Below are 54,687 nucleotides of genomic sequence, written 5' to 3'. Positions count from 1 at the left end.
GTAACGCTCCTCCATGGTCCGGTAGACCTCGTCGTCGTCGTCCACGCGGGAGACGGGACGGTTGGTCGGGATCTCGACCACCTCGAGGTTGTAGATCTCCAGGAACTCATCGGCTTCCGTGGCAGCCGTGCCGGTCATGCCGCCGAGTTTGTCGTAGAGGCGGAAGTAGTTCTGGAACGTGATGGAGGCCAGGGTCTGGTTCTCGGGCTGGACCTGGACCTTCTCCTTGGCCTCGAGCGCCTGGTGCAGGCCTTCCGAGTAGCGCCGGCCCTGCATCATGCGGCCGGTGAACTCGTCGATGATCACCACCTCGCCGTTGCGGACGATGTAATCCTTGTCGCGCTGGAACAAGGTGTGGGCGCGCAGCGCCTGGTTCATGTGGTGAACGAGGGTCGCGTTCTGGGCGTCGTAGAGGTCGCCCTCCTTGAGCAGGCCGATCTCCCGCAGCAGCGCTTCGATCTTCTCGGTGCCCGCTTCGGTGAGCGCTACGGAACGCTGCTTCTCGTCGAGCTCGTAATCGCTCTTGGTAAGGCGTGGGATCACCACGTCGATCGCATTGTAGAGCTCGGACCTGTCGTCGAGGGGACCGGAGATGATGAGCGGCGTCCGCGCCTCGTCGACCAGGATCGAGTCCACCTCGTCCACGATGGCGAAGTTGTGGCCCCGCTGGACCATCTGCGCCATCTCGTACTTCATGTTGTCGCGCAGGTAGTCGAAGCCGTATTCGTTGTTGGTGCCGTAGGTGATGTCGGCCGCATAGGCCTCGGCGCGCTCCGAATCGTCGAGCCCGTGAACGATCACGCCGACGGACAGCCCTAGGAACCGGTAGATCTGGCCCATCCACTCGGAGTCGCGACGGGCGAGATAGTCGTTGACCGTCACCACGTGGACGCCCTTGCCGGCGAGCGCGTTGAGATAGACCGGCAGGGTCGCCACCAGGGTCTTGCCCTCGCCGGTGCGCATTTCGGCGATCGAGCCCTCGTGGAGCACCATGCCGCCGATGAGCTGAACGTCGAAGTGGCGCTGCCCCAGGGTGCGCTTGGCGGCCTCGCGGACCGTCGCGAAGGCCGGGACCAGGATGTCGTCCAGGGTCTTGCCGGCGGCGAGCTGGGCCTTGAAGTCCTCGGTGCGGGCACGGAGCTGCTCGTCGGACAGGGCCTCCAGCTCGGCCTCCATCGCGTTGATGGCCGCTACCTTCGGCCGGTAGGACTTCAGACGGCGATCATTGACCGAGCCGAAGATTTTCTTCGCGAGAGAACCGAACATCGAGAGCCTTCGAAATTCCAGAATGCAGGAGAAAGGGGCGTTTGCGCCGCCTTATAGACCTAATTACGCCGGAGCGCATCTTAAAGACTGCGCCTTTAGTGGCGCAGCCCCAGGGCAGCTCCAAGCCGGCCCGGAGGACCCGTTCAAGACCCCGCGAGCGGCGATGCTGTGACATAAATATGCCATCTCTTGCAAACGTAAACACATTCAGCCATCTGATCGTCGCTGTCCGTGGGCGATCACGCTCACCAGAGGAAACCACATGTCTCGCTCACTCAACGTTCGGAAGAGCCTCCTGACCCTCGGGGTCGCCCTGCCGTTCCTGGCCGGGGCCGCCCTCGCCCAGACTCCTCCCGCGCCCGCTACCTCCCCGGCCGCCGTGCCGGCCGTGGAGCCGTCCAAGGTCATCGCCCGCGTCAACGGCGTCGAGATCACGGAAGGGGACCTTGCCCTGGCGGCCGAGGATCCGGCCCTGCAGATGCCGAACGTTCCGGAAGCCCAGAAGCGTGATCTCCTGACCGGCTACATGATCGACCTGAAGCTCGGTGCCAAGGCGGCCGAGGCCGCCAAGGTCGGCAGCGGCGCCGAATTTGCCCGCAAGCTCGCCTATAGTCGCGACAAGACCCTGCTCGACGAGTATCTCGACCAGGAGGCCAAGAAGGCTGTCACCCCGGAAGCCGCGCGCAAGCTCTACGACGAGACCGTCAAGAGCGTCCCGGCCGAACAGGAGGTCCGCGCCCGCCACATCCTTGTCGAGAACGAGGACGAGGCCAAGAAGATCGCGGTCCGTGTGAAGGGCGGCGAGGACTTCGCCAAGGTGGCCGGCGAGGTCTCGAAGGACCCCGGATCCAAGACCGACGGCGGCGATCTCGGCTTCTTCACCAAGGATCGCATGGTCGAGCCCTTCGCCGAGGCCGCCTTCAAGCTCGAGCCCGGCCAGATCTCCGATCCGGTGAAGAGCCAGTTCGGCTGGCACGTGATCAAGGTCGAGGAGAAGCGCACCAAGCCGGCCCCGACCTTCGAGGAGACCAAGGACCAGGTCGAGACCTACCTGGCCCGCAAGGCGCAGCAGGATCTGATCATGGGTCTGCGCAAGAACGCCAAGATCGAGCGCCTGGACGACAAGGGCAACCTCGTCGAGCAGAAGCAGCAGTAAGCTCGGTTCCTCTCGTTCAAAGGGGCGGCCTTCAGGGCCGCCCTTTTCATTTCCTGTGCCTGACGACTACTTGTTCGTCCGGCCCATCCGGTTCGGATCGACGCCGCCTTCACGGGTGGTCTGGTTCTCCACGTCGCCCTGGAAGGTCGAGCCGCCATCGAGATCGCGCGGATTCTCGCCCGACATGGTGGTGCCCTTGGAGCGTCCGATGCCGGGATCGACATCCAGATCGCTGCGCGGGCGCTCCTGAGGTTTGGTCTTGGGGTGTTTGCCCGTCATGAAAGCCTCCATCGCTTGCAGACCGGGTCAACGGGGACACACCGGCTGCGTTCCGTGGACCTGACGGTTGCGTCCCAGCACCTTTGACTTGACAAAAAGCCTTAAAAAACCACAGGTCGCCTTTCCTAAACGGTATTCCATCCGCTCACCCGAGACCCATTGCATGTCCAAGTCCGTGTCTCCGCTCGCCCCCAAATCGTTTCCGACGCTTCCCGCCATCGACGGCGTCCGGATCGCAACGGCGGAGGCCGGGATCCGATACAAGAACCGTACCGACGTTCTTTATGTGACGCTGCCCAAGGACACGAGCGTGGCGGGCGTCTTCACACGCTCCAAATGCCCCTCGGCCCCGGTCGATTGGTGCCGCAAGAACCTTGGCAAGGGCACGGCCCGGGCACTGGTGGTCAATTCCGGCAATGCCAATGCCTTCACGGGCAAGAAGGGTGCGGAAGCGGTCAAGCTCACGGCTGACATCGCCGCCGAGGCCGCTGGCTGCCGGGCTTCTCAGGTCTTCATCGCCTCCACGGGCGTGATCGGCGAACCCCTCGACGCGACGAAATTCGAGAGCGTGCTCACGACCTGCGAGAAGAAGGCGAAGCCCACCGCCTGGCTCGATGCCGCCAAGGCCATCATGACCACGGACACCTTCCCGAAGGTGGCGACCCGCACGGCCACCATCGGCGGCGTCGAGGTGACGATCAACGGCATCGCCAAGGGTGCCGGCATGATCGCCCCCGACATGGCCACCATGCTGTCCTTCATCTTCACGGACGCGCCCATCGCCGCCCCGGTGCTGCAGACGCTCCTGAAGAAGGGCGCCGATAAGAGCTTCAACTGCGTGACGGTGGACAGCGATACCTCCACGTCCGACACGCTGCTCTTCTTCGCCACGGGAACGGCCGCCGCCAAGGGAGCCCCCGCGATCTCCCTGCCGAGCGACCGGCGTCTCAAGGAGTTCCGCAGCGCGCTCGAAGGCCTGCTGTGCGACCTCGCCCAGCAGGTCGCCCGCGACGGCGAGGGCGCGCGCAAGTTCGTGACCGTGAAGGTGACCGGCGCCACGGGCGCCACCTCGGCCAAGCGGATCGCCATGGCGATCGCCAACTCGCCGCTGGTGAAGACGGCCGTCGCCGGAGAGGACGCCAACTGGGGACGCGTGGTCATGGCCGTCGGCAAGGCGGGCGAACCGGCCGAGCGCGACAAGCTCGCGATCTGGTTCGGCGACATCCGGGTTGCCGTCAAAGGTGCCCGCGATCCGGAGTACGACGAGGCCAGAACCACCGCCTACATGACGGGCGACGAGATCACGATCCGGGTCGATCTGGGTCTCGGACGCGGCGAGGCTACGGCCTGGACCTGCGACCTGACCAAAGCCTACGTGGAGATCAACGGCGACTACCGGAGCTAACCCGGGCCTGTCACGGCACGACGACGACTTTCCGCCTCACGGTCACGCGCATCGGGCCACCGTACTGATTCATCCCCACGAAGGTGTAGGCGAACTCGTCCGGCCCCTGGTAACCCGGCTTGGACAGGTAGTAGGGTTTCAGATTGGTGACGCCCGCCTTGCCAACTTTGGGCTTCAGGGAGATCACCGTCTCCGAAATGGCACCCCGGATCCCGTTGAGATTGAAGGTGCAGCCTTTGCCCGACCGGACCGTCATATCGCCTTCGGTCTCGACAATGTCACCGTTGAAGTAGACAGCCTGAGCCGAGCAGTCCTGTGCCCGAACGGCACCGGACCAGAGCCCGCAGGCAAAAACGCACAGTCCTGAGACGATGATCTTTCTTGGCATTGGAGCCCCCGTTCCGCGCCATTTCGGCTGTCGTTGTATGATCCTCTCAGGAGTGCTGATCCTGAAGAGATCGTAACCGATCTCGGAAAATAATCCGGTTCTTCAAAATCCATACGTAATTACGTTTGTCAAGAATACCGAAATCAGTTCGCATCGATCCCAAAGCGCGATAAGAGAGCGATCACCATCCCAATGCTCACCCAACACCCGGCCAAGACCCTGTGCCCCCTCTCAAGCTCACCCTCGTCGTTGCCGTCGCCCTGATCGACATGGACAACCGCATCCTTCTGGCGCAGCGGCCCGAGGGCAAGCAGCTCGCCGGCCTGTGGGAGTTTCCCGGCGGCAAGGTGGAACCCGGCGAGCGCCCGGAGGAGACCCTGATTCGCGAGCTGCGCGAGGAGCTCGGCATCACGGTCAAGGAGCCCTGCCTCGCGCCGTTGACCTTTGCGAGCCATCCTTATGAGACCTTCCACCTTCTCATGCCGCTCTATGTCTGCCGGCGCTGGGAAGGCTTCGTTCAGCCGCTGGAGGGACAGGGGCTGAAATGGGTCAGGGCGCAGGAGCTGCGCTCCTATCCCATGCCGCCGGCCGACGAACCGCTGATCCCGTTCCTCGTCGACCTCCTGGGGCCCTGAAGAACGCCCATGTCGTCCCAGCAAGCAGCCGAAGCGGTTCCAGCCGTGCCTGCTCCCACGGCCGCCTTCGTCATCTCCAACCTGCTGATCTGCTCGTTTCTGTGGGGCAGCGCGCTCGTGCTCGTGAAACTGAGCGGGAACCTGAATCCCTTCGTGCTCGCCGCCATGCGCGGCCTGATCGGGGCCGCGACCCTGGCCCTGTGGTTCATCCTTCAGGGCAAGAGCATCCTGCCGCAGCGCCATGAATGGCGCATCTGGGCCGTGCTCGGGACCCTGAACGGCTGGCTGCCGAACGTGCTGGTGGCCTTTGCCCTGACGCGGATTCCCACCGCTCCCGCCGCCATGATCCAGGCCTCGTCGCCGCTGATCGTCGCTCTGATGTCCCATTGGCTGTTCGCCGACGAGCGGCTGACGCGGCAGCGCCTCGTCGGCGTACTCGTCGGCTTCCTCGGAATGGGCATCCTGATCGGACCCGCCGCCCTGCCGGACAGCGGCATCGACGCCATGGGCGTGCTGGTCATGGTGGCCGTCGCCTGCAGCTATGCGACGGCGAATATCTATGTGCGCAGCGTCCGGCAGGCGGAGCCGGCCAGGATGGCGCTCGGCCAGCAGATCTGCTCCGGCTTCGCCGCGACGGTTCTCGCCCTCGCGTTCGTCGGCCCCTCGGCCTTCGCGGCCGTCCCGGCGCATTGGGAGCCTCTCATCGCGCTCGGCGCCCTGTCCACGGCCCTGCCGATCCTGCTCTTCATGCACCTGATCCGTCGAACGGGTCCGACCCGGGCTTCGATGGTAGGCTATCTCGGGCCGTTCTGGACCACCGTCATGGCCGTGCTGTTCCTCAACGAGAGCATCGGCCTGCGCGAACTCACCGGAGGCGCCGTCGTGCTGGCGGGCGTCGCGCTGGTCTCCTTCACCGGACGGCTCAGGCGAGCTCGCTGAGCGCCGTGCGGGTCCCGTGCGGGATCTCCACCGGCCGCCGGGTGGCCCGGTCCACATAGACATGAACGAAATGGCCCTGGGCGGCGGCCTCATCGGCGCCTGTCTTGAAGATCCCGATCCGGTAGCGCACCGAGGAACGCCCGAGATGCGCGACCGCGATACCGGCCTCCAGCTGGTCGGGAAAGGCGACGCTCTCGAAATAGGTGCAGCCCGATTCCACCACGAGGCCGATGACCGGGCTCTCGGCAATGGCGAGCAGGCCCCTCTCGATGAGCCACGCGTTCACGGCGCTGTCGAAGTACGAGTAGTAGTGGACGTTGTTCACATGCCCGTAGGCATCGTTGTCCATCCAGCGTGTCGCGATGGGACGAAACAGCCGGAAGGCGGAGCGGTCGGGGCGCGTCGGACGATCTGACATGGATCCGTCACCAGGCCGCTTCGTAGATCGCGCGGGCATCCTCGAGGGCGAGCGACCGGGGATTGTTCACGAGAAGCCGCGTCTGCTTCATGGCATCCTCGGCCATCATCGGCACGGCCTCGCGGGGAATGCCCACATCGCGCAGGCGTGGCGGCAGCCCCACCCTCGCGCACAGGGCGGCGAGCGCCTCGACGAAGGTCGATCCGGTGGCCCGTCCCTCGAGGTCCGGAAATGCATGAGGCCCTAGTTCCGCATAGGCGGCCTCGCAGGCGGCCGCGTTGAAGCGCAGCACATGCGGCAGCACGAGAGCGTTGGACAGACCGTGCGGCACGCCGAAATGCCCGCCGATGGGATAGGCGAGCGCATGGACGGCCGCGACGGGCGAGTTGGCGAAGGCCTGACCGGCGAGCATGGAGCCGAGCAGCATGGCCGAGCGCGCCTCGATGTCCTGGCCATGATGCACCGCGCGTTCGATGTTGCGCCCGAGCAGCACCAAGGCCTCCTTCGCAAGCGCCCGGGAGAGTGGATTGTTGTTGGGACTTGTCGACGTATAGGCCTCGATGGCGTGCACCATCGCGTCGATGCCGGTCGCCGCCGTCACGGCCGGCGGGAGGTTTACGGTGAGATCCGGATCGAGCAGCGCGATATCGGGAATGAGGAGGGCCGAGACCACACCCTTCTTTTCGTGCGCCCCGGTGGTGACGATGGAGATCGGCGTGACTTCCGACCCGGTGCCCGCCGTGGTGGGAACGGCGAGCAGCGGCAGCCGCGGGCCCTTCGCGAGGCCGACCCCGTAGATCTCGGGAAGGTTTTCGTCGCTCGCAGCGAGAAGGGCGACGAGCTTCGCCACATCGATGGAGGAGCCGCCTCCGAAGCCGATCACGGCCCGCGCCTCGAACTCCTTCGCCCGGGCGGCGGCCGCCAGCACCACGTCCTCGGGCGGATCGGCAACGACCGCATCGAAGATGTCGACCACGATGCCGGCCTCCTCCAGCACCTGGAGAACGGGCGCGATCAACCCGGCCTTCACCAGTCCCGCGTCGGTTACCAGGAAGACGCGAGGACCGAGACGCTGGGCCGTGATCTCGCCCAGCCGGGTGATGCTGCCGGAGCCGACGATGAGGGACGGAGCGGTGCTGAAGGTGAAGGGCGACATGGATCTTCCCGGGATCGGGTCCTCTGCGCGAGAGATTGCCCCGGCCTCGGCGGGCCAGCAACCCGCCTGCGCTTCAGCCATTAGGACAAGACCCTAATCCTCGAATTCCTCGATGGCGTCCATCTTCTCAGGGTAGAAGGCGAGATGGCCCTTGATGGCCGCAACCGAGGGGGACGGCTCTTCATAGCTCCAGGCGGCGTTCTCCCGCACGAGTCCGCCGCCGTTGACTGTGAAATAGGACGCGTCGCCCTTGTAAGGGCAATGGGTCCTGTGCTCGGTGGGATCGAGGAGATCCATGTGGACGTCCTGGCGGGGGATGTACTGGACCGGCGGCAGGGTCGCTTCCTGCAGGGTCAGAGCCTGCGTGGTTTCGGCGACGATGAAGCCGCCGAGCATGACCCGGATTCGGTGGGGGTTCTTCGTGATGGTGATCGGATGATCCGGTCCGGGTTCTTTCATGGGTCCATGGCTTTCCAGAGAGGTCTTCTCAAGAATGAACATAGGGCAACCGGGTTGCAGCCCAAGGCGGGATGAGAATCACTTCTCGTCGACCGGAGGCGCCGGTGCTCCTTCCTTCACGCCCAGGGCATCGGCCAGGCGGGTCTTGGCAGAGCCGGGGCGCAGGGGCTTCTGCTGGCTTTCATGAGGCGACCAGCCGGAGAGCCAGACGATCTCGAAGCTCGCCGGAATGCGGCCGTCCGCATCGCCGAATCGCTCCGCATAGATCTCCGCCATCCGCATCAGGGTCGCGCGCCGGATGGGGGTCTTGCGCCGGTCATGCAGGGCGTTGGTCAGTCCCATCCGGCGCAGATCCTGCATGAGCGCGAAGGCATTGGCATAGCGCACCCGGACCATGTCCGAATCGGTGACCGGCAGGGCGAAGCCCGCCCGCTGCAGCAGACCGCCGATGTCGCGCAGATCGGCGAAGGGCGCTACCCGTGGACTCACGCCGCCCTCGATCTCGGCTTCGGCCTGGGTCAGGGACTGGCGCAGTTCGGTCAGGGTGGAGCCGCCGAGGAGCGCGCCGATGAACAGGCCGTCGGGTTTCAGCGCCCGGCGGATCTGGATGAGCGTTCCGGGCAGATCGTTGACGCCCTGCAGGGCCAGAAGCGACACCGCGAGATCGAAGCGCTCGCCCGAGAACGGCAGGCGCTCCTCGTCGCCGAGAATGCTGCCCGCCTCCGGCACCGGCGCCAGCCGGACCACCGTCTCGGCGCGTCCGCTCCGGCGCAGGATCTCGGCGGCGGCAGGCGTCGGCGTGCCCACGTCGAGCGCGAGGGAGAAGGTCCGCAGCACCGTGGAAAGGCGCTCCTCCAGATCCTCGACGGCGCGGACCAGAAGGAAATCGGCATAACCCTGGTGCAGCGCACGCGCCAGACGGCGGCGGACAAGGGAGCGATCGAAAACGAGAGGCGTGCTCATGAGGCGCTGGATATGGCGTGTGCGAGGCCGGGAACCAAGGATTATTTTGTCCGCCCGCAACGGATGCCAGGAGCCGGTCCATCGGCTAAGCTTGTCCCATGAGCGAGCCTGCCGACAACCAGCCGAATCCGCTGAGCGCCCGCTTCCGGACGGGTGCGAGGGAGGCATGGCATTCGGCTCTCGGCCTCCTCTATCCGCCGACCTGCATCGCCTGCCAGGCCGCCACCGGCGAGCCTCACGCCCTTTGCGCCGGCTGCTGGTCGCAGATCCGCTTCATCGAGCGGCCCTTCTGCGAGCGGCTCGGGACGCCGTTCGCGGTGGATTTGGGTCAGCCGCTGGTCTCGCCGGCCGCCATGGCCGATCCGCCGGTGTTCGGGCGCGCCCGCGCGGTGGCGGAATACGACGGCGCGGCGAGCCTGCTCGTGCACCGGCTCAAATACAACGACCGTCTGGAACTCGCCCGCGCCCTGGGCGGGATGATGGTCCGGGCCGGCGCCGAGCTGCTCCGGGAGGCCGACGTAATCGTCCCCGTGCCGCTCCATCGCTGGCGTCTGTGGCGACGGCGGTTCAATCAGGCGATGGCTTTGGCTCAGGCCGTTTCGGCGCAATGCAGCGTCCCTTGCGACCCGTTCCTGCTCACACGCGTCAAGCACACCCGCCGCCAGGTCGGGCTCACCAAGGCGCAGCGTCAGGAGAACCTCCAGGGCGCCTTCCGCGTGCCCCCTGAGGCGAAGGCCAGGCTGAAAGGCGGGCGCGTGCTCCTCGTCGACGATGTGCTGACCACCGGCGCCACGGCCAATGCGGCGTCGCGGGCGCTCCTGCGCGGGGGTGCGGTCTGCGTGGATATTCTGGCCTTCGCCCGAGTTGTCCAGGAGTTGTGATCCGAGCGCCAGGCTCCCTATATCCTCGCCATTAAAGGAGATCTCTCTGTCATGCCATCCATCACGATCTATACGAAGAGCTGGTGCCCCTATTGCTCGGCGGCCAAGAAGCTTCTCGGCGAGAAGGGCGTCGCCTTTACCGAGATCGACATCGAGAAGAAGCCGGAAGCCAGGGCCGAGATGATCCAGCGGGCCAACGGGCGCTCCACGGTCCCGCAGGTTTTCATCGGCGAAAAGCATGTCGGCGGCTGCGATGACCTGTATGCTCTTGATGACAGGGGCCAGCTTGAGCCTTTATTGCAGGCCTGACGGAGACCAGAATTCATGACCTCGACCCGCTTCACCGCCGCCTGCGTCCAGATGCGCTCCGGACGCGACGTCCTCAAGAACCGCGACGATGCGGTCGCGCTGGTGCGCGAAGCGGCCTCCCAAGGCGCGCATTTCGCCCAGACGCCCGAGATGACCTCCCTGGTCTGCCGGGACCGGGCGGAGCTGTTCGACAAGGTCGGGCCCGAGGCGCAGGATCCGGTGCTTGCCGCCCTGCGCGAGGTGGCGCGGGAGCGGAACATCGTAGTCCAGATCGGCTCCATCGCGGTCAAGGAGGGCGACAAGGTCGCCAACCGGGCTTTCCTCATCGGCCAGGACGGCGAGGTGATCGCCTCCTACGACAAGATCCACCTCTACGACGTGGATCTGCCCAATGGCGAGAGCTGGCGCGAATCGGCCACCTATACGGGCGGCGCCTCCGCCGTGGCCGCAGAAACGCCCTGGGGCTATCTCGGCATGACCATCTGCTACGACGTGCGCTTCGCCGCCCTCTACAAGGCACTGGCCGATAACGGCGCCTCGTTCCTCTCGGCGCCGGCCGCGTTCACCCGGCAGACCGGAGAGGCCCATTGGCATGTGCTGCACCGGGCGAGAGCCATCGAGACAGGCTCCTTCATGATCTCCGCCGCTCAGGGCGGCCTTCACGAGGACGGGCGCGAGACCTTCGGCCATTCGGTCATCATCGACCCCTGGGGGCGGGTGCTGGCGGAAGGCGGCACGGCGCCCGGCGTGTTCCTGGCCGAGATCGACACCGCCCTCGTGGCGGACGTGCGCGGCCGGATCCCGACCCTCAAGAACGCGCGGCCGTTCAGGGTCGAGGTCGTTCCCACCATCGAGACGGATCGGGCGGCCATCGCCTGATCCCCTTCTCATTCCCGGTCCGAATCCTTAAGTCCCACCGAGAGATGATCAAGTATGCCCTGGCCTGCGAGCAGGCCCATGAGTTCGAGAGCTGGTTTCCGTCGAGCGATGCGTTCGAGACGCAGCGCAAGCGCGGCTTCGTGACCTGTCCGTTCTGCAACTCGGCCAAGGTCGAGAAGCAGATCATGGCGCCAGCCATAGCGCGCACGGACAAGCCCCCGAAGGTACCAGCGCCGGAAGCCCAGCCCGTTGCGGTTCTCTCCGAGCGGGAACGGGAGCTGCGCGCCGCCCTGCGGGCCCTGCGCGAGCACGTCATGAAGAACGCCGAGGATGTCGGCAAGGGCTTCGTCGAGGAAGCGCGCAGGATGCATTACGGCGAGACGGAAGAGCGCTCGATCTACGGCGAGGCGGATCTTGCCGAAGCCAAGGCGCTGCTGGAGGAAGGCATCGACGTCCTGCCTCTGCCGGTCGTGCCGGACGATCGGAACTAGGCCGCGCCCTACCCTTCCAGATCGGTCTTCAACCGGTCGAGCATCTCCACGGCCCGGCCGGCATAGGCACCGATCCAGCGGTCGTAGATCTGCTTGATCGGCAGCGGATTGAGGTGGTTCCAGCGCTCGCGTCCTTCGCGCTTCGCAATCACGAGATCCGCGCCTTCCAGAACCTTCAGGTGCTGCATCACCGTGCAGCGGTCGAGCGCGGGGAATCGGGCGCACAATGCCCCCGTCGTCTGCGGCCTGTCCTTCAAAGCGTCGAGGATGTCACGACGGATCGCGGCCGATAAGGCTTTGAATACGCGATCATTCTGATCATCGCTTGACATGTTATATTTCTATAACATGATGACAGGACGCGCAAGGAGGCCCGTGATGGATCTGACGTTCAAAGTATCCGCCAGGATTGCCAAGCCGGTCGCTGAGGTGTTCGAGGCCGTGGTCGATCCCGCCGAGCTGTCGCGCTACTTCACGACCGGCGGCGCCAAGGGCCGCCTCGAGACCGGAGCGACCGTCACGTGGGATTTCCATGACTTCCCGGGGGCCTTTCCGGTCTGGGTGGTCGAGGTGGTGCCGGACAAGCGGATCGTCCTGCAATGGGAGGCCGGCGACGAGCCATCAGGCGACGCGCCCGGCCGCTACCGGACGACGGTCACGATGACATTTGAACCGCTCGATGACGGACAGCGGACCCTGGTCTCGATTTCGGAGGAAGGCTGGCGCGACACGGAGGCCGGCCTGAAATCGTCCTACGGCAACTGCCAGGGCTGGACGCAGATGCTCTGCGCTCTCAAGGCCTACAAGGAATATGGCGTCAACCTGCGGGACGGCATGTTCAAGTAGGCGCCTGGCGGAACAGGGCTCGGCCTTTTCAGCTTATGCCTCATCGGAAACGACGATGAGGATGAGCTTCCCTTGGCGGTTTTCTTCACCAGCGACACCCATTTCGGTGATCCCCGGGTGCTGCGGATCGACAAGCGGCCGTTCAGGACGATCCCCGAGCACGATGCCGCTCTCGTGGCCAACTGGAACGAGGCTGTCTCCCCCGAGGACGAGGTCTGGCACCTGGGTGATTTCGCCCTGCACGTTCGCCCGGAACGGATCGAGGAACTGCTCGGGCTCCTCAACGGCCGCAAGCATCTGATCTCTGGCAACAACGACGGATCGGCGACCCTTGCGGCGAAGGGCTGGGAGAGCGTTCAGGCCTATGCGGAACTGATGCTCGACGGCCATGCGCTCGTCATGTGCCACTACGCGTTTCGCACGTGGAAGAACATGGGCCGCGGCTGGATTGACCTGCACGGCCACTCGCACGCCAAGCTGAAGCCCCAGACGCGCCAGTTCGACGTGGGTGTGGATGCCTTCGACTACCGCCCCGTCAGCCTGGAGACGATCCTGGCCTCCCGGACGCGACGCCGGAAGGCCAGTGCTGAAATGGTAGACGACTGAACGATGCTGTCAGAAAGGAGCTTTCACAGGCTCCAGCACCGGGGACGCCTCGGCGCGGTCGAGCCTGCGGCTCCACAGGGCCAGGGCGAGGCCGGAGGCGGGCAGCAGCGCCGCCACCCATGGGATCGAACCGAGGCCCAGCCCGTGATCGATCACGAAGCCGCCGAGCCAAGCGCCAAGGGCGTTGCCGAGATTGAAGGCCGCGATGTTGAGGCTCGAGGCCAAGCTCTGGCCGGCGCCGTCGGCCTTCTCCAGAACCCACATCTGCAGCGGCGGCACGGTCGCAAAGGCGGCGGCGCCGAGCAGGCCCACGAAGGCGACCGCCAGGACCTTGTCGTGAACGCCCAGCGTCATGGCGGCCAGCACTACGGCCAGCAGGCCGAGGGACCCGAGCAGGGTCGCCATCAGGCGCCGGTCGGCGAGCCTGCCGCCAAGGAGGTTGCCGAGCACGAGGCCGCCGCCGAAGACGAGCAGGATCGGCGACACCGCCTCCTCCGAGAAGCCGGTGATCTGGGTCAGGATCGGCGCGATATAGGTGAAGACCGCGAACACGCCCGCATAGCCGAGCACCGTGGTAAGCAGCCCGAGCAGCACCGGCCGGCGCGCCAGCACCGTGAGTTCGTCCGCGAGGCTGCCGCCCTCGGCCGTGTCCTGGCGATCCTTGGGCACGAAGAGCGCGATCACGGCGAGCGCCGCGACGCCCACGAGGGTCACTGCCCAGAAGGTAGCGCGCCAGCCGTAGGCCTGGCCGAGCCAGGTGCCGAACGGGACGCCCAGGATGTTGGCCACCGTGAGGCCGGTGAACATCACCGCGATGGCCGAGGCCTTCTTGTCGCCCGGCACGAGGCTCGTGGCGACGACCGAGCCGACACCGAAGAAGGTGCCGTGGGCGAAGGCCGTCAGCACCCGGGCCGCCATGAGGGTCGCGTAGTCCGGCGCGACCGCGCAGGCGAGATTGCCCAAGGTGAACACGACCATGAGGGCGAGGAGCACGGTCTTGCGCGACCAGCGGCCGGTCACGGTGGTGAGGAGCGGCGCCCCGACCACGACGCCGAGAGCATAGCCGGAAATGAGCAGGCCCGCGGCCGAGATCGAGACGCCGAGATCGGCGCTCACCTGCAGCAGCAGCCCCATGATGACGAATTCCGTGACCCCGATGCCGAAGGCACCGGCCGTCAGGGCGTAAAGAGCGAGAGGCATGAGAAGCACGTCCTTGAGAGGAGCGGCAAGAGCCGCATGGTGGGCGCAAGATGGACGCCGATCCGCTTATGAACTAGCCTGCCGCCTGGAATAGAATTTGTGAGTTGAAGTCACAATGGCGCGCATGGAGGTCAACCGGTCGGGCGAGATGGAGGTCTTCGTGCGGGCGGTCGATCTCGGCGGCTTCTCGGCCGCCGCGCGCGCCCTGCGCCTCACGCCCTCGGCGGTGAGCAAGCTCGTCGCCCGGCTGGAGAGCCGCCTCGGCGCGCGGCTCGTCAACCGCTCGACCCGCAAGCTCCAGCTGACGCCGGAAGGAGCGGCCTTCTACGACCGCGCCGTGAGGGTCTTGGCCGATCTCGACGAGGCCGAGCGCGGCGCCGCCTCGGGGGCTGTCCCGCGCGGCCGCCTGCGGGTGAACACGAGCGTCCCGTTCGGCACCCACCGCCTGATCCCCCTCCTGCCCGGCTTTCTCGCCCGGCATCCCGAGGTGACCGTGGAGGTGACGCTGACCGACGCAGTGGTCGACCTGCTGGAGGACCGGGCCGACGTGGCCATCCGGGTCGGGCCCTTGAAGTCCTCTCAGCTCGTGGCGCGCAAGCTCGCCGAGAGCCGGATGGTGCTGGTGGCCGCGCCCGCCTATCTGGACCGCCACGGCACGCCGCGGAGCCCGGAGGATCTCGCCCGGCACAACCTGCTCGGCTTCAGCTTCGCCCGCCAGAGCAACGGCTGGCCATTCCGGGACAGGGAGGGCAACGTGACCGTGGTCGTACCGACCGGCAACGCCCAGGTCAGCGACGGGGAGTCGATGCGGCTCCTCGTGCTCACCGGCCTCGGCATCAGCCGCCTGTCCAGGATTCATGTCGGGCCCGACATGGAGGCGGGCCGGCTCGTTCCGGTGCTGGAGGCCTACAATCCCGGCGATATGGAAAGCATCCACGCGGTCTATGTGGGCGGCGGCCACCTGCCCGCCCGGGTCAGGGCCTTCCTGGATTATCTCGTCGAGATCCTGCGCCCGGACTGAGCAGAGTTGCTCCTGGTTTTGTCATTGGACGCTTGCCAGGCGGGGCGCTTTACCCGAACCATTCGCCTCACGCCCAGTTGAGGTTGCAGGAGACGTCCATGGACCAGCCGAAAGCCGACCTGAAGCCTCAACGCCGCGTCTCCCTGATGCGCCGGTTCTTCGACAGCGAGGCCTCCGGCGGCATGATCCTCATGGGCGTCACGGTGATTGCGCTGGCGGTCGCCAACTCGCCCCTGGCCGGGGCCTATTTCGGCGTTCTGAAGACCTACGTGCTGGGCCTGAGCGTCCTTCACTGGATCAACGACGCGCTCATGGCGCTGTTCTTCCTGCTGGTGGGGCTCGAGATCAAGCGCGAGATGCTGGACGGGCAGCTCTCCACCTGGCCGCGCCGGATCCTGCCCGGGGTCGCGGCCTTGGGCGGCATGGTCGTGCCGGCGCTCGTCTATCTCGCGGTCACCCGCAACGAGCCGCAGCTCCACCACGGCTGGGCGATCCCGACCGCCACCGACATCGCCTTCGCGCTGGGCGTGCTGGCCATCCTCGGGTCACGGGTGCCGAAATCCCTCACCATCTTCCTGACGGCGCTCGCCATTCTGGACGATCTCGGGGCGATCATCGTCATCGCGGTCTTCTACACGAGCGATCTCTCGCTTCCGATGCTCGCCGGGGCGGCCCTGTGCCTGCTCGTGCTCGTCGCCCTCAACCGCTTCGACGTCACGTTCCTCCTGCCCTATCTCGTCATCGGCGCGGTGCTGTGGGTCTTCGTGCTGAAGTCCGGTATCCATGCGACCCTTGCGGGCGTGGCGCTGGCCCTCACGATCCCTCTCCATGCGAACCCGAAGAAGACCAGGGCGGAGGATTCGCCCCTGCACAGGCTCGAGCACACCCTGCAGCCCTGGGTCGCCTATGCGGTCATTCCGATCTTCGGCTTCGCCAATGCGGGCGTGTCGCTCTCCGGCCTGTCCCTCGACGGCCTTCTGAACCCGCTGCCGCTCGGCATCGCGCTCGGCCTCTTCATCGGCAAGCAGGTGGGCGTCTATGCCTTCTCCTATGCGGCCGTCCATCTGGGCTTCGCCGACATGCCGGCCGGCGCGACGCGCGCCCAATGCTACGGGGTCGCGCTGCTCTGCGGCATCGGCTTCACCATGAGCCTGTTCATCGGCGCCCTCGCCTTCCCGGACCAGCCGGAACTGGGAGACGCCACCAAGATCGGGGTGCTCATGGGCTCCGTCCTCTCGGGACTGGCGGGCTATCTCGTGCTCCGCGTCGCCCCGCGGGAGCAGCCGCTCAGGCCTTCGCGGCCAGCAGCATATAATTGACCCCCGTGTCGCGGGACAGGGACCAGCTGTCCCGCAGCGGGCTGTACGCGACGCCCGTGAGGTCATGGACGGAAAAGCCCGCCGCGCGGATCGCATCCTTCAGCTCGTCGGGCGTGACGAACTTGTCCCATTCATGGGTGCCCTTCGGCAGCCAGCCGAGGATGTATTCGGCCCCCACGATGGCTGATGCGAAGGAGCGCAGGGTCCGGTTGATCGTCGCCATGGCGAGGCAGCCGCCGGGCTTCACCGCCCGGACGCAGGCCTCCACGAAGGCCTGCCGGTCGGCCACGTGCTCCACCACCTCCATGGCGAGCACCAGGTCGAAGGCCTCCCCCCGGGCCACCACGGCCTCCACCGTCTCGTCGCGGTAATCGACCGGAACGCCAGCCCGCTCGGCATGGAGCCGGGCGACCGAGATGTTGGTGGGCGCCGGATCGAGCCCGGTCACCCGGGCGCCCAGGCGCGCCAGGGGCTCGGAAAGCACGCCGCCGCCGCAGCCCACGTCGAGAATCGTGATCCCCTCGAGCGAACGGGCCGAGCGCGGGTCGCGCCCGAAGCGGCGGCAGGCCTCGTCCCGGATATAGGCCAGGCGCACCGGATTGAACTTGTGCAGGACCTTCATGGGGCCCTTCGGATCCCACCATGTCTCGGCGATCTTCTCGAATCGAGCGACCTCGGCCGGGTCGATGGTCGTGGATGCGCCGTGGGTCATCGGAACCTATTTCCTCAAGGCAAAGAAATGCTTTCCGCGCGTTGACAGGGCGCGGACCTGCCGTCATGTATACGCGCCTTTTCGCGGCGCGAAGGGGCAAAATTTCAATTTCACATCACGGCCTTCTTCGCCCATGCCCCGTCTTGTCATGAAGTTCGGCGGAACCTCCGTCGCCACCGTAGAGCGCATCCGCAACGTGGCGCGGCATGTCAAACGCGAGGTCGAGGCCGGCTACGACGTGGCCGTCGTCGTGTCCGCCATGGCGGGCAAGACCAACGAGCTCGTCGGCTGGGTCAAGGACGCCTCCGCCCTCTACGATTCGAAGGAATACGACGTGGTCGTCGCCTCCGGCGAGCAGGTCACGTCCGGCCTTCTCGCCATCGCGTTGCAGGAAATGGGCCTCAAGGCGCGTTCCTGGCAGGGCTGGCAGATCCCGATCATGACCTCCGAAGCCCATGGCTCGGCGCGGATCGCCGCCATCGACGGCACGGGGATCCTGAAAGGTTTCACGGACAGCCGGGAGGTCGCCGTCGTGTCCGGCTTCCAGGGCGTCCACCAACCCACCGGGCGCGTCACGACCCTGGGCCGGGGCGGCTCGGACACGAGCGCCGTGGCGCTCGCCGCCGCCGTCCAGGCCGAGCGCTGCGACATCTACACGGATGTGGACGGCGTCTACACCACCGATCCGCGCATCGTGCCCAAGGCCCGGCGCCTGGACAAGGTTTCCTACGAGGAAATGCTGGAAATGGCCTCGCTGGGGGCCAAGGTGCTTCAGGTGCGCTCGGTCGAGCTCGCCATGATGCATCGCGTGCCGACCTACGTGCGCTCCAGCTTCGACGATCCCGCCGACCCCAAGCTCGGCACCCTCATCTGCGACGAGGAAGACATCATGGAACAGCAGGTTGTCACGGGCATCGCCTATTCGCGCGACGAAGCCCAGATCACGCTGCGGGACATCGCCGACAAGCCGGGCATCGCGGCCTCGATCTTCGTGCCCTTGGCGGACGCCAACATCAACGTGGACATGATCATCCAGGTGGTGTCCGACAACGCCGCCACCACGGACCTGACCTTCACGGTGCCCACGGCCGATTACGAGCGGGCCTGCGCGATCCTCAACACCCATCGGGACGAGATCGCCTTCAAGGAGCTCCAGGGCGCGACCGACGTGGTGAAGGTCTCGGCCATCGGGGTGGGCATGCGCAGCCATGCGGGCGTCGCGGCGCGCGCCTTCAAAGCATTGGCCGACAAAGGCATCAACATCCGGGCGATCACCACCTCGGAGATCAAATTCTCGGTTCTGATCGAATCGGCCTACACGGAGCTTGCCGTGCGCACGCTCCACTCGCTATACGGCCTTGATCAAGCCTGATTGACGAGGGAACTGTCGGGCTGCGACATTCATCATAGGTAGCCGCCGGTTCGCCCTGCCGGCTCGTGAAGGACGGGAACAGTAAGCTCATGCCAAGCGCTCCCGGCGGTCCGCGCCTTCTGCTGCGCCGCCTCCGCGAGATCATGGCGGAGCCGGTCGGGGCGCAGGACCGTCTCGACAAGATCGTCACCCAGATCGCCGCCAACATGGTCGCGGAGGTGTGCTCCGTCTACGTGATGCGCGGCGACGGCGTGCTCGAGCTGTTCGCCACGGAAGGCCTGAACCGGGAGGCCGTCCACCTCACCATCATGCGCTCGGGCGAGGGTCTCGTCGGCCTCATCGCGTCGACCGCCGAGCCCCTGGCCCTGTCCGACGCCCAGAGCCACCCGGCCTTCTCCTACAAGCCCGAGACGGGCGAGGAGATCTACCACGCCTTCCTGGGCGTGCCGCTGCTGCGGGCCGGCAACACGCTGGGCGTCCTGGTCGTCCAGAACCGCACCTACCGGGTCTATGCCGAGGAGGAGGTCGAGGCGCTCCAGACCACCGCCATGGTGGTGGCCGAGATGCTGGCCACGGGCGAGCTGCAGGCCCTGGCGCCCGTCGACACGGGCATTGCGCTCCGCCGCCCCGTCTACCAGAAGGGCGTCGCGCTCGCCGACGGGGTGGGCCTCGGCCATGTGGTGCTCCACGAGCCCCGCGTGGTGGTCAAGAACCTCATCGCCGAGAACAGCGAGGCCGAGCTCAGGCGCCTGGACTCGGCCATCGCCGAGGTGCGGCTGTCCATCGACGAGCTGATCGAGCGCGGCGACGTGGCTCATCACGGGGAGCACCGGGAGGTCCTGGAGACCTTTCGCATGTTCGCCCACGACCAGGGCTGGCTCCGGCGCATGCGCGAGGCCGTGGCCTCGGGCCTGACGGCGGAAGCCGCCGTCGAGCGCGTCCAGTCCGACAACCGCGCCCGCATGCTGCGCCAGACCGACCCCTACCTGCGCGAGCGCCTGCACGACCTCGACGACCTCGCCAACCGCCTGCTGCACCGCCTGGTCGGGCGCGACCTGGTGGCCGAACGGGAGCAGCTGCCGGAAAATGCCATCCTGGTGGCCCGCTCCATGGGCCCGGCGGCGCTCCTCGACTACGACCGCTCGCGCCTGCGCGGCGTCGTGCTCGAGGAGGGCGGACCGACGAGCCACATCGCCATCGTGGCCCGGGCGCTCGGCATCCCGGCCGTGGGCGAGGTGTCGAACGCCACCTCCCTGACCGAGCCGGGGGACGCCATCATCGTGGACGGCGCGGCCGGCGAGGTGCAGATCCGGCCCAATCCCGACGTGGAGGCGGCCTATGCCGAGAAGGCGCGCCTCCGGGCCCGCCGGCAGGAGCAGTATCTCAAGCTGCGCGACGTGCCGGCCGTCACTCGGGACGGGGTCGAGGTCACCCTGCAGATCAATGCCGGGCTGGTGGTCGACCTGCCGCATCTCGCCGAGACCGGAGCGGCCGGCGTGGGCCTGTTCCGCACCGAGCTGCAGTTCATGATCGCCGAGCGCATGCCCTCGGCGACCGAGCAGCAGGCGCTCTACAGCACGGTCTTCGCGGAGGCCGGCGACCGGCCCGTGACCTTCCGCACCCTCGATATCGGGGGCGACAAGATCCTGCCCTACATGCAGTCCGTCGAGGAGGAGAACCCGGCCCTCGGCTGGCGGGCCATCCGGATCGGGCTCGACCGGCCGGGCCTGCTGCGCGCCCAGGTCCGGGCCCTGCTCAAGGCGGCGGCCGGACGGCCGCTGAAGATCATGTTCCCCATGGTGGCGACCTGCGACGAGTTCGAGCGCGCCAAGCAGATCGTCGAGCGGGAGAAGGCGCATCTGGCCAACCACAGCCACCCCCTGCCGTCGGACCTGAAGCTCGGCGTCATGCTGGAGGTGCCCTCGCTCCTGTTCCAGCTCAAGGAGATCTGCGAGAGCGCCGATTTCATCTCGCTGGGCACCAACGACCTGATGCAGTTCTTCTTCGCCATCGACCGCGAGAACCGGCGCGTGGCGGACCGGTTCGACCCGTTGAGCGCCCCCATGCTGCGGGCCCTGAACATGGTGGCCGAGCAGGCGCAGGCGGCCGGCTGCCTGGCGACCGTGTGCGGCGAGATCGGCGGGCGCCCCCTCGAGGCCATGGCCCTGATCGGCCTCGGCTTCCGCTCGCTCTCCATGTCGCCGGCCGCGATCGGGCCCGTGAAGGCCATGCTGCTGGAAATGAACGTCGCGGAACTCAGCGCCCTGATCCGCGAGGAGCTGAAGAACGCCGGGGGCGGCGAAACGCTGCGTCCCAAGCTCGCCCATTTTGCGGAAACCCATGGTATTCCGGTCTGATGTCGATTGCCCCACCCTCTGATCGCCTGAACGCCATCCTGGCCCGCCATGACATCATCACGGCGACGCTCAATGCCGGCCCGGATCCCGAGACCTTCGTGGCCCTCTCTCGCGAATTGTCCGAACTCGACGGCGTGGCGGACGCCATCCGGGCCTATCGCGCCATGGAGGACAACCTGAACGGCCTCCAGGCCCTGATCGACGATTCCGGGACCGATGCCGAGATGCGCTCCCTCGCCGAGGACGAGCTGCCCCAGGCCCGCGCGGACCTGGAGAAGGCCGCCCAGGACCTGCGCATCATGCTGCTGCCCCGGGACGAGGCCGACGAGAAGAGCGCCATTCTGGAAATCCGCGCCGGCACCGGCGGCGACGAGGCGGCCCTCTTCGCAGGCGACCTGCTGCGCATGTACACCCGCTATGCGGACCTGAAGGGCTGGAAGGTCGAGATCGTGTCCGAGAGTGAGGGCACGGCCGGCGGCTACAAGGAAGTCGTGGCCGAGATCAAGGGACGCGGGGTGTTCGCCCGGCTGAAGTTCGAGAGCGGCGTCCATCGGGTGCAGCGCGTGCCGGACACGGAAACCCAGGGCCGCATCCACACCTCCGCGGCCACCGTGGCGGTGCTACCCGAAGCCGAGGACGTGGACGTCGTGATCAACGACGCCGACCTGAAGATCGACACCATGCGGGCGCAGGGCGCGGGCGGCCAGCACGTGAACAAGACCGAATCGGCGATCCGCATCACCCATCTGCCGACCGGCATGGTGGTATTCGTCCAGGACGAGCGCTCCCAGCACAAGAACCGTGCCCGCGCCATGGCGCTCCTGCGCGCCCGCCTCTACGACGCCGAGCGCACCGCCAAGGACGCCGCCCGGGCCGCCGACCGCAAGGCCCAGGTCGGCTCCGGCGACCGCTCCGAGCGCATCCGCACCTACAACTTCCCCCAGGGGCGCGTGACCGACCACCGGATCAACCTGACCCTCTACAGGCTGGAGGAGGTGATCGGCGGCCAGGCCCTGGACGAGCTGATCGACGCGCTGGTCACCGAGCATCAGGCGGCCCAGCTCGCCGCCCAGGATCAGGCGGCGTGAGCGCGCGGCCGAGCCCCGGGTCGTGACGACCCGGTCCGAGGCCCTGAGGGAGCTCCGCCGGACCCTCCAGGAGGCCGGATTCGAGACTGCGGCGCTCGATGCCCGGGTCCTGCTTCTGACGGCTCTCGGCATTCCGGCCACGGATCTGATCACCCGTCCGGACGTCCCGCTGTCGCCCGAAGAGGCCGGGATGCTGTCCGGTCTCGCGCGCCGGCGCCTCGCCCATGAGCCGGTCGCCCGGATCGTCGGCACCCGGGAGTTCTGGGGCCTGCCCTTCCGCCTCTCCCCTGAGACCCTGGTGCCCCGGCCCGACACGGAAACGGTGGTCGAGACCGCCCTCGCGTTGCTGCCGGATCGGCAGGCGCCCCTCAGGCTGGTCGACTTCGGCACCGGATCGGGCATCATCCTGGTGGCGCTCCTTCACGAGCTGCCGAACGCCAGGGGGCTGGGAATCGACCTGTCCTTCGGGGCCCTCGTGACGGCCCGGGCCAACGCGGCGGAGAACGGCGTCGGCGGCCGCTGCCATTTCGCCCTCTCGCGCTGGGCCGATGCGGTTTCGGGCCCGTTCGACCTCATCGTGTCCAACCCGCCCTACATCGCCTCGGGGGTCATTCCAGCCCTCGATGCGGAGGTGCGCGACCACGATCCGCGGCTCGCCCTCGACGGGGGCCCGGACGGCCTCGATCCCTACCGGGTCCTCCTAGGCGAGGCGGGGCGGCTGCTGGCGTCCGGCGGCCTGCTCGTGGTCGAGATCGGCTACGATCAGGCGGACGATTTAGTCAGCTTGGCAAGGACTTGCGGCCTTGAAATCCTGCGGATCGCCCACGATCTGTCAGGTCATCCCCGCTGCGTCGCCATGAGGCGATCGTGATGAACAGGATGCGGCTTTTGTGTCCAAGAGCGGGATAAAATCGGAATTAGCCCTTGTTGGACCGGGAGGAACCCGCTAGATTCGGGTCTAGAGATCGTCCTCGGTCTAAACAAATCGGCAGCCCCTGAGGGGCATGCCGGAAGACCAAACGATATCAGTCGCGCAGGCAGGGGCTTTTGAAACAGAAACAGCCTGGCGCGATCATCTGAACCCGACACTGAAGGATGGCTTGAGCCTTTGATGGGCTATGGCCGAATGTCAGACGGTTGCCACGCGAACGGTGGGCGCTGAGCCCGTTCGGTGAATATTGGCTTGCATATCGCGTGGGCGTGAAGAACCAGCGAGGCTCGTAGAGCGAACGATGAGACCAGGACAAAACAGGCGTATGCGCGGTCGTAACAACAACAACCGCAACAACAACAAGGGGCCCAATCCCCTGACGAAGAGCTACGAGTCGAACGGCCCGGACGTGAAGATCCGCGGCACGGCTCAGCATATTGCCGAGAAGTACAGCCAGCTCGCCCGCGACGCGCAGTCGAGCGGCGACCCGGTGGCGGCCGAGAACTACTTCCAGCACGCCGAGCACTATTTCCGCATCATCGCGGCCGCCCAGGAGCAGCTGCGTGAGCAGTACGGCTACCAGCAGCAGCGCTCCTTCGACGAGGAGGGCGGCGAGGACGAGGGCTTCGGCCAGGGCGAGCGCCCCGGCTTCGAGCGCGCCGGCGGCCAGGATTTCGGCAATGGCGACGACCAGGATTTCGGCTCCCAGCCGCAGCCCTACGAGAACCGGGGCGAGCGCAACGAGCGTCAGCCGCGCTTCGACCGCACCGATCGTCAGGATCGGGGCGACCGCCAGGATCGCGGCGACCGGAACGACCGCCAAGATCGGGGCGACCGTCGCGAGCGCTTCCAGCGCGACCGCCAGCCGCGCCAGGACTTCCAACGTCAGGATCAGCAGCGCGACGAGCAGCCCTACGAGGCCCGTTCCGAGGGCGGCGAGCGTCCTGCCCGGTTCGAACGTCAGGATCGGCAGGACCGCCAGGAGCGGACCGACCGTCCCGAGCGCAATGACCGCTTCGAGCGTGGGGACCGCCCTGAGCGCCGCGAGCGCTTCCAGCGCGACCGCCGCCGGGACGACGCCGAGGCGCCCGAGCAGGGTACGCTTCCGGCCTTCCTGACGAACCCGGTCCGCACGCCGGCGCCGGCCACCGTCGAGGAGGCTCCCCCGGCTCCGCCCGTGGTGCAGGAAGCGGCCAACGACGAGGAGGCTCCCCGTCCGCGCCGCCGCCGCCGCACCCGCCAGGAGATGATCGAGGCGGCCAATGCCGAGAATGCCGGCTTCACGCCGGATCCGGCCGAGACCCCGGCCGCCGAGTAAGCCTTCACCTCACAAGATGCGAAAAGGGAGAGCCAGGCTCTCCCTTTTTTTGCCCAGAGAACGGCGGCCGCGATCCTGCGGGGGGGAACGGATTCCCGCCCCGTCATGGCCGGGCTTGTCCCGGCCATCCCGATCCGGTGAGGCACCGAGCCCTTACGATCGGGAGCACCGGCACAAGGCCGGTGATGACGTGAGGATGTCGTTCCCGGCCGGACCACCGAACGGAAAGAGATTACAGCGCCAGGGTCGCCTGCTCGGTCTCCAGGTCCCCGCCGACCTCGAGCGTTCCGCCGCTCAGCACCTCGGCATAGATGCCGCAATCGAAGTGCCCATACGCCTTCATGAGGCTTTTCGGGATCTCCAGGTCGCGAATGCCCGTGTCCGGGTCCACGTTGGTGGCGGCACAGCGCTCGATCCGTTTGGTGACTTTCAGGCGTGCTCCCGAGGCCGTGGTCAGCACCTGGCCGACGAGACCGAACTCGGCCCAGGGCTCCAGCCCCTCCAGGTGGACGTTGCCGCGAAAGCGCAGGGGATCGACCGGTGCCCCCACCACATTCTCCAGCTCGCGCACGCTCGCCAGGTTGATGAGCGAGACGAAGCCGCGCCGGGAATCGGTGAACCGGAAGCCTTGCGGAGCGGCGAGCACCTTTGGCGGGCCGCGCAGGTCCCTGGGCATGAAGCGGCGGAAGAAGGCCTCGACGGCAAGCTGCCCCTCCCGTGTGGAGAGATCGCCGCGGGCCACCTCGCGCCCGCCCTCCTCGATGAACAGCGTCGTGATCGAATCGAGATAGCGGGTCTTGAGCCGCGCCAGGCTCTCGTTGCGCATCAGCATCAGGAACTTGATCTTGGGCTGATGCTGCGGGTTCTCCGGGTCGAAACCGGCCGGGCCGTTCTCGATGGCGAACAGCCGGTCGCCAGGAAAGTAATCGCCCTTCGTGAGGGACACGGAGGACAGGGGCTCGGGCGACAGGCCCTTGACCGGATAGCGCTGGAGGGAGGCGATGCGGATGCTCATGGCCTATCGATAGAAGGCGAGCGAGGCAGGAGCAAGGGATCCGCTCACGTCATCAGCGGCCTTGTGCCGGTGATCCCGTTCCTCCGAAACGCTGCGCCCTTCCACTTGGGATGGCCGGGACTGATCCCCGGATCAAGTCCGGGGACGGCCATGACGGCAGGGTGTGTCGTTTCGGGCGGCAAACAGAAAAAGCCCCGCCGAAACTGCGGGGCTTTTCACGAGCGCAGGCGCAAGCCTTACGATGCGTCGCCCGAACGGGCCACCTTGGAGCGCTTGAGCTGAGGCGTGAAGCCGGCCTCGCGGCCGCTCGAACGGTCGAACTCCACCATATGCGGGTCCTTCTGCATGCCCTCATGGGAGGTCTGGTGCTCGGGGATATGGGTCTGCGGGCCGGCCTCCTGCTTCATGCGCAGGGCCTTCTCGGCATTGGCCTTCAGCTCGTCGCGCGCCTTCTCGGCCTTTTCGGCGCGGCGGCGGCTCGGGCTCAAACGGGCGATCAGATCGGAAAGGGCCATGTCTTGTCACTCCTTGGCGCGGGTGAGCACGCCGTCTTCTTTGTCGCTGCGATGAGTCGGAGGGGCTTTCACGTTCCTGGGGTCGACCGGAATGTCCCGGGACGTGGTGATGGTCCCGGTCGAATCGCCGATGTCGCGGTCCGCCTCGGCCTGCGCCAGGGTCTGGCCGGGCCTTGGGGACACCTGCCCGTTCCCGGTGGTGTCGCCGAAGGTCTCCGGCGTCACCGAAGGCCCTTCCTCGAGCGGGCTTTCCGGAACCGCCAGGCCGAGCTCCGCATTGCGGGCCAGGTCGGCGCGGGCTTTTTCGGCGTCCGAGCGCGGATCGCGTGTCATGGGGGTCTCCTCAAGACTGTTGCAGTGTCAATGCCAGCATCGCGAGCGGGTTCCTCCCCCTTGTTGTGACGAATTGGACACACCACCTAAGGTTCGCGGATGCTCCAGGAGGAGGTCCGACATCGCAGGATCGGCCCGTGCCTCGAGGAGGGCGGGCGGATCTGAGGAGGGATGAGAATGAATTTCGAAAAGTATACCGAGCGTGCCCGGGGATTCGTGCAGGCGGCGCAGAATCTCGCCGTGCGCGAGGGCCATCCGCAGCTGGCCCCCGGGCATGTGCTGAAGGTTCTGCTCGACGATCCGGAAGGCCTGTGCGCCGGCCTGATCGACCGCGCCGGCGGCCGCTCCCGCGACGCCCATGCGGCGGTGGAGCAATGGCTCGCCAAGCAGCCGAAGGTGTCCGGCTCCGCCTCGCAGCCGCAGGCCACCCGCGAGCTCATGCGCTTCTTCGACACGGTCGAGAAGGCCGCCGAGAAGGCGGGCGATTCCTTCGTCACCGTCGAGCGGATGCTGCTGGCGCTTGCGGTCGAGAAGGACACGGAAGCCGGCAAGATCCTGGCCCAGGCCGGAGTGACGGCCCAGGGGCTCAACACCGCCATCAATGCCCTGCGCAAGGGCCGCACCGCCGACAACGCGACGGCGGAGAACGCCTACGATGCGCTCAAGAAATACGCGCGCGACCTCACCGAAGCGGCCCGCGACGGCAAGCTCGATCCGGTGATCGGCCGCGACGAGGAGATCCGCCGCACGATCCAGGTGCTCTCGCGCCGCACCAAGAACAACCCGGTGCTGATCGGCGAGCCCGGCGTCGGCAAGACCGCCATCGTCGAAGGCCTCGCCCTGCGCATCGTCAACGGCGACGTGCCGGAATCCTTGAAGGACAAGCAGCTGCTCGCCCTCGACATGGGCGCGCTGATCGCCGGCGCGAAATACCGCGGCGAGTTCGAGGAGCGCCTGAAGAGCGTGCTGCAGGAAGTGACGTCCGCCGAAGGCGGCATCATCCTGTTCATCGACGAGATGCACACGCTCGTCGGCGCCGGCAAGGCCGACGGGGCCATGGACGCCTCGAACCTCCTGAAGCCCGCGCTCGCCCGCGGCGAGCTGCACTGCGTCGGGGCGACGACCCTCGACGAGTACCGCAAGCACGTGGAGAAGGACGCGGCGCTCGCCCGCCGGTTCCAGCCGGTTTTCGTCAGCGAGCCCACGGTGGAGGACACCGTGTCGATCCTGCGCGGCCTGAAGGAGAAGTACGAGCAGCATCACGGGGTGCGCATCACCGACTCGGCGCTTGTCGCCGCCGCGACGCTCTCGAACCGCTACATCACCGACCGCTTCCTGCCCGACAAGGCCATCGATCTCGTCGACGAGGCGTCGTCGCGCCTGCGCATGCAGGTCGATTCGAAGCCCGAGGAGCTCGACAACATCGACCGCGAGATCGTCCGCCTGAAGATCGAGCAGGAAGCGCTCAAGAAGGAGACTGACACCGCCTCCAAGGACCGCCTCGAGCGCCTCACCAAGGAGCTCGCCGATCTCGAGGAGCAGTCGGACGCCATCACGGCGCGCTGGAAGGCCGAGAAGGACAAGCTCGGCACCGCGGCCGACCTCAAGAAGAAGCTCGAGGAGGCCCGCAACCAGCTGGCGTCCGCGCAACGCAACGGCGACTGGGCGAAGGCCGGCGAGCTCTCCTACGGGGTCATCCCCGGGCTCGAGAAGCAGCTCTCCGATGTCGAGGCGAAAGCCGACGGCGGCGGACTGATGGAAGAGGCGGTCACGCCCGATCACGTGGCGGGCGTCGTCTCGCGCTGGACCGGCGTGCCCGTCGACAAGATGCTCGAAGGCGAGCGCGAGAAGCTGCTGCACATGGAGCAGGATCTTGGGCGTCGCGTCGTCGGCCAAGCCGAGGCCGTCACGGCGGTGTCGACCGCGGTGCGCCGCGCCCGCGCGGGCCTGCAGGATCCGAACCGGCCCATCGGGTCGTTCATGTTCCTCGGCCCCACGGGCGTCGGCAAGACCGAGCTGACGAAGGCGCTTGCGAGCTTCCTGTTCGACGACGAGACGGCGCTGATCCGCCTCGACATGTCGGAATACATGGAGAAGCACTCGGTCGCCCGGCTCATCGGTGCGCCTCCTGGCTATGTGGGCTACGAGGAGGGCGGCGCGTTGACGGAAGCCGTGCGCCGCAGGCCGTATCAGGTGGTGCTGTTCGACGAGATCGAGAAGGCGCATCCGGACGTGTTCAACGTGCTGCTGCAGGTGCTCGACGACGGACGCCTCACGGACGGCCAGGGCCGCACCGTGGACTTCCGCAACACGCTCATCATCATGACGTCGAATCTCGGCGCCGAATATCTGGTGAACCAGCCGGAGGGCCAGGACACCGATGCGGTGCGCGACGAGGTGATGACGGTGGTGCGTTCGCACTTCAGGCCCGAGTTCCTCAACCGTGTGGACGAGATCATCCTGTTCCACCGGCTGAAGCGCTCGGAGATGGGAGCGATCGTCGATATCCAGATGCGCCGCCTGCAGAAGCTGCTGGAGGATCGCAAGATCGTGCTGCAGCTCGACGAGGAGGCGCGCAACTGGCTCGCCGACAAAGGCTACGATCCGGCCTACGGCGCACGTCCGTTGAAGCGCGTGATCCAGAAGCACGTGCAGGATCCGCTGGCGGAGCTCATCCTGTCCGGTGAGATCCGCGACGGCGAAACCGTGCCGGTGCATGCGGGCCCCATGGGCCTCATGATCGGCGATGTCACGGTCGGCTCGGAGCGTCCGCCGGAAGGCGTGCGGCTGAACTGAGCGGCTTGTCCATAACGATGGACGAAGATGGCCGGGCACGAAGCCCGGCCATTTTTGTTTTCACGACATCGTTCCTGTCATTCAGGCTTGCGGCCGTGGGGAACAACACTCCGACGTCATGGCCGGCCATGTGCCGGCCATCTCGATCGGAAAAGCGCGGCGTTCCGGACCATCGGGATCACCGGCACAAGGCCGGTGATGACGTGGCAGGGACTCCATCGCAGGGACACATGCGGGTGAAACGCCCCTTCGGTGCGACGGAGAGCCAAGGGTGGCGGAAGCCTCGACCTGTCGGATTATTCGGCGGCGGCGCGGTAGTCGCCCTCGTCGTTGGCCGCCGGGACGACGTCTTCGCTGCGCCGTTGCGTGCGGCGCGGCGTCGTGCCTTCACGCAGGAGCATGTCCTTGTCGATGCGCTCGGCCTTGTCCTCGCGCAGCTCGCGCTTGGACCGGCGAAGCTGCTTTCCGGTCTTCTGCAGGGCCGCCCGGAAGGCCGCGTAGAGGTCCTTGTTCTTGGCCTCCCCACTCATCATCTTGAGCGCGCCCATCTGCATGTTCACCGTGCAGCGATAGGTGATGCCTTCGCGCGTCACGTGAACGGAGGCCGAGCTCAGGTGACCGAAGTATTTTCCGGCGACCTGAAGGACGTTGGTCTTCGCATATTCGGGAAACATGTCGCCCAGATCGACTGCCGAGCTTTGCACCAGGATGTTGGGTTCGGTGCTGTCAGGTTTCATTCGCTCCTCCGTTGGTGAAGGTTCGATGGCTAACGGCGGGACTGGATGAAAGTTTCGGTCATCAGGAAACAAATCGGACCCGGCCGAAGTTCTGTTCTCTTTATGGTCTGCGTGCGCGGGGAGTCTGTTCTCCCACGTCGACGACGGTCACCTCGACATTCTGCTGCCGGTTGTCGCGAAGGATCGTCAGCGACACCGTGTTGCCCACGCCGGTGCTCTCGAGCTTGTCCGTCAGGTCCGACAGGTGTCGCACGGGCGCATCCGCGACACCCACGATCACGTCCCCGATGATACCGGCCCGCGTGTCGACGCCGCGAAGCCCGGCGCGGTCCGCCGGCGAGCCCGGCACGACGCCCGCCACGATCACGCCGTTCACTCCGAGCTGGGCCGCAAGGGTCTCGTCACCTGCCAGGATGCCGATGCCGGGCGTCGGCACGCGGCCGCTGCGGATGAGTTCCGGCACGACCCGGTTGACCACGTCGACCGGGATGGCGAAGCCGATGCCCGCGTTTGTGCCGGACGGCGAGAAGATCGCCGTGTTGACCCCGATGAGGCGACCGGCGGAATCGAGCAGCGGGCCGCCGGAATTGCCCGGATTGATCGCCGCGTCCGTCTGGATCACATCGGCGACCTCGCGGCCGCCGCTGGTGGGCAGGCGGCGCTTGAGGGCGCTGATGATGCCGGTGGTGAGCGACTGGTCGAGGCCGAACGGATTGCCGATGGCGTAGGCCGTCTGGCCCACCTTGAGATCGGCCGAGCGTCCCACCGGAACCGGCGCCGGCAGCCCGCCCCGGCGCTCGACCCGCAGCACCGCGAGATCGTAGTTCGGCGCACGGCCCACCACCTCGGCCGGCAGAACCTCTCCGGAGGCCAGGCGCACCACGAAGGAGGAGCCGTTCTCGACCACGTGGTTGTTCGTCACGACGTTGCCGGCCGCGTCCCAGATGAACCCGGTGCCGGATCCCGCCGGCTCTCCGCCCGAAGGCCCGCGGCCCTGCAGGGCCACCACCTGAACCACCGAGGGCGCCACGGTCTCGAACACGCGGATCGTCGACTGCTCGTAGTCCGACAGGTCTCCGCGCGCCGCGACGGGCCGCGGCTCACGGGCCGAGAAGAGATAGCCGGTCACGTAAGGCTGAAGCACGACGAGCGCGAGCAGCACCGCAATCGCCAGCACGATGATCCGTTTCGTCCGCTCCGGCATGGGTCCTCCCGTGTGTGATCCCGCCTTGTCACAACGGACCCGCTTGGCCGAAGTTCATCCCGAAGCCTGGGATCCGCGCGAGGAACCGCGTGTCGTTCATGTGCTTGTCCTGACGGTGGATGGTCGAGCTTGCCGCGCACGCGGCAGGCCGGATCCATGTTTGGAGGAGAATCTGCCGTGCACGAACCGTCGCCGGGAAACGCCGATGCCTCCGCCGTGCAGGCGGGCATCTTCCCGACCTTCTTCCTGTCGGGCTTCGAATGCTCCACCTTCATCTGGAAGGACCAGGGCCGGCGGGATCTCGTCGCGGAGACGCAGCACCGGGAGCACGTGGACGAGGATTACGCCTTCCTGCGTTCGCTCGGCATCGCGGTCGCCCGCCAGGGGATCCCCTGGCCCTTCGTGGACAAGGGCGGCGTGTACGACTTCTCCGGCCTCGACCCTTTCATCGCGGCCATGAACCGACACCAGATCCTGCCGATCTGGGACCTGTGCCATTACGGCTATCCCGACGACCTCGATCCCTTCTCGCCCGAGTTCACGGACCGGTTCGCCGCCTATGCCCGGGCCGCGGCCGAATACGTGACGCCGCGCATCCGCGGCCCGCATTTCTTCACCCCCATCAACGAGATCACCTTCTTCGCCTTCATGGGCGGCGAGTGGGGCTGGACGGCTCCTTTCGGCAAGTCGGACGGCTTGCGGCACCGGCTGCGCCTGTCCCTGTGCCGGGCCGACATCGCGGCGGTCAACGCCATCCGGGCCGTCGATCCCAAGGCCCGCATGGTGCATATCGACCCGCTCATCCTGGTCGTCGCGCCCCGCGACCGGCCCGACCTGAAGGACGAGGCCGAGCGCGAGACCTACACGGACACGTTCTATGCCTGGGACGTGATCGCCGGACGCCGGCACCCGGAGCTCGGCGGGTCGCCGGAGGCGCTCGATATCGTGGGGGTCAACTGCTACTCGTTCGGCCAGATGGAATATCGCGAGACCGGGCCGCACGCGTCCCTGGAGCCGCACGACGAGCGCATTCGGCCGCTGGGAGATCTCCTCGCCTATGCCTGGGAACGCTACCGCCGGCCGATGATCGTGGGCGAGACGAGCGGCCTGCGCGAAGGCCGTCCGGACTGGCTCTGCGACATGGTCGAGGAATCGCTGGCGGCGGTGCGCAAGGGCATCGACCTGCACGGCGTGTGCCTGTTCCCGGCGGTCGACATGCCCGACTGGCACACGGGCGAATGGCTGCACAACGGCCTGTGCGATCTGGTCGAAGACAATGGGCGCCTGAAGCGGGTGCCGTATCAGCCCTATATCGACGAGCTGCGGCGCTGGCAGAAGCGCCTGAACCGGGTGACGGTGCTCGACGAAGATCCGTTCAGCGATCCGGTCGATCTCGCCGATATCAAGCGCGCCGCCGACGAGATGCAGGTGACGTCCGACAAGGATTGGTGCTGACCATCGGGCAGGGAGCCGAACGTCGGTGCGACGCGGCGTTCGACCTTTCCTGGGCGGCCGCCATGATGTAGCAAGTGACGGCCTGTCGCCTCCAAGTGCCCGACCCGAGATGTCCCCTGATGTCTTCGCCTTCGTTCTGGTTGCTGCGTTCCTGCACGCAAGCTGGAACGCCATGGCCAAGTCCGGCAAGGGAGACCCGCTGATCCAGGCCGGCCGGATCGCCATCGGGTCGGCTGTCGCGGCGGTTCCGGCTCTGCTGGTTTCGGGCCTGCCCGACGCGGCCAGTTCCGTCCACCTGGTGGGATCGGCGCTGATCCACGTGGCGTATTTCGTCCTGATCGGCCTTGCCTACCGGTACGCGGATTATTCCGCCATCTATCCCCTGGTCAGAGGCAGCGCGCCCCTGTTCACCACGCTCCTGGCGATGCTGCTCCTGGGCGAAACGCTCAAGCCCGTGACGTGGCTGGGGATCGGCATCTTGTGCGGTGGCATTCTCGGCCTGGGCATCGATGCCGTGCGGCGCGGCGGATTGAATGTCCGAAGCCTCACGATCGCCGCACTGACCGCCGCCACGGTGGTCGGCTACACCCTGGTCGACGGTGTGGGCGCGCGCCTGTCGGGCAATTCCACCGGGTACCTGCTCGCCATGATGGCGCTCACGGGGGCGTTCATGATCTTCGGGATGATCCGCTTCCAGGGAGCGGCCTTGTTCAGCGCGCCGGCCTCCGTGTGGGGCAAGAGCGTTGCCGCGGGGGCCATCGCCAACATCTCCTACGGGACGGCCCTGTGGGCCATGACGAAGGCCCCGATCGGACTGGTCGGCGCCGTCCGTGAGACGTCGGTTCTGTTCGCCGCTCTGATCGCCGCCGTGGTCCTGAAGGAACGGTTCGGCATCGCCCGGTGGGCGTCAGCCCTCATGATCGTGACCGGCCTCGCGCTTGCGAAGGCCGGATAGGACAGTCCGCCCGCGCCCGCTGCCCGAACCAAACCCTCCCGCAAACGTTCGCTCTCACGATCCGTTTGCAGGAGCCCTTCATGTCGTCACGCCGTCTTGTCATTGCCGGCCTCATGGCCGCCGCCAGCCTTCCCGCTCTCGCCCAGCAGCAGAACCAGGCCATTCCCCAGTCCACGACGCCGCAGCCTGCGGAAACGCAGGTCAATCCCGCTCTCGGCCAGAACGCGCAGGAGCGCCAGCAGCGCACCCAGCAGGGCGGCGCCCCGCAGGACACGCAGACCCCCGCCCGGCAGGGCCAGGCCAACAGCGCACCAGCCGCCATGGGCCAGCAGCAATCGCAGGCCGACCGCCAATACGTTCAGCAGGTCCTGGCTCTCGGCACCGTGTCGCTGCAGCAGTCGAACTTCGCGCACAGCAAGGCGCAGAACCCGCGCGTGAAGCAGTTCGCCGATTTCGAGATCGGCGAGCAGAACCTCCTCGCGGACATCATGCATTCCTTCGCCGATCCGAATGCGACCGCCTCCACCACGCAGGGCGCGCAGCAATCCGCCGCGACGGCTCCGGAGCTGCCGCAGAAGGACTCGCAGGCCATGGAGCGTCTCTCGAAGGCGCAGCCGGGAGCCGCCTTCGACAAGGATTACGTCGCCCTGCAGATCCAGGGCCACCAGGACCTGCTGAAGCTTCAGGAGAGCTATCTCAAGCAGGGCTCCGGCAACCGTGAGATGGCCAATGTGGCGCGCCTCGCCAGCGGACAGATCAAGGAGCATCTGACGCTCCTGCAGGACATCCAGAAAGAGCTTGGCAAATAAGGAAATCCGGCTCCGTTTTCACGGATCCGGGGCCGGAACACCCTGCTTCGACAGGACGTTGCCTTTGCAAGCCGCAGACATGAGGTCTGCTCGAAACCCCGAGAAGAGGAATACCCCATGGCGCAAGACAAACGTGGCCGCCCCCCGGAGCCGCCGGTCGACGAGGTGCTGAACGAAGTCACCCAGGAAGAGACCGGCGATGACTTCATCGCTGGCCCGACCCAGCGCAACGACGTCGGCAACACCAAGCGCGCCGCCGCGAAAGCCACCGGCATCATGGGCGCCTCGAAGAAGCTCGATCCGGATCTCGACATTGACCACGTGGACGACAACCGCCCGACGAGCGGCTCGAAGGCCGGCATCCACTCCTTCAAGGAAGTGCCGGAAGAGGAAGACGACGAGGCCGGCTTCCAGATGTCGAACGAGGAGATCGCCGAGAGCGTGAACACCACCGCGGCCAAGAGTCCGGCGCCCCGCGGCGCGCAGACCGAAGGCACCACGGGGCCGACCGGGATGAGCGGCGGAGCCACGTCCCGAGCCCGGGTGCCGGCCCCCGGCAATGCGGTGGACGTACCCAAGGGCACCCTGGTGCGCGGCCATCCTACGGCGAGCCAGTCCGGCGGGCGCTCGACCTCCTCGACCGGGGACGAGAAGCCGCCGAAGCGCTCCGCCCGCGCCCATAGCGGCCAGCAGCAGCGTCCGCTCTCCAAGGGCGGCAGCGAAGAGCGGTAATCGTCCCGCGGCCGTTTCGGCCGAAGCGGCGAAGAGCTTCACACGTCATCACCGGGCTTGTCCCGGTGATGACGTCGAGAGCGGTTGCCGGACAGCGGCATCAATGACGCCAACGCATAGCTTGGCCTTTCCCACTGCATATCTGTCCCAACGGAAGGCGGAGTGACAGCGGCCCTCCTCCGGCTTTATGGATTGTTCAGCCAAACCGGCAGTGACGACATAAATCGGTCGAGGAAATGCTCATGGACAGAAGAAAAGTTCTCAAAGGCGCGGGCCTTGCGGCAGCCGCAGGCGCCGTCGCCTCCCCGGCGGTCGCGCAGGCGCAGCCGGAGATCCGCTGGCGCATGAGCTCGGCCTATCCGAAGAGCCTCGACACCCTCTTCGGCGCGGGCGAGATGATCGCCAAGCGCGTGGCGGCCGCGACCGACAACAAGTTTCAGATCCAGGTCTTCGCCGCGGGCGAGATCGTCGGCGCGCTCCAGACCCTCGACGCCACCCAGAACGGCACCGTCGAATGCTCCTACACCCTGTCGAGCTTCTTCATCGGCAAGGACCCGACCTTCATGTTCGAGACCTCCGTGCCCTGGGGCATGAACGTGCGCCAGCACAATGCCTGGATGCATTACGGCGGCGGCCTCGATCTCGTGCGCGAGTTCACGAAGGACTACAACATCTATCCGATCCCGGCCGGTCAGACGGGCGCCCAGATGGGTGGCTGGTTCCGCAAGGAAATCAAGAGCATCGCGGACCTGCAGGGCCTCAAGATGCGCATCGCCGGCATGGGCGGTCAGATCATGCAGAAGCTCGGCGTCGTGCCCCAGGTGCTCGCCGCAGGCGACATCTACCCGGCGCTCGAGCGCGGCACCCTCGATGCTGTGGAATTCTCGGGGCCGCACGACGACGAGAAGCTCGGCTTCGTGAAGGTCGCCCAGTACTACTACTATCCGGGCTTCTGGGAGGGCGGCGCGCAGCCTTCGCTCTACGTGAACATGAACAAGTGGAATGAGCTGCCGGCCAACTACAAAGCCATCCTCGAAGCCGCCTGCGCGGAAGCCAACGCCATGTGCGTGGCCAAGTACGATGCCCAGAACGCCGATGCGATCCGCCGCCTCGTGGGTCAGGGCGTGCAGCTGCGTCCCTTCCCGCGGGACGTGATGGAGCAGAGCTACAAGGAAGCCTACAAGCTCTACAACGAGCTCGCCGCCTCCAATCCCAAGTTCAAGAAGGTGTACGATTCCTGGAACGCCTTCCGCGAGAAGGAGCTGACCTGGTTCCGCATCGCCGAGCTGCCCTTCGACTATTTCGTCAACCAGCAGCAGGGGCAGCCGCGCTGAAGGCTCTCGACCTGATGAAAACGGCGCCTCGCGGCGCCGTTTTTGTTTGCGGCCGGGAAGAAGGATCGAAGCTTGGCCTGTTGCGTTGTCGTCTCAGCAGGAGCGCCATCCTTCCACAGGAGACACACCATGGCGGACGACAACCGCAAGCAGGACACCCCGAAGGACAAGCCGGAGCGCAAGGACGACAAGGCATCCGAGAACCGGAAGAAGCACCAGGACGAGCTCCTCGACGAAGGCGTGGAGGAGACGTTTCCGGCGAGCGATCCGGTCTCCGTGAAGATCACGAAATAAGACAACCGCGCCATGAAGCCCCGGAGCGTGCGCTCCGGGGCTTTTGCGTTTCAGCTCCGGCTCGCCACGGCGACGCCGAGGGCTGCGAGCCCCATGCCGGCGAGCTGGATCAGGCTCAGGGTCTCGCCGAAAAGCGCGAAGGCCATGAGCGCCGCGACCGGCGGCACCAGATAAAGCAGCGTCGCGACGCCGACCACCGCGCCCTGGCGGATGAGGAAGAGCAGAAGGCCGATGGCCCCGATCGACAGCCCGAGTACGGCCCAGGCCAGGGCGCCCAGAAGCGGCAGGCTCAGCTCCATGTGGCCCTCCTCCGTCAGCAGCACGAGGGGCAGGGTGACGGCAGCGGCGCCGATATACTGGATGGCCGCATTGACCCGCAGATCGAGGCTGCTGCCGGTGCGCTTCTGCCAGATCGTCCCGAAGGTGATCGAGAGCATCCCGAGCACGCAGACCCCGAGCGCCAGCGGCGGCACGCCACCATCCCCGAGCTTGGGGGCGACCACGAGCGCCGCCCCCATGAAGCCGATGCCGATCCCGACCCACCGGCGCGGGGACACCCGCTCGCCCAGCAGGGGCCCGGCCAGCAGCCCGGTCGCCAGCGGCTGGAGGCCGGCCACCAGGGCGGAGATCCCGGCCGGCAGCCCGTGCTTCACCGACCAGAAGACGCCGCCGAGATAGAGCCCGTGCAGGAGGATGCCGGCGATCAGGCTGTTGCGCCAATCATGCCAGGCGCGGGGCCACGACACGCGTGCCGCGGTGACGATGCCGGCCAGCACGAGAGTGGCCAGAACGTACCGGACGAGCAGGAAGGTCAGCGGTTCGGCATAGGGCGCCACGAACCGGGCGACGATGAAGCCTGTCGCCCAGATGAGCACGAAGAGCGGGGGCGCGAGGCGGGCGAAGACGGTGGGGTTCATGGCCGTGGAGGAGCAAGGATCGTCTCCCGGCTTGTAGGCCCGAACCTCGGCCTTTGTCGATCCACGCGGCCTCGTCTAAAAGTCGACCTGCAGGAGCCGGGAGTCAGGAACAGGGACAATGCACTTCGGATTGCACGGCTCTCAGATCCTTGCGGGGGCGGCTTCCTTGCCCTCGGCCCCCGCCGCACCATCTCCAGCAGCCTGGAGACCCGTCTTTTGAACCGCCTTCGCCTCTGGCTCGAACTCGTCGCCATCGCGTCCACCCGCTTCGTGCTGCACGATTCCTGGGCGATCGCGAGCCATATCGCCCTCTCGGTGCTGACGTCGCTGTTCCCGTTCCTGATCCTGGTCACCGCCCTGGCGAGCCTGTTCGGGACCGGGACCCTGGCCGACGAGGTGGCGGACATCATCCTCGAGGCCTGGCCGAAGGAGGTGGCGGGGCCGATCGCCGGCGAGGTGCACAACATCCTGTCGGTCCGGCGCAGCGACGTGGTGACCCTGGGCCTCGTGCTCGCGCTCTATTTCGCATCGAGCGGCGTGGAGAGCCTCCGGGTCGGCCTCAACCGCGCCTATGGGGTGCGGGAAACCCGCGCCTGGTGGCTGACGCGGCTCGAATCGATCGCGTTCGTCATCGCGGGCGCCATGATGCTGCTCGCCCTGGCGCTCCTCGTCGTGCTCGGCCCCTTCGTCTGGCGCGGCGTGCTCTCTTGGGTTCCGGCCCTGAAACCTCTCGATGGTCTGATCGGGTTCCTGCGGGTCGGGGTGGCGACCGTCGTCATCGTGGCGGGGCTGCTTTTCGCCCACAAGCTTGTCCCTGCGGGACGCCGACGGTTTCGCGCCGTGCTGCCCGGCGTGGGCGTGACGCTGGCCCTGTGGCTTCTCGGCGGCTTCGCCTTCAGCTGGTACCTCGAATTCTATCCGGGCGCCTACGCGTCGACCTATGGGGGTCTCGCCACCGCCATGGTGGCCCTGATCTTTCTCTACACCCTCGGGGCCATTTTCCTCTTCGGCGGCGAGCTGAACGGCACCCTCATCCTGGCCAAGCGCCGACGCCTCGGCAAGGAACCGAAACCGGAGACCATGAGCGATCTGATTCCGCTGCCGTGATGCGTCACATCGGCGTGCGATGCCTAGATCAGCGGCATCAGACCCAGTTCATAGGCCCACAGCAGCAGGGCAATCACCACAACCACCGCAAGCCAGTTCAAGGACCGGTCCAGCAGCAGGCTGAACGTGGCCTCGGCGGAGAGAGGGGGCTTCTTGTTCGGCGGCAGATCGACTGGCATGCGTCATTCTCCAAAGCCCGGACAGCTCCGAGACGCCTCATGCGCCCAAAAGGGCAGCGGCCGACTAGGGAACCGCTGATCCATCAAACATATAGCGACAACACGTCATTTGTAAGAACACGCCGCACCCCAGGGCCGACGCCTCAACCGAGGCGCACCGTCCTGCGGCTCACCATGGGAGGGAACGACCCGACGAGCTGAGCATCATGCCAGAGCTCCACCCGGCACGATTGAGCCAGGCAACGGGCCCACTCATTGGCAAGATCGTGATCATCGCTGTGCAGATGATGCGTTGCGAAGTTCCCTGTCGACCGGTCGACGACGAGCGCTCGATAGCCGCGGATCGGCTGCAGTTGCGTCTTCATGATACACCTCGAAATGACATGGGCTTCGAGGGCAGGATTGCGCCTGAAAGAACAGCAGCCGAACGATGAGCTGCCGATTCTCCTCATCTAGAGCGACAATGCGGCTTTTGAGAGGTCCCCGGCCGGGTTCGGAGAGCATCCTGGCCATACGCCTCGCATGGACGCGGGATCAAGGGTGACCATGAGATCTAGATGATGGTCGATCCGTCCGATCTGACGCGGGCATCCCCGATCTGGCGGCCGAGCTTTTCGGCCTCCTTGTCGCTCACATGGATTCGGACCAGGGTCCATTCCTTCTCCGACTTCCACAGGCGAAACGAGATCATGAACCCATCGCCGTCCTTTTGCGCATCGGCATGGGTTGCGTCGGGCAGGTCGTAGGGCCCGAGGCCGTCGAAGGTCAGCTGTCCCACAATTCTCTCCGATCACGCGCCTTGATCAACGGGCTGGAGCCCGGGCGCTGCTGGCAGTCCCGGTTCTATTTCTTCCCTTCGAGGGCTTTTTCAAGCCATCCGAGGACGGCGTCCTGCTCCTCGGCGGTAAAGATGTGCGCCAGAGGTCAGGTTCGGGTCTCGGGGTTCTGCGGTGGAAGGAGCCGGGATCCCCGCGGCGGCTGCCGGCGTCAGAGGTTGGGCGCGATCCGCAGCTCGAGTGTCGCTGACGCGACGGGCCGGGTGTTGGGCGCGACCCCATAGCCGACCCGGACATGGAGGTCCGACCGGAAGCGGTCGGCCGGCGAGGTCAGCCGGGTTCGACCGACGAGTTCCGACACAAGGCCTGTGCTGATGTCTCCGCTGACGCCGTCCAGGTTCATGCTGGGAGCGAGCCGCAGCTCGGTGCTCCATGCCTGGAAGGAGAGATCGAGCGGAATGTCCATGATGCCACTCAGCGATTGCGAATAGGCACTCTGCCCGCTGTCGAGGAAGCCCGCCGTCGTCACGCCGACCGTGACGCCGAGGCGCTCCCAGTCCCGCCTCACGAAGGCCTCCCAGCTCGCCTTCGACGACAGGAGGCTCGTCTCGCCGCCACCACGGACCAGTTCCGTCCCGACCAGAAAATTATACCCCTGGAACGGCTGCATCTTGGCCCCGACCGCGCGATCGACATCCGTCGGCAGGAAGGCCTGCATGTCGGTGCGGGCGATGCCGCTGGCCCAGACCTGCGTGCGGTTCAACCGGGCCGGCGCGCGCGGCCGGGTCGCACGCTTGACCGCCAGATGATCGTCGAGCCAGGACGAGGTGAGGGTCCCGCTCCAGATCTCGACCTCGTTGGCCACGGCGACCGTCGTCATCGCGGGCGATGCCAGGAGAGGAGAAGCCAGAAGGAGCAAAGACGGAAGAAGCGAAACCGAGCGGCGAAGCAGCAAAATCATCAAAACAATCGGTGCAGCAATGGGGATCGAACAGGAGCGATACAGGCATTCGCGACGACGCTGGTTAACGCTGCGTTAAAGTTCTCTCAACCGCTGGATGTGTTGAATTTTACGCCAGAGGATCCTCACTATCAGCCGGGAGAATTGCGATTTGCGTTCAGTGACATGACGCGCGACGATGCCTCTATTCCCGGCCATCCCTGCAATGACGCACGACCGGTCACATCCACGTGATGGGTTTACTGTCCGCAGGATCCTGAAAGCAGAACGGCCGGGCTCGCGCCCGGCCGCCTCCCTATCCTGCTTGCGTGAGGATCAGCTCACGATGCGGTACTTCACGAAACCCTCCGGGGCGTCGCCCATCTTCTCGACCTTGATGCCGGCCGGCTGGTAGTTGGCGGCATTCGGACCGGTGGTAAAGGTCACGGTGACGCCCGCGGGCGCCGCGAGCGACCAGGAGCCGTCGGCTTTCGGGGCCACTTCCTTCTTCTCGACGATGTAGCGCATGATCGCGTCGCGGGTGAGGTCCGGCGCCTCGAACACGATGGTGGTGCCGTCCGCTCCGGGGAAGTTGCCGCCGCCGCCGGCGCGATAGTTGTTGGTCACCACGAGAAACTGCTGATCGTCCGTCACGGGCTTGCCGTTATAGGTCAGGTCCTTGATGCGGTGCGCATCGGCATTCACGACCTTGCCGTTGTCGTCGTAGCGCGATCCTTGAGTCGGATCGATCTTGTACTGCACGCCCGCGATCACGTCGAAATTGTAAGCCGGGAACTTTTGGTTGATGAGCTCCTGTTCGCCGCCCTTGGCCGGATCGATCTGGTTGTAGATGCCGGCCGAGCGCTCCAGCCATTCGCGCACCTGCGCGCCCGTGACCTTCACCACGCGGATCGTGTTCGGGTAGATGTAGATGTCCGCCATGTCCTTGATGGCGAGCGGGCCGGGCTTGATCTCGGTGAAGTAGTTGGGACCGCCGCGGCCGCCGGCCTTGAAGGGCGCCGCCGCCGAGAGGATCGGCAGGTCCTTGAAGGGCGAGGCCTTGAGCTGATCGGCCACGTACCAGGCTTGCGCCTCGGCAACGAGCTTCACGGAGGCGTCGTCCGACACGAGCGAGTAGTAGGAGTGGATCGGAACCGCCGTGGTGCCGACGGGCTCGCGCACGTATTTCAGGGTCGCGTCGTGGCCGGCCTGGGCGGCCGCCATGATGGCCGCGTCCGAATCGACCTTCGCGACGATCTTGCGGTCGACACGGTCGTAGATGGGACGCGCCTCGGTGCGGAAATTCGCCACCTTCCAGGCGTCGCCCTCCTTGGTGAGTTCGAGATCGACAAGGCCGAGATGGCTGCCCCAGAAGCCGGCCATGACGGCCGGCTTGCCGTGGAGCGTGCCGGCCTTCACGTCGACGCCGGGAATGTTGTTGAATTCCTTGCCGCCCGGGAACGTGAAATGCTGATGACCCGTGAGGATCACGTCGATGCCCTCGACCTTGGCGAGGTGCAGCGCGGCATTCTCCTCGCCGCCCTTGCGCTCGCCGCCGGCGATGCCCGAATGGCAGAGCGCCACGACGATGTCGGCGCCAGCCTTCTTGAGTTCCGGCACATACTTGGTGGCGGCATCGACGATGTCGATGGTGGTGGCCTTGCCGTCGAGATTGGCCTTGTCCCACTGCACGATCTGCGGCGGAACGAAGCCGATCACGCCGACCTTGAGCGTCTGCTTGGCGCCGGCTTCATCGACGAATTCGCGATCGAGGACGAGCCAGGGCTTGAGCAGGGTCTCGCCGTTCGCCTTGATGACGTTGGCGCAGACCAGCGGGAATTTTGCGGCGCCGAGCGAATTCTGAAGGAAGTCCAGGCCGTAATTGAACTCGTGGTTGCCCAGGGTGCCGCAATCGTAGTTGAGCTCGTTCATGGCGGCCACCATGGGATGCACGTCGCCCGGCTTCATGCCGCGGCGATAGGCGACGAAGTCGCCCAGCGGCGAGCCCTGGATCAGGTCGCCGTTGTCGAACAGCAGGCTGTTCTTGGCCTCGGCCCGGGCCCCTTTCACGAGCGTCGCGGTGCGCGCCAGGCCCACCGTATCGTCGGCGGCATCGCGATAATAGTCGTACGGGAAGATGTTCACGTGGAGGTCGGTGGTCTCCATGACGCGGAGCTTCACGACCGGGCCGGCCGCGAAGGCGAACCGGGGCATGCCGGTAACGGCGGCGGCGGCGACGCCGGTCTGGAGGACGCGGCGGCGGGTGATGGATTGTGTCATGGTCTTCCCTTGGCGTGTCTTTTGGCGAATTGCATTCGCGTCTAGCCGAGAGAAGCACAGGTTTTATGACAGGATCAAGATAGCTGGCTAACGGGGCCGAAGAACGGGGACAAGGCAGCCCGACGCTGGCCCCGTGGCCCCGGCCTCGTGCTAGTGCCGGCCATGACGCGGGAGGACCGTCAGCCCCGCAGAGCCGTATCGAGATCCCGATACAGATCCTCCACGTCCTCGATGCCGGTGGAGAGGCGCAGGAGGTCCGGCGGGCACGGGGTGCCGGGACCTTCGATGGAGGCGCGGTGCTCGATCAGGCTCTCGACGCCGCCCAGCGACGTCGCGCGCTTCCACAGGCCCACGCGGGCGGCCGTGCGGATCGCCGCGGCCTCCCCGTCCGAGACCTGGATCGACAGCATGTAGCCGAAGCCGTTCTCCATCTGCCGGGCCGCGATGTCGTGGCCCGGATGCTGCGGCAGGCCGGGATAGAGCACGCGGGCAACCTTCGGGTGGCCTGAGAACCGCTGCGCCAGGTCGAGCGCGCTCCGCGCCTGGGCGGCCGCCCGGACGTGGAGCGTGCGCATGCCGCGCATCAGGAGGTAGGCCTCGAACGGCCCGAGGATAGCGCCCTGCATCTTGCGGACCGACGCGACCCGCGCCCAGAAAGCGTCGGCCTTGGCGCCCGCGAGCACGCCGGCCACCACGTCGGAATGGCCGTTCAGCACCTTGGTGGCCGCATGCATGACGATGTCGGCGCCGAGCGTCAGCGGCCTGGTATGATACGGCGAGGCCGTAGTCGAATCGACCGCGAGCCGGGCCCCGGCCGCATGGGCGATCGCGGCGGCGGCCGCGATGTCGGTGATGGTCCAGAGCGGGTTCGAGGGCGTCTCGATCCAGACCAGCTTGGTCTCGCCGGGCTTCACGGCTTGCTGCAGGGCATCGAGGTTGTCCGTCTCGACGAAATCGACCTTGAGGCCCCAGCGCACGGCCTCCGTCGTCAGCCAGCTGCGCAGCGCCCAGTACATGACCTTGGAGGCCACGATGTGATCGCCGGGATCGAGCGCCTGGAACACGGCGGTGGCGGCCGCCATGCCGGAGGAGAACAGCAGGGCGCCGGCCTCGGCCTCTTCCAGCATGGCCAGAACCTCTTCCGCCTCCCGGACCGTGGCATTGTCCGGCCGGCCGTAGACGAACCCGGAGGAGTAGGCGTTGTCCTCGTCGCGGATATAGGTGGTCGTCACGTGGATCGGCGGAACGATCGCTTTCGTGATCGGATCCACATGGCCCATGGCCTGAGCGGTCAGGCTGCGCTTCGACCATGGGGAACGCGATGGCGACATGAGGGAACCTCCGCAAGCGTGACAGGTTGCGTCACAGGGACAATGATGCGCACCTCATAGAGGGAATTCGAGCATGCATACAGACCAAACTGCGCCGGGCAGCCATGCAATGCCGCGGCTGCCGCGCTTCCTGGTGAGCGTGCTGCCGGTGGTCGCCGTGGCGGTCTCGGCAAGCCTCATCACGCAGCCGAACATCCCGGGCTGGTATGCGGCCCTGCAGAAGCCCGGCTTCACGCCGCCGAACTGGGCCTTCCCTGTCGCCTGGACCCTGCTCTATGCCCTGATGGCCTATGCGCTCTGGCGCATCCTCAGCCTTCCGGAGAACCGGCCCGGCCGCGGGGCGGCCATCGTGGCGTTCTTCGTGCAGCTGACCTTGAACGGGCTTTGGTCCTTCGCGTTCTTCGGCAGCAAGAGCCCGCTCGCGGGCCTCGTGGTCATCGCGGCCCTGATCGTGGCGATCCTGGCGACGATCCGCGCTTTCTGGAGGCTCGACCGCACGGCCGGCCTCCTCCTCCTGCCCTATCTCGCCTGGGTGGCCTATGCGACCCTGCTCAACGGGACGATCTGGCGGCTCAACGGCTGATCATTCCGGTTTGTCGAACAGGTCGGGGCTCTTGTCGAGGTGGTCGACCACGCCCACGAAGGGGAGCTGGCGGTAGGAATGGGCCACGTCCATGCCGTAGCCGACGACGAACACGTCCGGGCAGGTGAAGCCCACGTAATCCGGGTGGATCTGCACGGCGCGTTTGCCGGGCTTCTCCAGGAGCACCGCGGTCTTCACGCTCTTGGCGCCGCGGGCCATCAGCAGGTCCTTGGCGAAGGTCACCGTCCGGCCCGACTCGAGGATGTCGTCCACGAGCAGCACGTCGCGGCCGCGCACGTCGCTCTCCACGTCCCGCAGGATCGTCACGTTGCCGGTTGAGACGGTGCCGTCGAGATAGCTCGACAGGTGCACGAACTCGACCTGCGGGGCGAGACCGGAGCGGTGCAGGGCACGGATCAGGTCGGCGGCGAACATGAAGCTGCCCTTGAGCACGGCAACGACGAGCAGGTTCTGCGGCTTGGCGGCCGCGATCTCCTGGGCCAGCGCCTCGTTGCGCTTGGCGATCGTGTCTTCGTCGAAGAGAACCCGGATGCGGGGGGCAGTGCTCATCGTCATCAATCCAGCAAAGAATGGGAGGCCCTAGTGCTTTCCCCTTCACGACCATGCTTGGCCCGGGATGTCAAACGGACTCCATGGTTTTCGCGGGTGACGGGCGGGTTTTGCTGTCCTGTCCGGGATCGCCGGCACAGGGCAGATGATGACGCGGGAGGGCTTCTTGAAGCACGATCCCCCTTCCCTCCTGCGGCAATGTCCCGCGAAACCCTCGCTTTGCGTCCAGGGCCCGCAAGTTTATGGCTTGCTAACCATACAGGGGCGATAAGAAGGCGAATCGCGGCCTTCGTCCGCCACAAGAACCGGCAACCTCCAAGGATGGCTAGAGCACGCGTGAGGGCGTTTCACCACGAGGACGACGATGAGAGCATGGCGGCGGCCGTGCATTTCGAGAATGTGGGCGTGCGCTACGGCATGGGGCCCGAGGTCCTGCGCGACCTGACCTTCTCCATCGAGCCGAACTCCTTCCAGTTCCTCACCGGCCCGTCGGGCGCCGGCAAGACGACCCTGCTTCGGCTCATCCTGATGTCGGTGAAGCCGACCCGCGGTCTGATCTCCCTGTTCGGCGAGGACGTCTCGCGGATCTCCAAGGACGAACTGACGTCGTTGCGTCGCCGGATGGGCGTGGTGTTCCAGGATTTCCGCCTCCTCGACCACCTGACCACCTACGAGAACGTGGCGCTGCCGCTGCGGGTGCAGGGCAAGGAGGAATCGAGCTACCGGGCGGAGGTCGTGGAGCTCCTGCGCTGGGTGGGGCTGGGCGACCGGATGCATATGCTGCCGCCGGTGCTGTCGGGCGGCGAGAAGCAGCGCGCCGCCATCGCCCGCGCGCTGATCGTGCGCCCCGATCTGCTGCTCGCCGACGAGCCGACCGGCAACGTGGATCCGTCGCTCGCCCGACGCCTGCTGCGCCTGTTCATCGAGCTCAACCGGCTCGGAACCTCGGTGGTTATCGCGACCCACGACTTCAGCCTCATGGATCAGCTCGACGTGCGCCGCCTCGTGCTCGGCGACGGCCAGCTGCATATCGACGAGTGAAGCGGATGAGCGCCGCGTCCCAACCCCGCCCGAGGAAGGCAGCCGCGCCCGACGGGCAGAAGCGGTCTCTGCCCGCATCCTTGAGCCGGAACGCCCCACTCGTCCCAGTGGACTCGGCCGGCGGGCAGGCGCTCGCCGCCGTCATCGCCATCCTGACCTTTCTCGCCGCGCTCTGCGCCGGCGGCGCCGAACTGGTCTCGGCCTCCTCCGCCCAATGGCGCTCGGAGATCGCCCGGGAGGTCACGATCCAGATCCGCCCGAATCCGCAACGCGCGATCGACCAGGACGTGGACCGCGCCGTGGCGCTCGCCCGCCAGGCGCCGGGCGTGGAGCAGGCCCAGGCCTTCTCGAAGGAGGAATCGGAGCGCCTTCTCGAGCCGTGGCTCGGAACCGGCCTCGACTTCAAGGATCTGCCGGTTCCGCGCCTGATCGTGATCAAGATCAAGCAGGACGCGAAGCCCGATTTCGGACCCTTGCGGCAATCCCTGCAGCGGGAGGTGCCCGGCGCGTCCCTGGACGATCATGCCCTCTGGGTGTCCCGGCTCTCGACCATGGCCAACACGATCATCGGCGTCGGGGTCTTTCTCGTCGCCCTGGTGCTGGTGGCCGCGGGCCTTGCCGTGATCTTCGCCACGAGGGGCGCCATGGCGGGCAACCGGGAGGTGGTGGAGGTGCTCCATTTCGTGGGCGCGAACGACGACTTCATCGCCAGGGAGTTCCAGCGCCGCTTCTTCCGCCTGGGGTTGCGGGGCAGCGCCATCGGGGCGGCCGCCGCCCTGGTCCTCACCCTGACCCTGGGCTTCGTGACCCGCTCGTGGCGGGCCAGCCCCACGGGCGACCAGCTCGAAGCGCTCTTCGGCGCCTTTACCATCAGCTGGAGCGGCTACGCGGTGGTGGTCCTTATCGCGCTGCTCGTCGCCCTCATCACGGGCATCGTCTCGCGCTTGACCGTGAGACGTTTTCTTAATGAAAATGGTTGATGGTGACAGTTGACCCAAACCGAAGGGGTTGCCTCTCCATTGCCGCAATCTCCGTTAATGTCGTCCAGGATGACCTCGCGAACGCAGAGTTGGAGTGCGCCGGGCGCCATGGAGTCCACAGATGCCTTGGGCTGGGGCTGGACCATGTCGCCAACGGCTAAGCATCCTGTCCGACGCTCGCCGGTGAACCGCCTGCTCGCCTTCGGGTTCTGGAGCTGCATCGCGGTCCTGGTCGCCGGCTTCCTCGGGTTCCTCGGATTCGTCTATCACCTCGACCGGTTCGAGCAGCCCCCCGAGACGCGGGCCGACGGGATCGTCGCCATGACGGGCGGCGCTCAGCGGATCGGCGACGCCATCGACCTGCTCGCCAAGGGCTATGCCAAGCGGCTCCTGATCTCCGGCGTCAACGAGAACACCAGCCGCGACCAGATCGCCCGCCTCAACCCGGGCCAGCGGCGGCTGTTCGATTGCTGCGTGGACCTCGACTACCGGGCCCGCAACACCATCGGCAACGCCATCGAGACCCGGCGCTGGGCCGAAGCGAACGGGTTCGACGCCATCATCGTGGTGACGTCGAACTACCATATGCCGCGCACCCTCGTGGAGCTCGACCACGCCCTGCCGAACCGCCAGAAGATCCCCTATCCGGTCGCGGCCACCATCGATCCGCACGAGTGGTGGCACAATCCGTCCGTGGCCCGGGTGATCTTCACCGAATACCTGAAGTTCCTGGCCGTCTGGGTCCGGACCCGGTTCGAGGGCGATCCGGAGCGCTCCTCGGTGGCGAGAATCATCAGCGGCGGAGCCCCCATCAAGGCGCAGATGCTCGCTGAGCCGCTCTGGCGCTAGAGCCCCGACGAAAAACCCTCTATGGTGCGCGGCCCGCGGAGCACCATGCTCCGCTTTTCGTTTTCCAAGAAGCCATGCTGATCGTCCGCTCCCTGCTGTTCAACGTCGCCTTCTACGCCAACCTGGTCCTGTGGCTGATCATCCTGATCCCGGGCGTCCTGGTGCCCCGCCGCATGTTCATGGAACTGGTCAAGATGTGGGGGCGGACCTCGATCTGGCTTCTGCGCGTGATCGCCGGAACCCGGGTCGTGATCACGGGCCGCGAGAAGATCCCGCCGGGCGGCGCCCTGGTGGCGGCCAAGCACCAGTCGTTCCTCGAGACCTTCGCCCTGGTGACGATCCTCGACGACCCGACCTACATCCTCAAGCGCGAGCTGATGTGGATCCCCTTCTTCGGCTGGTATCTGGCGAAGGCGCGCTGCGTGCCGGTCAACCGCAAGGCCGGCTCGCTTGCCCTGGTCCAGATGACCGCGCGCGCCAAGGACGAGGCCCAGCACGGCCGCCAGATCATCATCTTTCCCGAGGGCACCCGCCGCCCGCCGGGCGCTCCTCCGGCCTACAAGTACGGCGTGGCCCATCTCTACCAGAATCTCGGCTTTCCCTGCGTTCCGATCGGCATGAATTCGGGCCTCTATTGGCCGCGCCGCCAGTTCATCCGCCGCCCCGGGACGGTGCGGATCGAGGTTCAGGATCCGATCGCCCCCGGGCTGCCCCGGGAGGAGTTCTTCAGGCTCGTGCAGGAGCGGATCGAGACGTCGTCGAACCGGCTCCTGGAAGAAGGCCGCAAGGAACTCGGCCTCGGTCCCGCATCCACCTCCGAGGCATCGCTGTCGAAGGTCTGACGAGGCCGCTGCGGAGCAGCCTTTTGCGAGTTCGGGACCAGGCCCTTGCGCCCTTCGATTCATGGCATTGTTCGTCTCTGAGATCCCCGGCACGGGACCGCTGCCGACAGAGGGGTGCGAAAGCGCACAAAATCGCGCAAACCCAAGCTCAGCCAAGCTTTCAGCAATCTTGACGACTCACGCGTCCGTTCTTACATATAAGAACATATGGCGAACAAACGAACCATATCCTGGAATGCGGCCATGCGGGATCTCCGCAACGACCGAATGCGGAGGGCTGGCGTGCACGAGGAACGGCTACGGGCGACCGCAGGGCTTCGCTCCTCTTCCACTCTGAGTTCCTGGCGCGGCCGTTCGGGACGCCGCTACATCGTCGGCGTGCATCCGCTGAACGAGACGGAGCTTCTCGACGTCACCGACGCGGTGATCCTTGCCGTGAAGCGGGACTCCGCGGGCATTGGCATCGTGGTCGATGCCGCGATGGCCGCGTCCGATCCGAGCGAGCAGCCCCGGATACGATGGCTCGCCAAGGTCCGCGAGCGGGGCGCCACCGAACTCCACATCCATCGCCTCGCAGCCACCGAGGACGACCGCCGCGCGATCTTCGAGGACCTGCGCGAGAACGAGACTCAGGACTGCTGATCGAGCGCGTCCACGATTCGGTGCAGCAGCGGGTCGACCACGTGCATGCCGATCAGGTGGTCATAGGTGGAGCGGACGTAATCGGGATTGCGTCCGGAAATGCCCTGTCCCTGGCGCACGAGCCGCAAGACCTCCTCATCGGACAGCCGGCCCGCATATTGGCCGTGATTGCGGTCGACCACGTAGGCTAGCGCGCGAACCCGGCGCGCATCGGCCAGCCTGACGGGCAGATGCCTTTCGCGATAGACCGAGGTCACCTGCTCGCGCTCGCGCAGGTACCGGATCGTGGCCTCGGCCTCCTCCGGCGCGACGCGGAACGCCACCCCGTGGCAGCGCCCGCCCCGGTCGAGCCCCAGGACGAGGCCCGGATGCTCCGGCGTGCCGCGGTGAACATGGGAGAAGACGCAGAGCGACCGATGGTAGCCGTAGAGATGGGCGTGGACCCGCTCGAGATGAGGGAAGCCCGGCCGCCACATGAGCGAGCCGTAGCCGAAAACCCATAAATCCTCCGTGAGCTCCTTCATGTCACCCCGCCCGACGCTTGCCTGCATCCGGCGCTACCAGTAACCACACACCAGCACAACAGGAGATGACGCATGGATCAGGCCGCCCCGACGGGGAATGTTCGCCGCAGCCGGTTCTGGCTCTACACGCCCTTCGTTCTGCTGCTGCTCGTCGCCATCGCCTGGAGCGTCGCCTGGTTCGTGATCCGCGGACGCACCGCGGACGCGCTCGACGGCTGGATCGCCGCCGAGGCGCGCAGCGGGCGGCAATGGACCTGCGGCGACCGCACCATCGCCGGCTACCCATTCCGCATCGAAATCATCTGCGATACCCTCGATCTGAAGCGGGGCGCCGTCTCGGCCTCGTTCGGGCGCACCGAGGCGGTTGCGCAGGTCTACCAGCCCCGCCGGATCATCCTGGAGGTCGCCGGCCCGCTGCGGGTGACGGACGGCACGGTGACGGTCAACGGCCGCTGGGATCTGCTGCAGGCCAGCATCAACGCGTCCCAGACGGGCCTGCAGCGCCTGTCGCTCGCCGCCAACGCCCCTCAGGTGACGGTCACGGGCCTCGGCGCCGGCGAGATCGCCGGATCGGGCAAGCACCTGGAGCTTCACGTGCGCCCGAATCCCTCCCGGCGCGCGGAGCTCGCGGGCGATGTCGCGGCCTCGGTCACGGAGGCGCGGATCCCGATCCTCGATGCTCTCGTGGGCGGCCCCGAGGCCACCAACCTGAACGCGGACGTCACCGTGACCCAGGCCGACGGCTTCAAGGGCGGCACCATCGCCGAGGAGCTGGAGCTCTGGCGCAACGCCGGCGGAAAGCTCGACATCCTGATGCTCTCGGCCGCCAAGGGCCCGCGCCAGATCGAGACCAAGGGCGAGCTGCGCCTCGACGAGCAGCACCGGCCGGCCGGCCAGCTCACGGTCGCGGCGGCGGGCCTCGACGGGCTTCTCGGCAACCTGACCGGCGGGCGCGTCGGCGGCAACCTTCTCGGCATGCTGCTGGGCCAGGGGCCGCGGGCCAACGCCGCGCAGCCCAATGCCAAGCCCCAGCTCGCCTCCCTGCCGCCCCTGCGGCTCGAGAACGGCTTCCTGGCCATGGGCCCCTTCGTGATCCCGAACGTCAGGCTGCAGCCGCTGTATTGATGCGCTCCCGCCCCGTCACGGCCGGGCGGAGAACGAACTAACTCTTGTCCTCGCGCCGGCGGCCAAAATCCGGCTCCGGCGTTTCCTGGCCGGACGAGATGATGCCGCGGCGGATGGCGCGGGTGCGGGTGAAGAGGTCGAAGAGCTTGTCGCCCTCGCCCCACCGGATGGCGCGGGCGAGCAGCGCGATGTCCTCGTTGAGGCGGCCCAGCATCTCCAGCACGGCTTCCCGGTTGTGCAGGAAGACGTCGCGCCACATGGTCGGGTCTGACGCCGCGATGCGCGTGAAGTCGCGGAAGCCGCCGGCCGAGAACTTGATCACCTCGCCCTGCGTGACGGTCTCGAGATCCGCCGCCGTGCCGACGATGTTGTAGGCGATCAGGTGCGGCACGTGGCTGGTGATGGCGAGAACCAAATCATGGTGCTGCGCCGTCATGACTTCCACGTTGGACCCCATGGCCTCCCAGAAGGCGCGCACGCGCCCAACGGCCGTCTCGTCGGTCCCCTCCGGGGGCGTGAGAATGCACCAGCGGTTGTGGAAGAGCGTGGCAAAGCCGGCATCGGGGCCGGAATGCTCCGTGCCGGCCACCGGATGCGCCGGAACGAAGGACACGCCGCCCGGCAGATGCGGCTGCACCTGCGCGATCACGGAGCCCTTCACGGAGCCCACGTCCGACACGATGCTGCCGGGCTTCAGGCCCGGCTTCATGACCTCGGCAACCTGGCCGCAGACCCCGACCGGCACGCACAGGATCACGAGATCCGCATCGCGCACGCCCGCCGCCGCATCGGCGGTCGCCTCGTCGGCGATCCCGAGCTCCCGGACGCGCTCGACCACGGCCTCGCTCGCATCGACCGCGACGATCGTGCGCGCCAGATTGAGATGCCGGGCCGCGCGGGCGATCGACGAGCCGATCAGCCCGAGGCCCACGAGGGCGACGCGCTCGAAGAGGGGCGTTTGACGGGGCGGGCCGAGTCGCTCAGGCATGGTGGCCACCCAGAAAATCGCGCAGCGCCGCCACCACGAGACCGTTCGCCTCCTCGCTGCCCACGGTCAGGCGCAGGGCATGGGGCAGGCCATAGGCGTCGATCCGGCGCAGGATCAGGCCGCGACCGGAGAGAAAAGCGTCGGCATCCTTCGCGGTCCGGCCCTCCTCCTGCGGAAAATGGATCAGCAGGAAGTTGCCGACGCTCGGCGTGACCTTCAGGCCCAGGGCCTCGATCTCCCGGGTAAGCCAGGCGAGCCAGCGCTCGTTGTGCTCGACGGCCGTCGCGACATGCGCCTCGTCCTGGATCGCCGCGATGCCGGCCGCCATGGCGGGGCCGCTGACGTTGAAGGGGCCGCGGATGCGGTTGACCGCGTCGGCGATATGGGCGGGCGCCACCATCCAGCCGAGGCGCAGGTTGGCGAGGCCGTAAATCTTCGAGAAGGTGCGCGTCATCACCACGTTGTCGGACGTGGCGACGAGCTCGAGGCCGGATTCGTAATCGTTGCGCCGGACATATTCCGCATAGGCCGCGTCGAGCACCAGCACCACGTGCGGCGGCAGTCCCGCGTGCAGGCGCTTGACCTCGTCGAACGGGATGTAGGTGCCGGTCGGGTTGTTGGGATTGGCCAGGAAGACGATCTTGGTCTTCTCCGTCACCCTTGCGAGGATCGCGTCCACGTCCGTGCGCAGATTCGTCTCCGGCGCCACCACGGGCGTGCCGCCGGCGGCCAGGATCGCGATCCGGTAGACCAGGAAGCCGTGCTCCGTGAAGATGCCCTCGTCGCCGGGCCCCACATAGGCATGGGTGATGAGCGCGAGCAGCTCGTCCGAGCCCGCCCCACAGATGATCCGGTTCGGATCGAGCCCGTACCGGGCGGCGATCGCCTCCCGCAGCCGGGTCGACGCCCCGTCCGGATAGAGCTCGAGGTGTTCGAAGGTCCGGATCGCCTCCATGGCCTTGGGCGACGGGCCGAGCGGGGTCTCGTTCGAGGAGAGCTTATGGACCTTGGCAACCCCTGCGGCCTTGCTCTTGCCGGGCACGTAGGCGTCGATCTGCATGACGCCGGGGCGGGGTTGGGGATGGACGGGCATCGTGACTTCACTTCCTCGCGGTCGGTGGGTGAGACAGGCTCTAGCGCAGGTCGAATTTCATTTCACGTGGAAACGTTCGGCATGGCTGCCGATCTCGGCGAGCTGGGCGAGGCTCGCGCCGGCCTTGGTCAGGGCCTGGCGCAGCTGCGCGGGTTCGACGGCACCGGGCACCGCGATGAGCTCCGACAAGCCGTTGGTGTCGGCCGCGCTCGCCACCACCTCGCCGCCGAGCGCGATCAGGGCCTCGTTAGCGCCCCTGTGCCAGCGCTCGAACTGGGCCGCGTAGAGCACCACGTCGCGCACGGCCGCATCGGTCAGGGGCTTCGAGATGACGAAGACCGGGGTGCCGGCCGGATGGTCGGGCCGCTCGATGAAGGGCAGGCGCGCAATGATTTTCGGACGGCGCCGGTCGGCGAGCGTGCGCCACCAGGCGCCGCTCGTCGCCCCCTGGTCGAGCCGGAAGATGCCGAGATCGCCGCCGGATGCCGCAACCGCCTCGATCACCGCGGCGGCGCTCGGATGGGTCGCGTAGGGCACCGTGAAGCCGAAATGGAACCGGGCGGAATCGCGCATGGGGGCGTCCCCGCCCGAGATGTCCGCATGGACCGTGTAGCTGGACTGGACATAGGTGAAGGTGCCGATGATCACCCGCCAGATGCTCTCCACCGTGTCGAGCGGCAGCAGCCCCTGGTGGCGTTCGGCCAGGGCCTTCATCATCGAGGCCTCTCGGCCGGGACGGAAGGCCGACGCAAGGCCCGTCGCCGAGGCCTTCTTGGACGCGATCAGCCGGTCGATGATGGTGCCGCGCTCCATGAGCAGCCGGTGCATCGCCTCGTCGATGCGGTCGATCTCCTGGCGCAGCTCGGCGAGGGACGGGGCGGGCATCTCGGTCGGCATGGTCGGGATCCTTAAGGGTCGCCGCCCTTCTTTGACGGCTTTGTGCCCCCTTGTCATCACCGGACTTGTGCCGCTGCTTCCGCCGCTGTGGGGCATTGCGCCTATCAGATTAAGATGGCGGGTCTTGGCCTCCCTGCCACCCTCGGTCGTCATCACCGGGCTTGTCCCGGTGATCTCGGTCGTTTGGAACGCCGCGCCTCACCGGATCGGGATGGCCGGCACAGGGCCGGCCATGACGGGCAGAGGGTCGGATGACGGTGAGTTGATCTGTGCGCTGTCAAAGAGCAGCACCAGCGGGCCCGCAGCCGGTTGGCTGCGAGCCTGTCAGGATGATCGAGGGTGGCGCGAGTGGCAGCCCGGCTCGATGCTGATGGGTGAGATGGAGGAGCCAAGCTGCTCGTCGCGCACGGTTCTTTTCAGGCGGACCAGCTGGGCAGAGCCCAAGGTCGG

At 66.8% G+C, this 54,687-nt stretch carries 59 protein-coding genes (1 of these 59 only partly in view); 32 read left to right on the top strand and 27 right to left on the bottom strand.

The window, feature by feature from the left end; genetic code table 11:
- Positions 1–1,266: the start of a preprotein translocase subunit SecA gene (secA, locus tag KBI52_RS20570; protein WP_210811106.1), read on the bottom strand. Its footprint begins 1,548 nt before the window's first position; only the first 1,266 of its 2,814 coding nucleotides appear in the window; it begins with the start codon at positions 1,264–1,266; its stop codon lies off the left edge, out of view.
- 262 nt (positions 1,267–1,528) lie between these two features.
- Between secA and KBI52_RS20565 the strand changes: the two genes are divergently transcribed.
- The gene (locus KBI52_RS20565; RefSeq protein WP_210811105.1) at positions 1,529–2,422 is read left to right on the top strand and encodes a peptidylprolyl isomerase; all 894 of its coding nucleotides are present in this window, start codon (positions 1,529–1,531) and stop codon (positions 2,420–2,422) included.
- Positions 2,423–2,488: 66 nt separating this feature from the next.
- On the opposite strand, the gene KBI52_RS20560 is transcribed toward KBI52_RS20565, so the two are convergent.
- On the bottom strand, positions 2,489–2,701 hold the full coding sequence (locus tag KBI52_RS20560) for a hypothetical protein (RefSeq protein WP_173949932.1): 213 nt from the start codon (positions 2,699–2,701) through the stop codon (positions 2,489–2,491).
- A 163-nt stretch (positions 2,702–2,864) separates the two neighbouring features.
- Here KBI52_RS20560 and argJ point away from each other — a divergent pair, with 163 nt between their 5' ends.
- Positions 2,865–4,106, top strand: coding sequence for a bifunctional glutamate N-acetyltransferase/amino-acid acetyltransferase ArgJ (gene argJ / locus KBI52_RS20555; protein WP_173949931.1), 1,242 nt, complete (start codon positions 2,865–2,867; stop codon positions 4,104–4,106).
- A gap of 10 nt (positions 4,107–4,116) precedes the next feature.
- On the opposite strand, the gene KBI52_RS20550 is transcribed toward argJ, so the two are convergent.
- Positions 4,117–4,494, bottom strand: a complete 378-nt coding sequence (locus KBI52_RS20550) for a hypothetical protein (protein ID WP_173949930.1) — start codon at positions 4,492–4,494, stop codon at positions 4,117–4,119.
- Positions 4,495–4,715: 221 nt separating this feature from the next.
- On the opposite strand from KBI52_RS20550, the gene KBI52_RS20545 reads away from it, so the two are divergent.
- Together KBI52_RS20545 and KBI52_RS20540 are read left to right on the top strand one after the other, a co-directional pair.
- The gene (locus tag KBI52_RS20545; protein WP_173949929.1) at positions 4,716–5,129 is read left to right on the top strand and encodes a (deoxy)nucleoside triphosphate pyrophosphohydrolase; all 414 of its coding nucleotides are present in this window, start codon (positions 4,716–4,718) and stop codon (positions 5,127–5,129) included.
- Between the two features lie 9 nt (positions 5,130–5,138).
- Positions 5,139–6,068 carry a DMT family transporter gene (locus KBI52_RS20540; RefSeq protein ID WP_173949928.1) on the top strand — a complete coding sequence of 310 codons (930 nt, stop codon included), beginning with the start codon at positions 5,139–5,141 and terminating at the stop codon, positions 6,066–6,068.
- On the opposite strand, the gene KBI52_RS20535 is transcribed toward KBI52_RS20540, so the two are convergent.
- The 4 genes from KBI52_RS20535 to KBI52_RS20520 form a co-directional block, all read right to left on the bottom strand.
- The gene (locus KBI52_RS20535) at positions 6,052–6,486 is read right to left on the bottom strand and encodes a thioesterase family protein (protein WP_173949927.1); all 435 of its coding nucleotides are present in this window, start codon (positions 6,484–6,486) and stop codon (positions 6,052–6,054) included. The two genes, KBI52_RS20540 and KBI52_RS20535, sit on opposite strands and share 17 nt — an antisense overlap.
- A 7-nt stretch (positions 6,487–6,493) precedes the next feature.
- A complete protein-coding gene (locus KBI52_RS20530) occupies positions 6,494–7,642 on the bottom strand; it encodes an iron-containing alcohol dehydrogenase (RefSeq protein ID WP_173949926.1) in 1,149 nt (382 codons plus the stop codon).
- Positions 7,643–7,735: 93 nt separating this feature from the next.
- On the bottom strand, positions 7,736–8,101 hold the full coding sequence (locus KBI52_RS20525; RefSeq protein WP_173949925.1) for a DUF427 domain-containing protein: 366 nt from the start codon (positions 8,099–8,101) through the stop codon (positions 7,736–7,738).
- Positions 8,102–8,179: 78 nt separating this feature from the next.
- Positions 8,180–9,064 carry a methyltransferase domain-containing protein gene (locus KBI52_RS20520; RefSeq protein ID WP_210811100.1) on the bottom strand — a complete coding sequence of 295 codons (885 nt, stop codon included), beginning with the start codon at positions 9,062–9,064 and terminating at the stop codon, positions 8,180–8,182.
- Between the two features lie 98 nt (positions 9,065–9,162).
- On the opposite strand from KBI52_RS20520, the gene KBI52_RS20515 reads away from it, so the two are divergent.
- The 4 genes from KBI52_RS20515 to KBI52_RS20500 are packed head-to-tail and all read left to right on the top strand — an operon-like array spanning position 9,163 to position 11,624.
- Positions 9,163–9,945 (top strand): ComF family protein, encoded by a 783-nt coding sequence (locus KBI52_RS20515; protein ID WP_210811098.1) that lies wholly within the window; start codon positions 9,163–9,165, stop codon positions 9,943–9,945.
- 51 nt (positions 9,946–9,996) lie between these two features.
- Positions 9,997–10,254: a glutaredoxin 3 gene (gene grxC, locus KBI52_RS20510; RefSeq protein ID WP_173949922.1), complete on the top strand. Its 258-nt coding sequence runs from the start codon at positions 9,997–9,999 to the stop codon at positions 10,252–10,254.
- 15 nt (positions 10,255–10,269) lie between these two features.
- Positions 10,270–11,133: a carbon-nitrogen hydrolase family protein gene (locus tag KBI52_RS20505; protein WP_173949921.1), complete on the top strand. Its 864-nt coding sequence runs from the start codon at positions 10,270–10,272 to the stop codon at positions 11,131–11,133.
- A 44-nt stretch (positions 11,134–11,177) separates the two neighbouring features.
- Positions 11,178–11,624: a DUF1178 family protein gene (locus KBI52_RS20500; RefSeq protein WP_210811097.1), complete on the top strand. Its 447-nt coding sequence runs from the start codon at positions 11,178–11,180 to the stop codon at positions 11,622–11,624.
- Positions 11,625–11,632: 8 nt separating this feature from the next.
- Here KBI52_RS20500 and KBI52_RS20495 read toward each other — a convergent pair whose 3' ends face one another.
- Positions 11,633–11,956, bottom strand: a complete 324-nt coding sequence (locus KBI52_RS20495; protein ID WP_173949919.1) for a helix-turn-helix transcriptional regulator — start codon at positions 11,954–11,956, stop codon at positions 11,633–11,635.
- Between the two features lie 46 nt (positions 11,957–12,002).
- On the opposite strand from KBI52_RS20495, the gene KBI52_RS20490 reads away from it, so the two are divergent.
- The gene (locus KBI52_RS20490) at positions 12,003–12,470 is read left to right on the top strand and encodes an SRPBCC family protein (RefSeq protein ID WP_210811093.1); all 468 of its coding nucleotides are present in this window, start codon (positions 12,003–12,005) and stop codon (positions 12,468–12,470) included.
- Between the two features lie 72 nt (positions 12,471–12,542).
- Positions 12,543–13,076, top strand: coding sequence for a metallophosphoesterase family protein (locus KBI52_RS20485; RefSeq protein WP_210811088.1), 534 nt, complete (start codon positions 12,543–12,545; stop codon positions 13,074–13,076).
- Positions 13,077–13,085: 9 nt separating this feature from the next.
- Here the strand turns inward: KBI52_RS20485 and KBI52_RS20480 are convergent, their stop codons facing one another.
- Positions 13,086–14,276, bottom strand: coding sequence for an MFS transporter (locus KBI52_RS20480; protein ID WP_210811085.1), 1,191 nt, complete (start codon positions 14,274–14,276; stop codon positions 13,086–13,088).
- A gap of 115 nt (positions 14,277–14,391) precedes the next feature.
- Between KBI52_RS20480 and KBI52_RS20475 the strand changes: the two genes are divergently transcribed.
- A complete protein-coding gene (locus tag KBI52_RS20475) occupies positions 14,392–15,297 on the top strand; it encodes a LysR family transcriptional regulator (RefSeq protein ID WP_173949915.1) in 906 nt (301 codons plus the stop codon).
- 98 nt (positions 15,298–15,395) lie between these two features.
- Positions 15,396–16,616, top strand: coding sequence for a Na+/H+ antiporter NhaA (gene nhaA / locus KBI52_RS20470; RefSeq protein WP_210811082.1), 1,221 nt, complete (start codon positions 15,396–15,398; stop codon positions 16,614–16,616).
- On the opposite strand, the gene ubiG is transcribed toward nhaA, so the two are convergent.
- Positions 16,585–17,328, bottom strand: coding sequence for a bifunctional 2-polyprenyl-6-hydroxyphenol methylase/3-demethylubiquinol 3-O-methyltransferase UbiG (gene ubiG / locus KBI52_RS20465; protein WP_210811078.1), 744 nt, complete (start codon positions 17,326–17,328; stop codon positions 16,585–16,587). The two genes, nhaA and ubiG, sit on opposite strands and share 32 nt — an antisense overlap.
- Before the next feature lie 133 nt (positions 17,329–17,461).
- On the opposite strand from ubiG, the gene KBI52_RS20460 reads away from it, so the two are divergent.
- From KBI52_RS20460 to KBI52_RS20440, 5 genes are all read left to right on the top strand, one after another.
- On the top strand, positions 17,462–18,700 hold the full coding sequence (locus KBI52_RS20460; RefSeq protein ID WP_173949912.1) for an aspartate kinase: 1,239 nt from the start codon (positions 17,462–17,464) through the stop codon (positions 18,698–18,700).
- Positions 18,701–18,789: 89 nt separating this feature from the next.
- Positions 18,790–21,057 (top strand): phosphoenolpyruvate--protein phosphotransferase, encoded by a 2,268-nt coding sequence (ptsP, locus tag KBI52_RS20455; protein ID WP_210811074.1) that lies wholly within the window; start codon positions 18,790–18,792, stop codon positions 21,055–21,057.
- On the top strand, positions 21,057–22,145 hold the full coding sequence (gene prfA, locus KBI52_RS20450) for a peptide chain release factor 1 (protein ID WP_173949910.1): 1,089 nt from the start codon (positions 21,057–21,059) through the stop codon (positions 22,143–22,145). The genes ptsP and prfA overlap by 1 nt, the downstream gene beginning before the upstream one ends.
- A gap of 22 nt (positions 22,146–22,167) precedes the next feature.
- A complete protein-coding gene (gene prmC, locus KBI52_RS20445; protein ID WP_210811070.1) occupies positions 22,168–23,016 on the top strand; it encodes a peptide chain release factor N(5)-glutamine methyltransferase in 849 nt (282 codons plus the stop codon).
- 385 nt (positions 23,017–23,401) lie between these two features.
- Positions 23,402–24,394, top strand: a complete 993-nt coding sequence (locus tag KBI52_RS20440; protein ID WP_210811069.1) for a DUF4167 domain-containing protein — start codon at positions 23,402–23,404, stop codon at positions 24,392–24,394.
- Between the two features lie 232 nt (positions 24,395–24,626).
- Here the strand turns inward: KBI52_RS20440 and KBI52_RS20435 are convergent, their stop codons facing one another.
- The 3 genes from KBI52_RS20435 to KBI52_RS20425 all read right to left on the bottom strand — a co-directional run bounded on the left by KBI52_RS20435 (position 24,627) and on the right by KBI52_RS20425 (position 26,257).
- Entirely contained in the window at positions 24,627–25,409 is a 783-nt protein-coding gene (locus KBI52_RS20435) for an MOSC domain-containing protein (protein WP_210811068.1), read from the bottom strand.
- Positions 25,410–25,645: 236 nt separating this feature from the next.
- On the bottom strand, positions 25,646–25,924 hold the full coding sequence (locus KBI52_RS20430; RefSeq protein WP_173949906.1) for a hypothetical protein: 279 nt from the start codon (positions 25,922–25,924) through the stop codon (positions 25,646–25,648).
- A 6-nt stretch (positions 25,925–25,930) separates the two neighbouring features.
- Positions 25,931–26,257 (bottom strand): hypothetical protein, encoded by a 327-nt coding sequence (locus tag KBI52_RS20425; RefSeq protein ID WP_210811065.1) that lies wholly within the window; start codon positions 26,255–26,257, stop codon positions 25,931–25,933.
- A gap of 177 nt (positions 26,258–26,434) precedes the next feature.
- Here KBI52_RS20425 and clpB point away from each other — a divergent pair, with 177 nt between their 5' ends.
- On the top strand, positions 26,435–29,053 hold the full coding sequence (gene clpB, locus KBI52_RS20420) for an ATP-dependent chaperone ClpB (RefSeq protein ID WP_210811061.1): 2,619 nt from the start codon (positions 26,435–26,437) through the stop codon (positions 29,051–29,053).
- A gap of 296 nt (positions 29,054–29,349) precedes the next feature.
- Here clpB and hpf read toward each other — a convergent pair whose 3' ends face one another.
- Both hpf and KBI52_RS20410 read right to left on the bottom strand, forming a co-directional pair.
- Positions 29,350–29,790, bottom strand: a complete 441-nt coding sequence (gene hpf, locus KBI52_RS20415) for a ribosome hibernation-promoting factor, HPF/YfiA family (RefSeq protein ID WP_210811057.1) — start codon at positions 29,788–29,790, stop codon at positions 29,350–29,352.
- A gap of 100 nt (positions 29,791–29,890) precedes the next feature.
- Positions 29,891–30,994 (bottom strand): S1C family serine protease, encoded by a 1,104-nt coding sequence (locus KBI52_RS20410; protein ID WP_173949902.1) that lies wholly within the window; start codon positions 30,992–30,994, stop codon positions 29,891–29,893.
- Between the two features lie 177 nt (positions 30,995–31,171).
- Here KBI52_RS20410 and KBI52_RS20405 point away from each other — a divergent pair, with 177 nt between their 5' ends.
- From KBI52_RS20405 to KBI52_RS20380, 6 genes are all read left to right on the top strand, one after another.
- Entirely contained in the window at positions 31,172–32,449 is a 1,278-nt protein-coding gene (locus KBI52_RS20405) for a glycoside hydrolase (protein WP_210811054.1), read from the top strand.
- A gap of 109 nt (positions 32,450–32,558) precedes the next feature.
- On the top strand, positions 32,559–33,404 hold the full coding sequence (locus KBI52_RS20400; RefSeq protein ID WP_210811051.1) for a DMT family transporter: 846 nt from the start codon (positions 32,559–32,561) through the stop codon (positions 33,402–33,404).
- A gap of 80 nt (positions 33,405–33,484) precedes the next feature.
- Complete coding sequence (locus tag KBI52_RS20395) at positions 33,485–34,213, top strand: DUF4142 domain-containing protein (protein WP_210811050.1); 729 nt, start codon at positions 33,485–33,487, stop codon at positions 34,211–34,213.
- Between the two features lie 117 nt (positions 34,214–34,330).
- Positions 34,331–34,945, top strand: a complete 615-nt coding sequence (locus KBI52_RS20390) for a hypothetical protein (protein WP_173949899.1) — start codon at positions 34,331–34,333, stop codon at positions 34,943–34,945.
- 242 nt (positions 34,946–35,187) lie between these two features.
- Positions 35,188–36,279 carry a TRAP transporter substrate-binding protein gene (locus KBI52_RS20385; RefSeq protein WP_173949898.1) on the top strand — a complete coding sequence of 364 codons (1,092 nt, stop codon included), beginning with the start codon at positions 35,188–35,190 and terminating at the stop codon, positions 36,277–36,279.
- Between the two features lie 129 nt (positions 36,280–36,408).
- Entirely contained in the window at positions 36,409–36,573 is a 165-nt protein-coding gene (locus KBI52_RS20380; protein ID WP_173949897.1) for a hypothetical protein, read from the top strand.
- Positions 36,574–36,623: 50 nt separating this feature from the next.
- Here KBI52_RS20380 and KBI52_RS20375 read toward each other — a convergent pair whose 3' ends face one another.
- Positions 36,624–37,490: a DMT family transporter gene (locus tag KBI52_RS20375; protein ID WP_173949896.1), complete on the bottom strand. Its 867-nt coding sequence runs from the start codon at positions 37,488–37,490 to the stop codon at positions 36,624–36,626.
- A gap of 216 nt (positions 37,491–37,706) precedes the next feature.
- Between KBI52_RS20375 and KBI52_RS20370 the strand changes: the two genes are divergently transcribed.
- The gene (locus KBI52_RS20370) at positions 37,707–38,597 is read left to right on the top strand and encodes a YihY/virulence factor BrkB family protein (protein ID WP_173949895.1); all 891 of its coding nucleotides are present in this window, start codon (positions 37,707–37,709) and stop codon (positions 38,595–38,597) included.
- A 23-nt stretch (positions 38,598–38,620) separates the two neighbouring features.
- Here KBI52_RS20370 and KBI52_RS20365 read toward each other — a convergent pair whose 3' ends face one another.
- From KBI52_RS20365 to KBI52_RS20340, 6 genes are all read right to left on the bottom strand, one after another.
- Positions 38,621–38,776 (bottom strand): hypothetical protein, encoded by a 156-nt coding sequence (locus KBI52_RS20365; protein ID WP_173949894.1) that lies wholly within the window; start codon positions 38,774–38,776, stop codon positions 38,621–38,623.
- Positions 38,777–38,919: 143 nt separating this feature from the next.
- Entirely contained in the window at positions 38,920–39,141 is a 222-nt protein-coding gene (locus tag KBI52_RS20360) for a hypothetical protein (RefSeq protein WP_173949893.1), read from the bottom strand.
- Positions 39,142–39,329: 188 nt separating this feature from the next.
- Positions 39,330–39,554 carry a hypothetical protein gene (locus tag KBI52_RS20355; protein WP_173949892.1) on the bottom strand — a complete coding sequence of 75 codons (225 nt, stop codon included), beginning with the start codon at positions 39,552–39,554 and terminating at the stop codon, positions 39,330–39,332.
- 209 nt (positions 39,555–39,763) lie between these two features.
- The gene (locus tag KBI52_RS20350; RefSeq protein WP_173949891.1) at positions 39,764–40,432 is read right to left on the bottom strand and encodes a hypothetical protein; all 669 of its coding nucleotides are present in this window, start codon (positions 40,430–40,432) and stop codon (positions 39,764–39,766) included.
- 396 nt (positions 40,433–40,828) lie between these two features.
- Positions 40,829–42,772, bottom strand: a complete 1,944-nt coding sequence (locus KBI52_RS20345) for a bifunctional 2',3'-cyclic-nucleotide 2'-phosphodiesterase/3'-nucleotidase (RefSeq protein ID WP_210811046.1) — start codon at positions 42,770–42,772, stop codon at positions 40,829–40,831.
- A gap of 179 nt (positions 42,773–42,951) precedes the next feature.
- A complete protein-coding gene (locus KBI52_RS20340; protein WP_173949889.1) occupies positions 42,952–44,103 on the bottom strand; it encodes a PLP-dependent aspartate aminotransferase family protein in 1,152 nt (383 codons plus the stop codon).
- Positions 44,104–44,176: 73 nt separating this feature from the next.
- Between KBI52_RS20340 and KBI52_RS20335 the strand changes: the two genes are divergently transcribed.
- Complete coding sequence (locus KBI52_RS20335) at positions 44,177–44,686, top strand: TspO/MBR family protein (protein WP_173949888.1); 510 nt, start codon at positions 44,177–44,179, stop codon at positions 44,684–44,686.
- Here KBI52_RS20335 and hpt read toward each other — a convergent pair whose 3' ends face one another.
- Positions 44,687–45,256, bottom strand: coding sequence for a hypoxanthine phosphoribosyltransferase (hpt, locus tag KBI52_RS20330; protein ID WP_173949887.1), 570 nt, complete (start codon positions 45,254–45,256; stop codon positions 44,687–44,689).
- Positions 45,257–45,628: 372 nt separating this feature from the next.
- Here hpt and ftsE point away from each other — a divergent pair, with 372 nt between their 5' ends.
- From ftsE to KBI52_RS20305, 5 genes are all read left to right on the top strand, one after another.
- Positions 45,629–46,297: a cell division ATP-binding protein FtsE gene (gene ftsE / locus KBI52_RS20325; RefSeq protein ID WP_210811125.1), complete on the top strand. Its 669-nt coding sequence runs from the start codon at positions 45,629–45,631 to the stop codon at positions 46,295–46,297.
- Between the two features lie 5 nt (positions 46,298–46,302).
- Complete coding sequence (locus tag KBI52_RS20320; protein ID WP_173949886.1) at positions 46,303–47,277, top strand: ABC transporter permease; 975 nt, start codon at positions 46,303–46,305, stop codon at positions 47,275–47,277.
- A gap of 144 nt (positions 47,278–47,421) precedes the next feature.
- A complete protein-coding gene (locus KBI52_RS20315; protein ID WP_247654531.1) occupies positions 47,422–48,126 on the top strand; it encodes a YdcF family protein in 705 nt (234 codons plus the stop codon).
- A gap of 74 nt (positions 48,127–48,200) precedes the next feature.
- Positions 48,201–48,968, top strand: coding sequence for a 1-acyl-sn-glycerol-3-phosphate acyltransferase (locus KBI52_RS20310; RefSeq protein ID WP_210811043.1), 768 nt, complete (start codon positions 48,201–48,203; stop codon positions 48,966–48,968).
- A 243-nt stretch (positions 48,969–49,211) separates the two neighbouring features.
- Positions 49,212–49,610, top strand: a complete 399-nt coding sequence (locus KBI52_RS20305) for a hypothetical protein (protein WP_247654530.1) — start codon at positions 49,212–49,214, stop codon at positions 49,608–49,610.
- Here the strand turns inward: KBI52_RS20305 and KBI52_RS20300 are convergent.
- On the bottom strand, positions 49,598–50,134 hold the full coding sequence (locus tag KBI52_RS20300; RefSeq protein ID WP_247654529.1) for a gamma-glutamylcyclotransferase: 537 nt from the start codon (positions 50,132–50,134) through the stop codon (positions 49,598–49,600). The genes KBI52_RS20305 and KBI52_RS20300 overlap by 13 nt on opposite strands.
- A gap of 72 nt (positions 50,135–50,206) precedes the next feature.
- On the opposite strand from KBI52_RS20300, the gene KBI52_RS20295 reads away from it, so the two are divergent.
- Positions 50,207–51,259: a DUF2125 domain-containing protein gene (locus KBI52_RS20295; RefSeq protein WP_173949881.1), complete on the top strand. Its 1,053-nt coding sequence runs from the start codon at positions 50,207–50,209 to the stop codon at positions 51,257–51,259.
- A gap of 37 nt (positions 51,260–51,296) precedes the next feature.
- On the opposite strand, the gene KBI52_RS20290 is transcribed toward KBI52_RS20295, so the two are convergent.
- From KBI52_RS20290 to KBI52_RS20280, 3 genes are read right to left on the bottom strand one after another with little or no spacing between them, the layout of a single operon-like run.
- On the bottom strand, positions 51,297–52,247 hold the full coding sequence (locus tag KBI52_RS20290) for a prephenate/arogenate dehydrogenase family protein (protein ID WP_173949880.1): 951 nt from the start codon (positions 52,245–52,247) through the stop codon (positions 51,297–51,299).
- Positions 52,240–53,340: a histidinol-phosphate transaminase gene (hisC, locus tag KBI52_RS20285; protein WP_210811029.1), complete on the bottom strand. Its 1,101-nt coding sequence runs from the start codon at positions 53,338–53,340 to the stop codon at positions 52,240–52,242. Before hisC ends, KBI52_RS20290 begins: the two co-directional genes overlap by 8 nt.
- A 57-nt stretch (positions 53,341–53,397) precedes the next feature.
- Positions 53,398–54,237, bottom strand: a complete 840-nt coding sequence (locus KBI52_RS20280; protein WP_173949878.1) for a chorismate mutase — start codon at positions 54,235–54,237, stop codon at positions 53,398–53,400.
- Positions 54,238–54,687: the final 450 nt, after the last annotated feature.

Origin of the sequence: Microvirga sp. HBU67558 (genome assembly GCF_018069605.1) — a bacterium.
Lineage (GTDB): Bacteria > Pseudomonadota > Alphaproteobacteria > Rhizobiales > Beijerinckiaceae > Microvirga > Microvirga terrae.
This window is presented reverse-complemented; position numbering and strand designations above follow the sequence as displayed.

Coding starts and splice junctions, on each gene's coding strand:
- KBI52_RS20440 (WP_210811069.1), top strand. CDS start 23,402: ATGCGCGGTCGTAACAACAACAACCGCAACAACAACAAGGGGCCCAAT.
- KBI52_RS20565 (WP_210811105.1), top strand. CDS start 1,529: ATGTCTCGCTCACTCAACGTTCGGAAGAGCCTCCTGACCCTCGGGGTC.
- argJ (WP_173949931.1), top strand. CDS start 2,865: ATGTCCAAGTCCGTGTCTCCGCTCGCCCCCAAATCGTTTCCGACGCTT.
- KBI52_RS20375 (WP_173949896.1), bottom strand. CDS start 37,490: ATGAACCCCACCGTCTTCGCCCGCCTCGCGCCCCCGCTCTTCGTGCTC.
- KBI52_RS20290 (WP_173949880.1), bottom strand. CDS start 52,247: ATGCCTGAGCGACTCGGCCCGCCCCGTCAAACGCCCCTCTTCGAGCGC.
- KBI52_RS20345 (WP_210811046.1), bottom strand. CDS start 42,772: ATGACACAATCCATCACCCGCCGCCGCGTCCTCCAGACCGGCGTCGCC.
- KBI52_RS20295 (WP_173949881.1), top strand. CDS start 50,207: ATGGATCAGGCCGCCCCGACGGGGAATGTTCGCCGCAGCCGGTTCTGG.
- clpB (WP_210811061.1), top strand. CDS start 26,435: ATGAATTTCGAAAAGTATACCGAGCGTGCCCGGGGATTCGTGCAGGCG.
- KBI52_RS20505 (WP_173949921.1), top strand. CDS start 10,270: ATGACCTCGACCCGCTTCACCGCCGCCTGCGTCCAGATGCGCTCCGGA.
- KBI52_RS20520 (WP_210811100.1), bottom strand. CDS start 9,064: ATGAGCACGCCTCTCGTTTTCGATCGCTCCCTTGTCCGCCGCCGTCTG.
- KBI52_RS20310 (WP_210811043.1), top strand. CDS start 48,201: ATGCTGATCGTCCGCTCCCTGCTGTTCAACGTCGCCTTCTACGCCAAC.
- KBI52_RS20335 (WP_173949888.1), top strand. CDS start 44,177: ATGCATACAGACCAAACTGCGCCGGGCAGCCATGCAATGCCGCGGCTG.
- KBI52_RS20360 (WP_173949893.1), bottom strand. CDS start 39,141: ATGAAGACGCAACTGCAGCCGATCCGCGGCTATCGAGCGCTCGTCGTC.
- KBI52_RS20525 (WP_173949925.1), bottom strand. CDS start 8,101: ATGAAAGAACCCGGACCGGATCATCCGATCACCATCACGAAGAACCCC.
- KBI52_RS20380 (WP_173949897.1), top strand. CDS start 36,409: ATGGCGGACGACAACCGCAAGCAGGACACCCCGAAGGACAAGCCGGAG.
- KBI52_RS20540 (WP_173949928.1), top strand. CDS start 5,139: ATGTCGTCCCAGCAAGCAGCCGAAGCGGTTCCAGCCGTGCCTGCTCCC.
- KBI52_RS20430 (WP_173949906.1), bottom strand. CDS start 25,924: ATGGCCCTTTCCGATCTGATCGCCCGTTTGAGCCCGAGCCGCCGCCGC.
- KBI52_RS20365 (WP_173949894.1), bottom strand. CDS start 38,776: ATGCCAGTCGATCTGCCGCCGAACAAGAAGCCCCCTCTCTCCGCCGAG.
- KBI52_RS20530 (WP_173949926.1), bottom strand. CDS start 7,642: ATGTCGCCCTTCACCTTCAGCACCGCTCCGTCCCTCATCGTCGGCTCC.
- ptsP (WP_210811074.1), top strand. CDS start 18,790: ATGCCAAGCGCTCCCGGCGGTCCGCGCCTTCTGCTGCGCCGCCTCCGC.
- prfA (WP_173949910.1), top strand. CDS start 21,057: ATGTCGATTGCCCCACCCTCTGATCGCCTGAACGCCATCCTGGCCCGC.
- KBI52_RS20535 (WP_173949927.1), bottom strand. CDS start 6,486: ATGTCAGATCGTCCGACGCGCCCCGACCGCTCCGCCTTCCGGCTGTTT.
- KBI52_RS20410 (WP_173949902.1), bottom strand. CDS start 30,994: ATGCCGGAGCGGACGAAACGGATCATCGTGCTGGCGATTGCGGTGCTG.
- KBI52_RS20480 (WP_210811085.1), bottom strand. CDS start 14,276: ATGCCTCTCGCTCTTTACGCCCTGACGGCCGGTGCCTTCGGCATCGGG.
- KBI52_RS20550 (WP_173949930.1), bottom strand. CDS start 4,494: ATGCCAAGAAAGATCATCGTCTCAGGACTGTGCGTTTTTGCCTGCGGG.
- KBI52_RS20350 (WP_173949891.1), bottom strand. CDS start 40,432: ATGACGACGGTCGCCGTGGCCAACGAGGTCGAGATCTGGAGCGGGACC.
- KBI52_RS20320 (WP_173949886.1), top strand. CDS start 46,303: ATGAGCGCCGCGTCCCAACCCCGCCCGAGGAAGGCAGCCGCGCCCGAC.
- KBI52_RS20425 (WP_210811065.1), bottom strand. CDS start 26,257: ATGACACGCGATCCGCGCTCGGACGCCGAAAAAGCCCGCGCCGACCTG.
- KBI52_RS20460 (WP_173949912.1), top strand. CDS start 17,462: ATGCCCCGTCTTGTCATGAAGTTCGGCGGAACCTCCGTCGCCACCGTA.
- KBI52_RS20475 (WP_173949915.1), top strand. CDS start 14,392: ATGGCGCGCATGGAGGTCAACCGGTCGGGCGAGATGGAGGTCTTCGTG.
- KBI52_RS20305 (WP_247654530.1), top strand. CDS start 49,212: ATGCGGGATCTCCGCAACGACCGAATGCGGAGGGCTGGCGTGCACGAG.
- KBI52_RS20395 (WP_210811050.1), top strand. CDS start 33,485: ATGTCGTCACGCCGTCTTGTCATTGCCGGCCTCATGGCCGCCGCCAGC.
- hpt (WP_173949887.1), bottom strand. CDS start 45,256: ATGAGCACTGCCCCCCGCATCCGGGTTCTCTTCGACGAAGACACGATC.
- hpf (WP_210811057.1), bottom strand. CDS start 29,790: ATGAAACCTGACAGCACCGAACCCAACATCCTGGTGCAAAGCTCGGCA.
- KBI52_RS20315 (WP_247654531.1), top strand. CDS start 47,422: ATGTCGCCAACGGCTAAGCATCCTGTCCGACGCTCGCCGGTGAACCGC.
- KBI52_RS20500 (WP_210811097.1), top strand. CDS start 11,178: ATGATCAAGTATGCCCTGGCCTGCGAGCAGGCCCATGAGTTCGAGAGC.
- KBI52_RS20560 (WP_173949932.1), bottom strand. CDS start 2,701: ATGACGGGCAAACACCCCAAGACCAAACCTCAGGAGCGCCCGCGCAGC.
- KBI52_RS20385 (WP_173949898.1), top strand. CDS start 35,188: ATGGACAGAAGAAAAGTTCTCAAAGGCGCGGGCCTTGCGGCAGCCGCA.
- ftsE (WP_210811125.1), top strand. CDS start 45,629: ATGGCGGCGGCCGTGCATTTCGAGAATGTGGGCGTGCGCTACGGCATG.
- KBI52_RS20515 (WP_210811098.1), top strand. CDS start 9,163: ATGAGCGAGCCTGCCGACAACCAGCCGAATCCGCTGAGCGCCCGCTTC.
- nhaA (WP_210811082.1), top strand. CDS start 15,396: ATGGACCAGCCGAAAGCCGACCTGAAGCCTCAACGCCGCGTCTCCCTG.
- KBI52_RS20435 (WP_210811068.1), bottom strand. CDS start 25,409: ATGAGCATCCGCATCGCCTCCCTCCAGCGCTATCCGGTCAAGGGCCTG.
- hisC (WP_210811029.1), bottom strand. CDS start 53,340: ATGCCCGTCCATCCCCAACCCCGCCCCGGCGTCATGCAGATCGACGCC.
- KBI52_RS20390 (WP_173949899.1), top strand. CDS start 34,331: ATGGCGCAAGACAAACGTGGCCGCCCCCCGGAGCCGCCGGTCGACGAG.
- KBI52_RS20495 (WP_173949919.1), bottom strand. CDS start 11,956: ATGTCAAGCGATGATCAGAATGATCGCGTATTCAAAGCCTTATCGGCC.
- KBI52_RS20490 (WP_210811093.1), top strand. CDS start 12,003: ATGGATCTGACGTTCAAAGTATCCGCCAGGATTGCCAAGCCGGTCGCT.
- KBI52_RS20300 (WP_247654529.1), bottom strand. CDS start 50,134: ATGAAGGAGCTCACGGAGGATTTATGGGTTTTCGGCTACGGCTCGCTC.
- KBI52_RS20400 (WP_210811051.1), top strand. CDS start 32,559: ATGTCCCCTGATGTCTTCGCCTTCGTTCTGGTTGCTGCGTTCCTGCAC.
- ubiG (WP_210811078.1), bottom strand. CDS start 17,328: ATGACCCACGGCGCATCCACGACCATCGACCCGGCCGAGGTCGCTCGA.
- KBI52_RS20340 (WP_173949889.1), bottom strand. CDS start 44,103: ATGTCGCCATCGCGTTCCCCATGGTCGAAGCGCAGCCTGACCGCTCAG.
- grxC (WP_173949922.1), top strand. CDS start 9,997: ATGCCATCCATCACGATCTATACGAAGAGCTGGTGCCCCTATTGCTCG.
- KBI52_RS20280 (WP_173949878.1), bottom strand. CDS start 54,237: ATGCCGACCGAGATGCCCGCCCCGTCCCTCGCCGAGCTGCGCCAGGAG.